Origin of the sequence: Burkholderia sp. Bp9090, assembly GCF_003857985.1 — a bacterium.
Taxonomy (GTDB): domain Bacteria; phylum Pseudomonadota; class Gammaproteobacteria; order Burkholderiales; family Burkholderiaceae; genus Burkholderia.
This window is the reverse complement of the sequence record NZ_QTPV01000047.1, coordinates 1-56838: the sequence shown is the minus strand read 5'-3', so window position 1 is coordinate 56838 and position 56838 is coordinate 1. Positions and strand designations below refer to the sequence as shown.

48 protein-coding genes and 2 pseudogenes (1 of these 50 only partly in view) are annotated in these 56838 nt (G+C 67.5%); 32 read left to right on the top strand and 18 right to left on the bottom strand.

Annotated features, from left to right (window positions below; translation table 11 throughout):
• From ceoA to DIE16_RS30445, 7 genes are all read left to right on the top strand, one after another.
• A protein-coding gene (gene ceoA / locus DIE16_RS30475) for a multidrug efflux RND transporter periplasmic adaptor subunit CeoA (RefSeq protein ID WP_044845762.1) crosses the window boundary here: on the top strand, positions 1 to 763 show its 3' portion. 455 nt of this gene lie to the left of the window's left edge; only the last 763 of its 1218 coding nucleotides appear in the window; the start codon falls outside the window, past its left edge; the stop codon is at positions 761 to 763.
• A 46-nt stretch (positions 764 to 809) separates the two neighbouring features.
• Positions 810 to 4010, top strand: a complete 3201-nt coding sequence (ceoB, locus tag DIE16_RS30470; protein WP_124530140.1) for a multidrug efflux RND transporter permease subunit CeoB — start codon at positions 810 to 812, stop codon at positions 4008 to 4010.
• A gap of 10 nt (positions 4011 to 4020) precedes the next feature.
• Positions 4021 to 5556 (top strand): multidrug efflux transporter outer membrane subunit OpcM, encoded by a 1536-nt coding sequence (opcM, locus tag DIE16_RS30465; RefSeq protein WP_124894016.1) that lies wholly within the window; start codon positions 4021 to 4023, stop codon positions 5554 to 5556.
• Between the two features lie 323 nt (positions 5557 to 5879).
• The gene (locus tag DIE16_RS30460) at positions 5880 to 6320 is read left to right on the top strand and encodes a hypothetical protein (protein ID WP_260434482.1); all 441 of its coding nucleotides are present in this window, start codon (positions 5880 to 5882) and stop codon (positions 6318 to 6320) included.
• A 46-nt stretch (positions 6321 to 6366) separates the two neighbouring features.
• Complete coding sequence (locus DIE16_RS30455; protein WP_124530222.1) at positions 6367 to 8001, top strand: LVIVD repeat-containing protein; 1635 nt, start codon at positions 6367 to 6369, stop codon at positions 7999 to 8001.
• 5 nt (positions 8002 to 8006) lie between these two features.
• A complete protein-coding gene (locus DIE16_RS30450; RefSeq protein ID WP_260434481.1) occupies positions 8007 to 9335 on the top strand; it encodes a DUF6765 family protein in 1329 nt (442 codons plus the stop codon).
• A gap of 130 nt (positions 9336 to 9465) precedes the next feature.
• Positions 9466 to 10872, top strand: coding sequence for a hypothetical protein (locus DIE16_RS30445; RefSeq protein ID WP_260434480.1), 1407 nt, complete (start codon positions 9466 to 9468; stop codon positions 10870 to 10872).
• On the opposite strand, the gene DIE16_RS30440 is transcribed toward DIE16_RS30445, so the two are convergent.
• Complete coding sequence (locus DIE16_RS30440; RefSeq protein WP_124530220.1) at positions 10835 to 11752, bottom strand: AraC family transcriptional regulator; 918 nt, start codon at positions 11750 to 11752, stop codon at positions 10835 to 10837. The genes DIE16_RS30445 and DIE16_RS30440 overlap by 38 nt on opposite strands.
• A 168-nt stretch (positions 11753 to 11920) precedes the next feature.
• A complete protein-coding gene (locus tag DIE16_RS30435) occupies positions 11921 to 12811 on the bottom strand; it encodes a LysR family transcriptional regulator (protein ID WP_124530219.1) in 891 nt (296 codons plus the stop codon).
• 98 nt (positions 12812 to 12909) lie between these two features.
• Here DIE16_RS30435 and DIE16_RS30430 point away from each other — a divergent pair, with 98 nt between their 5' ends.
• Positions 12910 to 13350: a PACE efflux transporter gene (locus DIE16_RS30430; protein WP_124530218.1), complete on the top strand. Its 441-nt coding sequence runs from the start codon at positions 12910 to 12912 to the stop codon at positions 13348 to 13350.
• A 105-nt stretch (positions 13351 to 13455) separates the two neighbouring features.
• On the opposite strand, the gene DIE16_RS30425 is transcribed toward DIE16_RS30430, so the two are convergent.
• The 6 genes from DIE16_RS30425 to DIE16_RS30395 all read right to left on the bottom strand — a co-directional run bounded on the left by DIE16_RS30425 (position 13456) and on the right by DIE16_RS30395 (position 19980).
• Positions 13456 to 14307, bottom strand: a complete 852-nt coding sequence (locus DIE16_RS30425; protein ID WP_124530217.1) for an alpha/beta fold hydrolase — start codon at positions 14305 to 14307, stop codon at positions 13456 to 13458.
• Positions 14304 to 14600: a hypothetical protein gene (locus DIE16_RS30420; RefSeq protein ID WP_124489338.1), complete on the bottom strand. Its 297-nt coding sequence runs from the start codon at positions 14598 to 14600 to the stop codon at positions 14304 to 14306. The genes DIE16_RS30425 and DIE16_RS30420 overlap by 4 nt, the downstream gene beginning before the upstream one ends.
• 272 nt (positions 14601 to 14872) lie before the next feature.
• Complete coding sequence (locus tag DIE16_RS30410; RefSeq protein ID WP_124894015.1) at positions 14873 to 15208, bottom strand: DUF3579 domain-containing protein; 336 nt, start codon at positions 15206 to 15208, stop codon at positions 14873 to 14875.
• Positions 15209 to 15233: 25 nt separating this feature from the next.
• A complete protein-coding gene (locus DIE16_RS30405) occupies positions 15234 to 16595 on the bottom strand; it encodes a sigma-54 dependent transcriptional regulator (RefSeq protein WP_124894014.1) in 1362 nt (453 codons plus the stop codon).
• On the bottom strand, positions 16585 to 18471 hold the full coding sequence (locus tag DIE16_RS30400) for an ATP-binding protein (protein WP_124894013.1): 1887 nt from the start codon (positions 18469 to 18471) through the stop codon (positions 16585 to 16587). The genes DIE16_RS30405 and DIE16_RS30400 overlap by 11 nt, the downstream gene beginning before the upstream one ends.
• A 144-nt stretch (positions 18472 to 18615) precedes the next feature.
• Positions 18616 to 19980: a 2-hydroxycarboxylate transporter family protein gene (locus DIE16_RS30395; RefSeq protein ID WP_124523783.1), complete on the bottom strand. Its 1365-nt coding sequence runs from the start codon at positions 19978 to 19980 to the stop codon at positions 18616 to 18618.
• A 434-nt stretch (positions 19981 to 20414) separates the two neighbouring features.
• On the opposite strand from DIE16_RS30395, the gene DIE16_RS30390 reads away from it, so the two are divergent.
• From DIE16_RS30390 to DIE16_RS30365, 6 genes are read left to right on the top strand one after another with little or no spacing between them, the layout of a single operon-like run.
• Positions 20415 to 21245, top strand: a complete 831-nt coding sequence (locus DIE16_RS30390; RefSeq protein WP_124489343.1) for a MetQ/NlpA family ABC transporter substrate-binding protein — start codon at positions 20415 to 20417, stop codon at positions 21243 to 21245.
• 10 nt (positions 21246 to 21255) lie between these two features.
• Positions 21256 to 22674 carry an LLM class flavin-dependent oxidoreductase gene (locus DIE16_RS30385; protein WP_124489344.1) on the top strand — a complete coding sequence of 473 codons (1419 nt, stop codon included), beginning with the start codon at positions 21256 to 21258 and terminating at the stop codon, positions 22672 to 22674.
• Between the two features lie 18 nt (positions 22675 to 22692).
• Positions 22693 to 23901, top strand: coding sequence for a methionine ABC transporter ATP-binding protein (locus DIE16_RS30380; protein WP_124489345.1), 1209 nt, complete (start codon positions 22693 to 22695; stop codon positions 23899 to 23901).
• Positions 23894 to 24550, top strand: coding sequence for a methionine ABC transporter permease (locus tag DIE16_RS30375; protein ID WP_044845749.1), 657 nt, complete (start codon positions 23894 to 23896; stop codon positions 24548 to 24550). The genes DIE16_RS30380 and DIE16_RS30375 overlap by 8 nt, the downstream gene beginning before the upstream one ends.
• Positions 24551 to 24603: 53 nt before the next feature.
• Positions 24604 to 25461 (top strand): hypothetical protein, encoded by an 858-nt coding sequence (locus DIE16_RS30370; RefSeq protein WP_124894012.1) that lies wholly within the window; start codon positions 24604 to 24606, stop codon positions 25459 to 25461.
• The gene (locus DIE16_RS30365; RefSeq protein ID WP_185735534.1) at positions 25458 to 26669 is read left to right on the top strand and encodes an acyl-CoA dehydrogenase family protein; all 1212 of its coding nucleotides are present in this window, start codon (positions 25458 to 25460) and stop codon (positions 26667 to 26669) included. The genes DIE16_RS30370 and DIE16_RS30365 overlap by 4 nt, the downstream gene beginning before the upstream one ends.
• 166 nt (positions 26670 to 26835) lie before the next feature.
• Here DIE16_RS30365 and DIE16_RS30360 read toward each other — a convergent pair whose 3' ends face one another.
• Positions 26836 to 27864, bottom strand: coding sequence for a hypothetical protein (locus tag DIE16_RS30360; protein WP_124894011.1), 1029 nt, complete (start codon positions 27862 to 27864; stop codon positions 26836 to 26838).
• Between the two features lie 206 nt (positions 27865 to 28070).
• Positions 28071 to 28535 (bottom strand): Lrp/AsnC family transcriptional regulator, encoded by a 465-nt coding sequence (locus DIE16_RS30355; protein ID WP_044845745.1) that lies wholly within the window; start codon positions 28533 to 28535, stop codon positions 28071 to 28073.
• A gap of 174 nt (positions 28536 to 28709) precedes the next feature.
• Between DIE16_RS30355 and DIE16_RS30350 the strand changes: the two genes are divergently transcribed.
• Positions 28710 to 29336, top strand: coding sequence for a LysE family translocator (locus DIE16_RS30350; RefSeq protein WP_044845744.1), 627 nt, complete (start codon positions 28710 to 28712; stop codon positions 29334 to 29336).
• Positions 29337 to 29342: 6 nt separating this feature from the next.
• Here DIE16_RS30350 and DIE16_RS30345 read toward each other — a convergent pair whose 3' ends face one another.
• Entirely contained in the window at positions 29343 to 30191 is an 849-nt protein-coding gene (locus tag DIE16_RS30345; RefSeq protein ID WP_124489348.1) for a helix-turn-helix domain-containing protein, read from the bottom strand.
• A 132-nt stretch (positions 30192 to 30323) separates the two neighbouring features.
• Positions 30324 to 30537, bottom strand: a pseudogene (locus DIE16_RS30340) (MFS transporter); the annotation flags it as partial.
• Positions 30538 to 30815: 278 nt separating this feature from the next.
• Between DIE16_RS30340 and DIE16_RS30335 the strand changes: the two are divergent.
• Positions 30816 to 32393, top strand: coding sequence for an aldehyde dehydrogenase (NADP(+)) (locus tag DIE16_RS30335; RefSeq protein ID WP_124894010.1), 1578 nt, complete (start codon positions 30816 to 30818; stop codon positions 32391 to 32393).
• Positions 32394 to 32682: 289 nt separating this feature from the next.
• Entirely contained in the window at positions 32683 to 33237 is a 555-nt protein-coding gene (locus DIE16_RS30330) for a hypothetical protein (protein WP_124489350.1), read from the top strand.
• A 118-nt stretch (positions 33238 to 33355) separates the two neighbouring features.
• Here DIE16_RS30330 and kdgD read toward each other — a convergent pair whose 3' ends face one another.
• Positions 33356 to 34270: a 5-dehydro-4-deoxyglucarate dehydratase gene (kdgD, locus tag DIE16_RS30325; RefSeq protein ID WP_124489351.1), complete on the bottom strand. Its 915-nt coding sequence runs from the start codon at positions 34268 to 34270 to the stop codon at positions 33356 to 33358.
• 233 nt (positions 34271 to 34503) lie between these two features.
• Between kdgD and garD the strand changes: the two genes are divergently transcribed.
• The 4 genes from garD to DIE16_RS30305 all read left to right on the top strand — a co-directional run bounded on the left by garD (position 34504) and on the right by DIE16_RS30305 (position 37872).
• On the top strand, positions 34504 to 36057 hold the full coding sequence (gene garD, locus DIE16_RS30320; RefSeq protein WP_124489352.1) for a galactarate dehydratase: 1554 nt from the start codon (positions 34504 to 34506) through the stop codon (positions 36055 to 36057).
• A gap of 224 nt (positions 36058 to 36281) precedes the next feature.
• Entirely contained in the window at positions 36282 to 36674 is a 393-nt protein-coding gene (locus tag DIE16_RS30315; protein ID WP_124489353.1) for a nuclear transport factor 2 family protein, read from the top strand.
• 79 nt (positions 36675 to 36753) lie between these two features.
• Positions 36754 to 37209 (top strand): RbsD/FucU family protein, encoded by a 456-nt coding sequence (locus DIE16_RS30310; protein ID WP_124524219.1) that lies wholly within the window; start codon positions 36754 to 36756, stop codon positions 37207 to 37209.
• Positions 37210 to 37434: 225 nt separating this feature from the next.
• Positions 37435 to 37872 (top strand): DoxX family protein, encoded by a 438-nt coding sequence (locus DIE16_RS30305; RefSeq protein ID WP_044845736.1) that lies wholly within the window; start codon positions 37435 to 37437, stop codon positions 37870 to 37872.
• Between the two features lie 126 nt (positions 37873 to 37998).
• Here DIE16_RS30305 and DIE16_RS30300 read toward each other — a convergent pair whose 3' ends face one another.
• Together DIE16_RS30300 and DIE16_RS30295 are read right to left on the bottom strand one after the other, a co-directional pair.
• A complete protein-coding gene (locus DIE16_RS30300) occupies positions 37999 to 39309 on the bottom strand; it encodes an MFS transporter (protein ID WP_044845735.1) in 1311 nt (436 codons plus the stop codon).
• A gap of 321 nt (positions 39310 to 39630) precedes the next feature.
• The gene (locus tag DIE16_RS30295) at positions 39631 to 40767 is read right to left on the bottom strand and encodes a branched-chain amino acid ABC transporter substrate-binding protein (RefSeq protein ID WP_044845855.1); all 1137 of its coding nucleotides are present in this window, start codon (positions 40765 to 40767) and stop codon (positions 39631 to 39633) included.
• A gap of 649 nt (positions 40768 to 41416) precedes the next feature.
• Between DIE16_RS30295 and DIE16_RS30285 the strand changes: the two genes are divergently transcribed.
• Positions 41417 to 42211 carry an AraC family transcriptional regulator gene (locus DIE16_RS30285; RefSeq protein ID WP_044845733.1) on the top strand — a complete coding sequence of 265 codons (795 nt, stop codon included), beginning with the start codon at positions 41417 to 41419 and terminating at the stop codon, positions 42209 to 42211.
• 62 nt (positions 42212 to 42273) lie between these two features.
• Here the strand turns inward: DIE16_RS30285 and DIE16_RS30280 are convergent, their stop codons facing one another.
• Together DIE16_RS30280 and DIE16_RS30275 are read right to left on the bottom strand one after the other, a co-directional pair.
• Positions 42274 to 42537, bottom strand: a complete 264-nt coding sequence (locus tag DIE16_RS30280) for a hypothetical protein (RefSeq protein ID WP_059528378.1) — start codon at positions 42535 to 42537, stop codon at positions 42274 to 42276.
• A gap of 284 nt (positions 42538 to 42821) precedes the next feature.
• A complete protein-coding gene (locus tag DIE16_RS30275) occupies positions 42822 to 44714 on the bottom strand; it encodes a bifunctional sugar phosphate isomerase/epimerase/4-hydroxyphenylpyruvate dioxygenase family protein (protein ID WP_044845731.1) in 1893 nt (630 codons plus the stop codon).
• Positions 44715 to 44971: 257 nt separating this feature from the next.
• Between DIE16_RS30275 and aroQ the strand changes: the two genes are divergently transcribed.
• From aroQ to DIE16_RS30260, 3 genes are read left to right on the top strand one after another with little or no spacing between them, the layout of a single operon-like run.
• Positions 44972 to 45427 (top strand): type II 3-dehydroquinate dehydratase, encoded by a 456-nt coding sequence (gene aroQ / locus DIE16_RS30270; RefSeq protein ID WP_044845730.1) that lies wholly within the window; start codon positions 44972 to 44974, stop codon positions 45425 to 45427.
• Positions 45424 to 46278 (top strand): shikimate dehydrogenase, encoded by an 855-nt coding sequence (locus DIE16_RS30265; protein ID WP_124894008.1) that lies wholly within the window; start codon positions 45424 to 45426, stop codon positions 46276 to 46278. Before aroQ ends, DIE16_RS30265 begins: the two co-directional genes overlap by 4 nt.
• 41 nt (positions 46279 to 46319) lie before the next feature.
• Positions 46320 to 47660 carry an MFS transporter gene (locus tag DIE16_RS30260; RefSeq protein ID WP_124894007.1) on the top strand — a complete coding sequence of 447 codons (1341 nt, stop codon included), beginning with the start codon at positions 46320 to 46322 and terminating at the stop codon, positions 47658 to 47660.
• 102 nt (positions 47661 to 47762) lie between these two features.
• Here DIE16_RS30260 and DIE16_RS30255 read toward each other — a convergent pair.
• Positions 47763 to 48822 (bottom strand): annotated as a pseudogene (locus DIE16_RS30255) (2-aminoethylphosphonate--pyruvate transaminase).
• A 255-nt stretch (positions 48823 to 49077) separates the two neighbouring features.
• On the opposite strand from DIE16_RS30255, the gene phnS reads away from it, so the two are divergent.
• Genes phnS through DIE16_RS30215 form a run of 7 tightly spaced genes read left to right on the top strand, consistent with a single transcriptional unit; the run spans position 49078 to position 56369 of the window.
• Positions 49078 to 50169: a 2-aminoethylphosphonate ABC transporter substrate-binding protein gene (gene phnS / locus DIE16_RS30245; RefSeq protein ID WP_044845726.1), complete on the top strand. Its 1092-nt coding sequence runs from the start codon at positions 49078 to 49080 to the stop codon at positions 50167 to 50169.
• 34 nt (positions 50170 to 50203) lie between these two features.
• Positions 50204 to 51307, top strand: a complete 1104-nt coding sequence (gene phnT, locus DIE16_RS30240; RefSeq protein ID WP_044845725.1) for a 2-aminoethylphosphonate ABC transport system ATP-binding subunit PhnT — start codon at positions 50204 to 50206, stop codon at positions 51305 to 51307.
• On the top strand, positions 51285 to 52205 hold the full coding sequence (locus DIE16_RS30235; RefSeq protein WP_124489363.1) for a 2-aminoethylphosphonate ABC transporter permease subunit: 921 nt from the start codon (positions 51285 to 51287) through the stop codon (positions 52203 to 52205). Before phnT ends, DIE16_RS30235 begins: the two co-directional genes overlap by 23 nt.
• A complete protein-coding gene (gene phnV / locus DIE16_RS30230; protein ID WP_044845723.1) occupies positions 52195 to 53055 on the top strand; it encodes a 2-aminoethylphosphonate ABC transport system, membrane component PhnV in 861 nt (286 codons plus the stop codon). The genes DIE16_RS30235 and phnV overlap by 11 nt, the downstream gene beginning before the upstream one ends.
• Positions 53052 to 54362, top strand: coding sequence for a phosphonoacetate hydrolase (gene phnA, locus DIE16_RS30225; RefSeq protein WP_124894006.1), 1311 nt, complete (start codon positions 53052 to 53054; stop codon positions 54360 to 54362). The genes phnV and phnA overlap by 4 nt, the downstream gene beginning before the upstream one ends.
• Complete coding sequence (gene phnY / locus DIE16_RS30220; protein WP_124894005.1) at positions 54359 to 55813, top strand: phosphonoacetaldehyde dehydrogenase; 1455 nt, start codon at positions 54359 to 54361, stop codon at positions 55811 to 55813. Before phnA ends, phnY begins: the two co-directional genes overlap by 4 nt.
• A 4-nt stretch (positions 55814 to 55817) precedes the next feature.
• Positions 55818 to 56369: a phosphonate degradation HD-domain oxygenase gene (locus DIE16_RS30215; protein ID WP_124894004.1), complete on the top strand. Its 552-nt coding sequence runs from the start codon at positions 55818 to 55820 to the stop codon at positions 56367 to 56369.
• Positions 56370 to 56838 lie beyond the last annotated feature (469 nt).

Sequence of the window (56838 nt, the reverse complement as noted above, 5' to 3'; positions counted from 1 at the left end):
GAAGCAGAACGCGGCGCGCGAAGCGACGGCGAACCTGAAGGCCGCCGAAGCCGCGCTGGAAACGGCGCGCATCAACCTCGGCTATACGCGCATCACCGCACCCGTGTCGGGCCGAGTGTCGCGCGCGGAAATCACGCTCGGCAACGTCGTGTCGGCCGGCGCGTCCGCCGCGCCGCTGACGACGCTGGTGTCGGTGTCGCCGATCTACGCGTCGTTCGACGCGGACGAGCAGACCTACCTGCAATACATCAACGGCGCGCGCAACGGCCGCAAGGTGCCGGTCGAGCTCGGCCTCGCGAATGAAACCGGCTACTCGCGCAGCGGCGAGATCGACTCGGTCGACAACCGGCTCGACACGTCGTCCGGCACGATCCGCGTGCGCGCGCGCTTCGACAACGCGGACGGCACGCTCGTCCCCGGGCTCTACGCGCGCGTGAAGGTGGGCGGCAGCGCACCGCACGAGGCGCTGCTCGTCGACGATGCGGCGATCAACACCGACCAGGACAAGAAGTTCGTGTTCGTCGTCGACCAGCAGGGCCGCGTGTCGTATCGCGAAGTGCAGCAGGGCATGCAGCACGGCAACCGGCGCGTGATCGTGAGTGGCCTCGCCGCCGGCGATCGCGTGATCGTGAACGGCACGCAGCGCGTGCGGCCGGGCGAGCAGGTGAAGCCGCACATGGTCCCGATGACGGGCGGCGATGCGCCGTCCGCGCCGCTCGCGGACAACGCGAAGCCGGCCGCACCGGCGAAGGCGGAATCGTAAGCGGCCCGCCGCTTCGATTTCCGCGTTCAACCAGACAGAGCAACCCATGAACATTTCCAAATTCTTTATCGACCGGCCGATCTTTGCAGGAGTCCTATCGGTGATCGTCCTGCTCGGCGGGGTGATCGCGATGTTCCTGCTGCCGATTTCGGAGTATCCGGAAGTCGTGCCGCCGTCCGTGATCGTGAAGGCGCAGTATCCGGGCGCGAACCCGAAAGTGATCGCCGAGACGGTCGCGTCGCCGCTGGAAGAGCAGATCAACGGCGTCGAGGACATGCTCTACATGCAGTCGCAGGCGAACAGCGACGGCAACATGACGATCACCGTCACGTTCAAGCTCGGCACCGATCCGGACAAGGCCACGCAGCTCGTGCAGAACCGCGTGAACCAGGCGTTGCCGCGCCTGCCGGAAGACGTGCAGCGGCTCGGCATCACCACGGTGAAGAGCTCGCCGACGCTGACGATGGTGGTCCACCTGATCTCGCCGGACAACCGCTACGACATGACCTACCTGCGCAACTACGCGCTGATCAACGTGAAGGATCGCCTGTCGCGGATCCAGGGCGTCGGCCAGGTGCAGCTGTGGGGTTCGGGCGACTACGCGATGCGCGTGTGGCTCGATCCGCAGAAGGTCGCGCAGCGCGGACTGTCGGCCGAGGACGTCGTGCAGGCGATCCGCGAGCAGAACGTGCAGGTCGCGGCCGGCGTGATCGGCGCGTCGCCGTCGCTGCCCGGCACGCCGCTGCAACTGTCGGTGAACGCGCGTGGCCGTCTGCAGACGGAAGACGAGTTCGGCGACATCGTCGTGAAGACGACGCCGGACGGCGGCGTCACGCATCTGCGCGACATCGCGCGCATCGAGCTGGACGCGTCCGAGTACGGGCTGCGCTCGCTGCTCGACAACAAGCCGGCCGTCGCGATGGCGATCAACCAGTCGCCGGGCGCGAACTCGCTGCAGATCTCCGACGAAGTGCGCAAGACGATGGCCGAGCTGAAGCAGGACATGCCGGCCGGCGTCGACTACAAGATCGTCTATGACCCGACGCAGTTCGTGCGCTCGTCGATCAAGGCCGTGGTGCACACGCTGCTCGAAGCGATCGCGCTGGTCGTGATCGTCGTGATCGTGTTCCTGCAGACCTGGCGCGCGTCGCTGATTCCGCTGATCGCGGTGCCGGTGTCGATCATCGGCACGTTCTCGCTGCTGCTGGCGTTCGGGTATTCGATCAACGCGCTGTCGCTGTTCGGGATGGTGCTCGCGATCGGGATCGTGGTCGACGATGCGATCGTGGTGGTCGAGAACGTCGAGCGCAACATCGAAAGCGGGATGAACGCGCGGGCGGCGACCTACAAGGCGATGCAGGAAGTGAGCGGGCCGATCATCGCGATCGCGCTGACGCTCGTCGCCGTGTTCGTGCCGCTCGCGTTCATGTCGGGCCTGACCGGCCAGTTCTACAAGCAGTTCGCGATGACGATCGCGATCTCGACGGTGATCTCGGCGTTCAACTCGCTGACGCTGTCGCCGGCGCTGTCCGCGATCCTGCTGAAGGGCCACGGCGACAAGGAAGACTGGCTCACGCGCGTGATGAACCGCGTGCTCGGCGGCTTCTTCCGCGGCTTCAACAAAGTGTTCCATCGCGGCGCGGAGAACTACGGCCGCGGCGTGCGCGGCGTGCTGTCGCGCAAGACCCTGATGCTCGGCGTGTACCTCGTGCTGGTGGGTGCGACCGTGCTCGTGTCGAAGGTCGTGCCGGGCGGCTTCGTGCCCGCGCAGGACAAGGAATACCTGATCGCGTTCGCGCAGCTGCCGAACGGCGCGTCGCTCGACCGCACCGAGAAGGTGATCCGCGACATGGGTTCGATCGCGCTGAAGCAGCCGGGCGTCGAGAGCGCGGTCGCGTTCCCGGGGCTGTCGGTGAACGGCTTCACCAACAGCTCGAGCGCGGGCATCGTGTTCGTTACGCTCAAGCCGTTCTCGGAACGGCACGGCAAGGCGCTGTCGGCCGGTGCGATCGCCGGTGCGCTGAACCAGCAGTACGGTGCGATCAAGGATTCGTTCGTCGCGGTGTTCCCGCCGCCGCCGGTGCTCGGCCTCGGCACGCTCGGCGGGTTCAAGATGCAGATCGAGGATCGCGGCGCGGTCGGCTACGCGAAGCTGTCGGATGCGACCAACGACTTCATCAAGCGCGCGCAGCAGGCGCCTGAGCTGGGCCCGTTGTTTACGAGCTACCAGATCAACGTGCCGCAGCTGAATGTCGATCTCGACCGCGTGAAGGCGAAGCAGCTCGGCGTGCCGGTCACCGACGTGTTCAACACGATGCAGGTGTATCTCGGCTCGCTGTACGTGAACGACTTCAACCGCTTCGGACGCGTGTACCAGGTGCGCGTGCAGGCCGACGCGCCGTTCCGTCAGCGCGCGGACGACATCCTGCAGCTGAAGACCCGCAACGACCGTGGCGAAATGGTGCCGCTGTCGTCGCTCGTCACGGTGACGCCGACGTTCGGCCCGGAAATGGTCGTGCGCTACAACGGCTACACCGCAGCCGACATCAACGGCGGCCCGGCGCCGGGCTTCTCGTCGGGTCAGGCACAGGCGGCGATCGAGCGTATCGCGCATGAAACGCTGCCGCGCGGCGTGCGGTTCGAATGGACCGACCTCACGTACCAGCAGATCCTGGCAGGCGATTCGGCGATGTACGTGTTCCCGATCAGCGTGCTGCTCGTATTCCTCGTGCTCGCCGCGCTGTATGAAAGCCTGACGCTGCCGCTCGCGGTGATCCTGATCGTGCCGATGAGCATTCTGTCGGCGCTGACGGGTGTGTGGCTCACGCAGGGCGACAACAACATCTTCACGCAGATCGGCTTGATGGTGCTGGTGGGGCTGTCCGCGAAGAACGCGATCCTGATCGTCGAATTCGCACGCGAACTGGAGCATGACGGCAGGACGCCGCTCGAGGCCGCGATCGAGGCGAGCCGGCTGCGGCTGCGCCCGATTTTGATGACATCGATCGCCTTCATCATGGGTGTCGTGCCGCTCGTCACGTCGACGGGGGCGGGTTCGGAAATGCGCCATGCGATGGGTGTCGCGGTGTTCTTCGGGATGCTCGGCGTGACGCTGTTCGGGCTGATGCTGACGCCGGTGTTCTACGTCGTGCTGCGCACGCTGGCGGGCGGCAAGATCCACGTCGCGGGCAAGGACTCGGCCGGTTATGGCGTGTCGCCTTCCGGTGCGCCGGCTACGGATGCTTGAGGACAACAAGATGGACAACATGCACAACACGAATGGCCTGATGCGCTTCGCGAAGGTGGCGGCCGCGAGCACCCTGCTCGCGACGCTGCTCGCCGCGTGCGCGGTGGGGCCCGACTACAAGCGCCCGGACGTGTCGACGCCCGCGGCGTTCAAGGAAGCGCCGACGCTCGCGGCCGGCGAACAGGCCGGCACGTGGAAGACCGCCGAACCGGCGGACGGCGAGCATCGCGGCGAATGGTGGAAGGTGTTCGGCGATCCGGTGCTCGACTCGCTCGAGTCGCAGGCGCTCGCCGCGAACCAGAACCTGAAGGCCGCGGCGGCGCGCGTCGAGGAAGCGCGTGCGGCGACCCGCACCGCGCGCTCGCAGTGGTTTCCGCAGGTCGGCGCCGGGTTCGGGCCGACGCGCGAAGGGCTGTCGTCGGCGTCGCAGTTCCAGCCGCAGGGCACGGGCCCGACCACCGCGACGCTGTGGCGCGCGCAGGGCACGGTGTCGTACGAGGCCGACCTGTTCGGCCGCGTGAGCCGCAACGTCGAGGCGTCGCGTGCCGACCAGGCGCAGAGCGAGGCGCTGTTCCGCTCGGTGCAGCTCGCGCTGCAGGCGGACGTCGCGCAGAACTACTTCGAACTGCGCCAGCTCGACTCGGACCAGGACCTGTACCGCCGCACGGTCGAACTGCGTGATCAGGCGCTGAAGCTCGTACAGCGCCGCTTCAACGAAGGCGACATCAGCGAGCTCGACGTGTCGCGCGCGAAGAACGAGCTGGCAACCGCGCAGGCCGATGCGGTCGGCGTCGCGCGCCGGCGCGCGGCGTCCGAGCATGCGCTCGCGATCCTGCTCGGCAAGGCGCCCGCGGACTTCGCGTTCAAGGAAACGCCGATCGTGCCGGTCGCGGTGAAGGTCCCGCCGGGTCTGCCGTCGGCATTGCTCGAACGCCGCCCGGACGTGTCGGCGGCCGAGCGCGCGATGGCGGCCGCGAACGCGCGGATCGGTCTCGCGAAGTCGGCGTACTTCCCGAAGCTGGATATCACGGGTGCATTCGGCTATGAGGCGTCGACGCTCGGCAACCTGTTCATGTGGTCGAGCCGCACGTTCCTGCTCGGGCCGTTCGCCGGCACCGCGCTGACGCTGCCGCTGTTCGACGGCGGGCGGCGGGCGGCCGGCGTGCAGCAGGCGCGCGCGCAGTACGACGAGCAGGTCGCGAACTACCGGCAGCAGGTGCTCGTCGCGTTCCGCGAGGTCGAGGACAATCTCGCCGACCTGCGTCTGCTCGACGACCAGATTCGCGCGCAGGATGCGGCCGTCAATGCGTCGCGCCGTGCGGCGACGCTGTCGCGGACGCAGTATCAGGAAGGCGAAGTGGCCTATCTCGACGTGATCGACAGCGAACGGTCGGTGCTGCAGTCGCAATTGCAGGCGAACCAGCTGACCGGGGCGCAGGCCGTGTCGACCGTGAACCTGATTCGCGCGCTGGGCGGCGGGTGGGGTACGGTGCCGACGGCAGTCGGTGGCACGTCGTCCGGCAAGGAGGACGTCGCCGCACGTTGATGCAGCGGCGGCATCGCCGCCGCAGGAAGCAGTCGATGAACAAACCCCGGTTCGTGACGACACGAATCGGGGTTTTTTATTGGCGGTCGGCCTCGGCGCTTGCTCCGGCGCGTGCGCAACGGCGGCAGTTGCAACTAACGGTCTATCCGGCCGAGCGTTGACGAATGCGGCGGTGCGGAGCGCCGCGCCGCCTACTCGGGTTACTCGCTACGCAATTTCCCGACAATCTGCAATAAGCCGATATCTCGCCGCGGGGGCCGTCACTACCATCCATCGATATCGATTCCGCGTCGTTCGCGGATGACCTGATGGAGCCATATCGGATGGCGCGAGCACTCATGGAGCCCGTGACGAGCATCGACGCGGGACGGCGGTTCAGGCGAAGCCGCGCGCTTGCCTGGATGGCGATCGGATTGACGCTGCTGCTTGCATACGGCATTGCGCGGTATGTGTCGCGCGCCGCGCCGGCGGTCGTGCTGCCGCAGCGCTTCAGCGTCGACGTCGATCGGGCCCGGCCGCCGTGGGCGCGGCCCGTGATCGCGATTCGCGACGGCGTGCCCGCGCATATCGACGTGCATTCGAAGGAAGCGGGCGTCCTGATGGCGCACGAAATCCCGGGCGCGCTCGCGGTGTGCGCGTCCGGCCGCGAGCAGTCGATAGACATCGTTCCGGTCGGCATCACCGGGCGTTTCTCGCTGCATTTCCACAGCCGGACAGGCGACCCGATCGAAGTCGCCGTGATCGAGATCTACCCGCGGCCGTGACCGCACCGTTATTCCATCACGACAAACAACACGGAAGGAGACAACGATGCAATTACCGATTCGCGCAGCGATCGCGCTGTCGCTCGGCATGTTCATGCTGGCCGGCTGCGGCGGAGAAGCCGACGACACGCCGGCGGCCGCACCCGGCGTATCCGTCGCCGACTATGTCGTGCCGCGCGTGCCGAGCTGCAGTCCGGGCGATGCGCTCGAGACCGCGCTGCAGGGGCAGGTGCCGGCCGCGCTTCGGCAGGCCGGCTTCGGCGGCTTCAACTGCAACCTGAAGCGCGTCGGCCAGGTGCAGGGCGAAGGCGCGTCGTGGTCCGCCGCGACGTATACCGACCGAAAAGGCCAGACCTGCTTCTACCACGCAACGATGGGCGCAAGCGCGCAGTTCAACAATCCCGACGCGCCGCCGCGCGTGAATCCCGGCGTGCCGGTGATCGACATCACCGATCCGGCGCAACCGATGCGGGTGAGTTCGCTGACGTCCACGTCGATGATCGATCCGTGGGAATCGCTGCGCGTGAACGTCGCGCGCGGAATTCTGGCCGCCGACAACGGACTGGGCGGCGCTGGCGGTCCGGAGATCGACCTGTACGACGTTGCTTCGGACTGCACACGGCCGCAGTTGCTGGCCAGCGTGCCGGTCGGCACCGGCACGGACGGCGGCGTCGTCGCGGCGACCGCGCCGCTGGGTCACGAAGGCGGATTCTCGCCGGACGGACTGACGTACTACGTCGGCGGGGCGTTCACGAAGTCCTATTACGCAATCGACCTGACCGTACCGACCCGGCCGAAGATGATCTCCGCCATCAGCCTCGCGGAGCTGGGCATGGGCTCGTTTTCGCACGGCCTGTCGGTGAGCGAGGACGGGACCCGCGCGTACTTCGTCGCGTCGGGGAACGGCGGCCCGGCGGTCGGCATGAGCGCACCGCCGCTGAACGACGCGAACGCGAGCGGCGACAACGGTTTCTTCGTCGTCGACACCAGCGAAGTACAGAGCCGGCGCCCGAATGCGCGGATGCACCGGATCGCGACGGTGCCGGTACGGGACGGCAGCATCGCACAACATACGATCTCGTTCTCGGTGGCGGGAAAACCGTATCTGATCGAAGTCGACGAGGGCGGGGCCGGCGGGATTCAGGATCCGGGTGCAACGGCCGTCAAGGCCGCATGCAATGCCGGCATGGCGCCGTTCCCGATGGGGCACATCTACGACATGTCCGACGAAGCGGCGCCGCGGCTGGTGTCGGAACTCCGGCTCGAAACGCACGCGATCGCGAACTGCAGCAAGGTCATTCCCGATGTCGTGGGCCTGAACACGTTCACGTACGGCGCGCACTACTGCAGTGTCGACAACCGGCAGAACGCGACCGCGCTCGCGTGCAGCTACTTCAATTCCGGCATTCGCGTCTTCGACATTCGCGACCCGTCGAAGCCGAAGGAGATCGCGTACTACAACCCGGCGTCCGCGAAGTCGCCGGGCGCGGGCTCCGCGCATCTCATGTTCGGCCAGTACCGCGCAGGCGGGCCGGACTGGTGCGCGGCGCGCCTCGATTTCGACTTCGACCGGCATCTGCTGACCACCGCGTGCCAGGACAACGGCATGCTGGTCCTGTCGTTCGAGAACGGCAGCTGGCCGTTCCCGCAAAGCACGAAAGCATCGGGGATCGGCAATTGACGCGCGTGAGCCGTTGCCTGCTGGCGTGCGCGATCGCACTCGCGATGCCGCTGACCTGTGCCGGCTTCGAGGCCGACGTGCATTTCGGCCTCACGCTGTGGCTGGCGCAGCAGGCCGGTTTCGCGCCGCGCGACGCGGAAGCGATCGCGCTCGCGGATCAGCGTATCGACGCGGGTTCGATCGAGTACATGACGTCGCCGCTGCAGTACGCGTGCCTGTCGCGGTTCGTCCCGGATGCCGTCGATGCGCAGGTCCGGCACTATCCGGGCGCGCGCAGCGCGCCGGCCGATGCGCAGGCCAGAACCGTCGTGCCCGGCGGGCAGGCCGCGCTGGCGCCGGTCGACGCGGCGCTCGGCAAGGCCGGCGGCGGCAAGGCCGCGTTCATGCTCGGCGAATTCGGCCGCGCACTCCATGCGTGGCAGGATTCGTGGGCCCATCGCGGCACGCCTTCCGTCCCGGCGTGGCATCGCGACGGGATCGAATGCGATGCCGGCCTGGCAATGGCGGCACCGCTCGATCAAGGCGCGCCGTCGAGTCATGCGGCGGAGCTCACCTGGCGTCGTTCCGCCGACGTGGAGGAAATGGCGAAAGCGACCTATCAGCAGATGATCAGGTATCCTAAGATCGATGGCGCAACCCGGCGTGCGACGCCGTGGGATCAGGTGCGGCCGCGGCTTGCCGGCTTCGTCGATGCGAGAACGAAGCGGGCCAAGTCGGACTGGTTCGTTGCGAACGGCGTCGCGGATACGTCGTTTCTCGACGGCATCAGCCTGCCGGACGGTCCCGTGTGGAAAGCCGTCAGATGGCACGGGCGGCGCGACCTGCCGCCGCCGCTGTCGCCGACGGTGCAGGCCGGCATCGATCGTGATCTCGTCGATTTCTACACGCGCTTTTTCAGCGACTGGGTCACGACGTCGCCGGTCGACACGCGCTGGCTGCCCGCTCTTTTCGCCGAACGCGGGCACCCGCCCGACGCTGCGCTGGTCAACGCGCTCGTCGGATGGCGACTGAGGGATCACGGTGCCTGTCTCGCGGCTGGCGGCGCGCAGCGTTCGGCAGCGCAGTCGTACGCTGCTGCGCGCAACCGGGCATCGTTCGAGGTGTTCAAGTCATTGAACGACGCCGTGCTGCCGCTGATCGTGGAAGGGGAAAAGCCGTCGCCGGTCCTGCCTTTCCTGGTGTTTCCGCTAGCGCGTTCGAGCGACGGAACCAAGCGTGCCGTGGCACTGATCAAGTTGCTCGACGCACCATACGACACCGTGGGTATCGTGTCGGAGAAGCGCGACGGTTCGGGCTGGAAGGTGACGGGATGGATTTCGTCTGCTGATTATTGAGCGGGAAGATCTTGAAATGCCGGAAGATATTGCATACGGCGCGGCGCGCGCGAGGAACCGCTTCGAAGGAGCTGCATCGGGCACGAAGAGGTGGCTGGCAGCGTCGCCTTTGTCGCTTGTCATGTTCATCATGCCGGCTGACGCGAGCGCGCATGCCTGGAACATTCCGTACTACTTACCGGTTCCGTTGTGGCTGTATGCGTATGCGGCCACCGGCACGCTGATGGTTTCGTTCATGATCCTGGCGTTTGCGTCCGGCACGCGTGTTCCCGATCCGGGATGGCATCCGGGAACACGCGTACACGCGCTGCGAATCCCGGCTGCGATCGTGAAAACAGGGCAAATCCTGAGTGCAGCATTCGTCGCGCTCCTGATCGTCGCTGGCATCGCGGGAACTGCGAACCCGTTCCTGAACCTCGCGATGTCGGGTTTCTGGCTCTGGTTCTATCTGGGTTCGGTCTATGCCAGCGCGATACTGGGCGACGTCTACGCATTGTCCAACCCGTTTGCGCTGCTGCTGCGAATCGCCGCGCGCCGTTTCCCTGCGATGGAACGCGGGCGCTATCGCTATCCGCCACGCCTCGCGTCATGGCCCGCGCTGGGCGGCTATATCGCGCTCATCGCGCTGGAACTGTTCGGGGCCGCACGGCCTCGGGATGCGAGCGTGTTTCTCATTGCGTATGCTGTGTACGCGCTGATCGGCGCATGGTGCTTCGGGCGCGAGCGGTGGCTCGTCCACTGCGATACGTTCGGCTTGCTGTGCAGGTTGTGCGCGAAACTGTCGCCGCTGAAATGGCGCACGACGGGCGGCCAGCGCGTGATCGTCGAACCGCGAAACCCGCTTGCCGACCTGTCGCGCGCACCGGCGGATACCAGCATCGTCGCGTTTCTGTCGTTCATGCTGTCGTCGACGGCCTACGACGGGTTGCGCGACACGGCTACGTGGAACGCGTTCTTCTGGCGCCGCATCTATCCGCACGTCGTCGATCTGCTTCCGTCGCTCGGGAAAAGCTATGCATGGTCCGCGGAGATCCTGCTGACGTGGCAATGGCTCGCGTTCGCGGCCGTCGGCGTCGCGTATTACCTGCTGTTCCGCGGGTGCTGCGCGCTGGGTGCGATCAGTTCGCGGTCGTCATCGGATGGGGCGGTCTTTTCGCAGCAGTTCTGTCTGATTTTGCTGCCGATCTCGTTCTTCTATAACGTCTGCCACTACTTCACGCTGTTCCGGGACCAGGGGCGGCAGATCGTCCGGCTTCTATCCGATCCGCTCGGGTTCGGCTGGACGCTGTTGCCGGTCGCGGCCGCGGATGATCAGGTGTCGGCTGCACAGGCGCTTATCAACGTCGGATACATCTGGCATGCGCAAGTCCTCCTGATTCTCGCCGGACATATCCTGAGTGTGATGCTTACGCACGCGATCGCGCTGCGCAGCGGCAATCCGGCCGGTCGCGCGATCGTCGGCCAGTTGCCGCTGCTGGCCTTGACGATCGCACTGACGATCAGCGGCCTGTGGATTCTGTCGCTTCCGTTGGCGTAACGGCCGCGGCACGCGGCTTGAGTTCGGACGGCGACACGCCCCAGCGCTTGCGGAACGTCGCCGAAAAGTGGCTCGCCGACGAGAAGCCGCAGTCGAGCGCGGCTTCCGTCACGTCGCAGCGGCCGTGCTCGATCAGGCGGCGGGCGGCTTGCAGGCGGCTTTCGATGATGTACTGATGCGGCGTCAGCCCGTTGGCCTTCCTGAAACTCCGGATGAACGAATAAAGATCGCCCGGGTAGCCGACCGCATCGGCCACTGTCGTCAGCGTCAGCGGGCTCTGGAAATTGTCCCGGATGTACTCGCCGGCCCGGCGCATCATCGCCTCGTGCGCATATTGCTTCGCGTGCGGCCGCGCTTCCAGATGCAGCATCCGGTGCAACGCGGCGGCCCCGAGTGCTTCCGCGTAGGTCGGGCCCTGCGGCATCCCCGCGACGGCGTCTTCGTGGAGGCTGCGGACGATCTGCGTGAGCAGGTCGTCGATCACGTCCATCCGCAGCGCCGCCGACGCGAACCACAGGTCGGACTGAAGCCCCGTTCGCGACAGCCAGGCCGAGTCGAAGTGAACACTGAGCCATTCGATTTCGCTGGACCATCGGCCGGAAAACGAGAATCCGGGCGGCGCATAGGCGAGCGGCCCGCGGATGCGCGTCGCTGCCCACCGGCCGCCGCTCGTGCGCAACTCGAGCGTCGTCGGTGCCTGCAGGTACATGCCGAGGATCGGGCCGGTCGTCTCCAGATCGACGACTTCGGTGGCGCCCGCGATGTAGTGCTCGATCGCGACGGCCGCGCGCGACGGGGCGACGGGCTGCCGTCTCCACTTCTGCGGCGGATGCCAGCTGACGCGGCTTCCGTTCGGCGCAATCGTGCAGACGTCCCTCATGGCTGGGCGGCTGACCACGCGTTCTCCTATCGTCTGATCTGGCGAGCGGTTCGCTCGAACGAACACACTGTAGGTCGCGATGCTTACTCGATTCTTACCTCGCGCCGCGCGTGCGTCGACGTCGCGATCGGCCGGCGGCACGCGATGTGCCGGCTGCTGCCGCGACGATCAGGTAGGGTCGGCTGCCGAGCGCAGCGCACGCACCAACTCGCTCGCCGCCTTGCCGAGCCCCGTGTGCTTCGGTCGCCGCAGATACACGGGCAGCGGCAGCCCGTTGCGGATGTTCGCGAACACGAGCGGCGCGAGTTCGCCGTCGGCGACATACCGGCCGATCAGCGATTCGGGCAGGTTCGCCCAACCGTGCCCGGCCTTCACGAGCGCGATCGCGGTCGCCATGTCGGTCACCTTCCACGTGCGGTTGCCGATTACTGGCCGCACATCGGTGAGCGGCCGTTCCGGGTCGGCGATCACGATCTGCCGGAACCCCGACAAGCGCTCGATCGCCTCGGGATGCGCGGCTTCGGCGATCGACGGATGACCGGGCGCGGCGACGGCGATCAGCGTCTCGGTCCACAGCGCGTGGATCTGTTCCTGCGGATGAAGATCGAGCCCGCCGTACGCGACGCAGAGATCGACGGCGCCGCGATGCAATGCGTCGACGATCGCGTCCTGTGGCGCGGTGACGATGCTGATCGCAAGCGCCGGATACTTCGCGGCGACGGCCGTCAGCGCACGCGCAACGGGCGCGCTGTCGAGCTCCGCGGCGAGGCCGAGCCGCAGCGTGTCCTCGACGCCTTCCGACAGATGCTGCGCATGCGCGCGCAGCGCCTGCAGCCGTTCGGCGATCGACCGTGCATCGGGCAGCAGCGCAGCCATCGCGGCGGTCGGCGTCGGCTCGCGCGTGCCGCGGTCGAACAGCACGAGGTCCAGCTCGGCCTCGAGATTCGCGATCGCCATGCTGACTGCCGAAGGCGTGCGGCCGAGCGCACGGGCGGCCGCCGAGAACGAGCCTTTGTCGATGACGGTCAGCAGCATGTCGATGTGGTCGCTGGTCAGCATGCGTGGCTTCCTGTCAGAAAAATTGAAAGGACCTGACTTTTGCCGGCGAAATGCCCGCTGTAGTCTCGCCACCTTGTTCGATATGAAGGTGGTGGGTCATGCAAGGTTGGAAGAGACGCATAGTCTACGTCGTGATGTTCGAGGTGCTCGGCATCCTCGTCGCGTCGTCGGTGCTCGGCATGCTGAGCGGCGCGAGCGCGACGTCGAGCGGCCTGCTCGGCATGATGATCTCGACGACGGGCGTCATCGTCAATTTTCTGTACAACCTGGGGTTCGAGGCGTGGGAGCGGCGGCGTGCGGAAACGACGCGCACCGTCGCGCGGCGCGTCGTGCATGCGATCGGTTTCCAGGTCGCGCTCGTGACGTTCCTGATTCCGCTGATCGCGTGGTGGCTCGGCGTGTCGCTGTGGCAGGCGTTCCTGTACGACGCCGTGCTGATCGTGTTCTTCCCGATCTTCACGTTCGCGTACAACTGGTCGTTCGACAGCGTGTTCGGGTTGCCGGATGCGGTGACGCGCAAGCCCGAACCGATCATCTGACGTGGAGGCGGGCGAAGCGATGCGGGGCAGCCCGTATCGCTTCGTTCAGGAAAGGGGCGGGAAGTGACGGGAAGTGACGGGCGGAGCGAATGCCGCCCGCGAGCGTTACGCGGCGACGAACTCGTGCACGTAGCGGTTGAACACGGCGGGGCTCGCCGTGTTCATCCCGTGCGATGCACCGGCGACGGTCTGCCGTTGTGCATCGCCGATCCACTGCGACAGCGTGTCGACGTTGTTGCGGAACATCTTCGGGCTGCGCTGGCCGTCGATCAGCAGCGTGCGGCACGCGATATCCGATGCCGTGTGCTGCGAATACGCGGGCAGCGGATCCTGCAGCTGCTTCGGCAGCGTGCTCGCGTTGTCGATCGCCATCGTGCGAAAGCGCGACGTGCTCTTCTTCCAGGCGCCGGGCAGGCTCACCGAGTCGACGAACATCTCGAGGCCGGCTTCCACTTCGCCTTGCCCGATCAGGTTCACGGCCTGCGTGCGCAGGGCGATCGCGGCGGCCGGCAGCGCGGCTTCGCGCACGCCCGGCTGTTGCAGCGGGCCGCCGGGATCGGCGAGCGTCAGCGTGTCGACGAGCTGCGGATGCTGGCGCGCGACGTTGAACGCGACGCTGCCGCCACGCGAGTGGCCGACGAGATGCACGGGGCCGAGATCGAGCGCGTCGATGAATTCGGCGAGCTCGTCGACGTGGTTCTGCCAGCTGAACTCGTCCTGGATGCCCGCCTCGACGGCCGGCCAGTAATGGCTCAGGCTCGGCGCGATGCAGCGGTAGTGGGCCGACAGCGACGCGAGTTGCGGATCCCAGTAACGGTAGTCGCACAACGATCCGTGCACGAACACCATCGGCGCGCCGCTGCCCCGCTCGACATACGGCAGGCTGATGCCTGACGAAAGCGTCGCAAATTGCAGGTCGGGGTTCGCGAGCACCGAAGGCTCGATTCGCATGTTCATGACTGAAAACTCAATGGGTGCGTCATCACGTCGCAACTATGCCTCACGGCAAGCTGCAAGGAAAACGCATAATTTTCATCGTGACGATCAATTTTATTGATGGCTCGGCTGAAAACCCTTGTCCGGCTGAGAGACAGCGAACGAGTCGAGTAACGGATCGGGTACGTTAATGTTCCGTCCCCGAATGTGCGAAGGTCTCGGCCGGTGCCATGAACAATGAGCCGGGCATCGACAATGACGAGTGAAAGCGGTGCCGAATCGAGCAACGCTTGCGGCGCGCCGGCGATGGTCATGACTTGGCCATGTTATTTAACATGGCCAAGTGATTTCACTTGGCCAAGCGAGTGCGATACGAAACCCCTGCCGAACCCGATGCTGGCGCGCGTGGCGCTTGATGCTTTCCGGGCGTTGTTCGAGAAAGCGAATGCGTGGCGCCTGATCCAGGAGACTGCGGCGCCCGATCGTAGCGGGGCCTCATTCTCGGCCATGAAAACGGCCAAACATATGTCGCGAGCCTCAAGACGTTCAATGAGGGGCGCGCCGATCGCGTGACCGCGCTTTTTGCTCAGGCGCTCCGCACCGCCAGCGCGGGCGCGGTCTGAAGCTCGACGGGAAGGTCGTTGTCGGCGGCGAACTGCATTGCGAAGTCGAACGCGTCGGCGCATACGTCGCGCAATTCGTCCGACACGAACAGGCATTTGGCGCCGCAGTCGACGACCGGCATCGCGAGCCGCGACAGTGCGCACGGATAGCCGGGCCGCCGCTCGCCTACGAACAGCGTGATGACACCCGCGAGGCGCTCAGGCCAGTCGCTCGGTCGGAAGGTTTTCCGCGCGCGGGTGACGCCGCGGATCAGGTGGCCGTCGATGCGGCCGCGTTCGGTGATGTCGATGCGATCCATGCTGTTCTGCGTATCCTCGTTCGCGTCATTCGCCGCCGTCGGCCGCCGCGTCGCCGCGCGCGGGAATCCGCAGGTTGCGCAGCTTGTGATAAAGCGTCTTCTTCGGCATGCCGAGCGCGACGCTCGCGTCCGCCACGTTGCCGTTGTGACGCCGCAGCATGTCTTCGATCAGCATCCGCTCGAAATACGCCATCTGCTCGGCAAGCGTGCCGCCGGCCGCCGGCGCGCCGCCGGACGACAGCAGGCTGTCGCCGGTCAACCCGAGCACGAAGCGATCGGCCACGTTCTGCAATTCGCGCACGTTGCCCGGCCATGCATGCGTCATCAGTTCGGACACCTGCGCAGCCGTGACGACCGGCGCTGGCTGCCCGAAGCGCCGTGCGGCCGCGAGCACGAAATGCTCGAACAGCAGCGGCACGTCCTCGCGCCGCTCGCGCAGCGGCGGCAGCTCGATCTGCGCGACGTTGAGCCGATACAGCAAGTCCGCGCGGAAGCGCCCGTCGGCCGCGAGTTCGGCGAGATCGGCCTTCGATGCGGCCACCACGCGGCAGTCGACCGGAATCAGCTCGTTCGCGCCGAGCCGCTCGACCACGCGCTCCTGCAGCACGCGCAACATCTTGATCTGCAGCGGAATCGGCATCGTCTCGATCTCGTCGAGGAACAGCGTGCCGCCGTGCGCCCATTCGATCTTGCCGATGCGCTTCTTGATCGCGCCGGTGAATGCGCCGGCCTCATGGCCGAACAGCTCGCTCTCGAACACCTGCTCGGGCAGGCCGCCGCAATTCAGCGCGACGAAATGGGCATCGCGCCGGCCGCCGAAGTCGTGCAGGCCGCGTGCGATCAGTTCCTTGCCGGTGCCCGTCTCGCCGGTGATCAGCACCGACACCGACGTATCGGCGAGCCGCAGGATCTTCTTGCGCACGTCGGCCATCGCGGGCGACTTGCCGAGCACGAACGCCTCGATGCCCTGCCAGTTGTTCAGCGCCGCGCGCAGCCCCTGCACCTCGAGCGTCAGGCGGCGCTTCTCGACCGCGCGCGCGACGCGGCCGGCGATCACGTCCGACGAGAACGGCTTCTCGATGAAATCGTACGCGCCGTCCTGCATCGCGCCGACGGCCGTCGAGATGTCCGCGTGGCCGCTGATCAGCACGACCGGGATCTGCGCATCGATGGCCATTACGCGGTCGAGCAGCTGCAGCCCGTCGATGCTGGGCATCCGCACGTCCGACACGATCACCAGCGGCGCGCCGGGCGCGACGTGCGCGAGCGCGTCGGCGGCCGAAGCGAATGCGTCGACCGGGAACCCGGCGAGCGCGACGGCCTGCTCGACGCCGATCCGGACGTTTTCATCGTCCTCGACGACCAGCACGCGAATCTCATCTTCCATGCTCTATCCTCTGTTGCGGCGTCGCCGCCGCGAATTCGATACTGAACTGCGCGCCGCCTTCGTCGCGGTTCGTCGCGGCGATCTTCGCGCCGAACGCCTCGACGATGCGCGACGTGATCGCGAGGCCGAGCCCGAGGCCCTGGCCGCGCGGCTTGGTCGTGACGAACGGCTCGAACAGGTGCGGCAGCACGTCGGGCGCGATGCCCGCGCCGCTGTCGGCCACCGAGAAGCGCACGCGGCCGTCGTCGTCCGGCCCGGCGGCTTCGATCACGATGCGCCGCACCGGCGCGTCGTGCACCGCGTCGAGCGCGTTGCCGAGCAGGTTCACGATCACCTGCTGCAACTGGCTCGATTCCGCGGACACCGTCGTGCCGGGCGCGATGTTCACGTCGAGCTGCACGCCTTCGTCGCGGATCCGCGCATCGTAGATGAGGCGCGCATGCGCGACGGCCTCGTTCAGCGACACCGCGACGCGCTCGACGTCGGGTTTGCGCGCGAAGGTCTTCAGCTCGCCGGTGAGCACGGCCATGCTGTCGACGAGCTTGCCGATCCGTTCGAGATTCGCATACGCCGGCGCCGGCTGGCCGCGCTCGAAGAACGTACGCGCGTTGTCGCACAGCGTGCGGATCGCGACGAGCGGCTGGTTCAGCTCGTGCGTGAGGCCCGCGGCCATCTGCCCGAGCACCGCGAGCTTGCCCGCGTGCACGACTTCCTGTTGTGAATCGCGCAGCCGCTGCTCGGTGCGCTCGCGCTCGACGATCTCGCGCTGCATCCGCTCGTTCGCCGCCGTCAGCGCGGCCGTGCGTTGCGCGACGGTCAGCTCGAGCCGGTCGTTCGCGCGGCGCAGCGCATCTTGCGCGTTCAGCCGCGCGACGATCGCCCGGCGCCGCTGGATCGCGTAGCCGGCCAGCAGCGCGGCGATCAGGAACGCGCCGGTGACGAACGCGAACGCGGTCTGCTGCTGGCGCCGCGCGCCGGCGATGTCGAGCAGCACCATCAGCGAATCACCGGCCTGCGGCGCGGGCCGCGACATCACGAGATAGCGCGTGCTGCGGCCGGCGTGACGCGGATCGGGGAACGTGCCGAACCATGCGGCGGCGCTGCGGTCGCCGAGGTGGCGGTAGGGCAGCATGTCGACCGTGCGGCCCGCGTATTGCCGCGACGCCTGGATGTCGCGCTGCTGCTGCGCGGTGATCGGGCGCAGCGCGGTGAACTTCCACGCCGGCTCGGTCGAGATCACGATCACGCCGTTGCCGTCGACCACCATCGCGGCGACGCCCGGCGCGCGCCACGCGGATTCGAGCGGGTCGACGCTGATCTTCACGGCCGCCGCGCCGATCGGCACGCCACCGTCGCGCACCGCGCTCGCGAAATAGACGCCCGGCACGCCGGTGTTGGTGCCGATCCCGAAGAAGCGGCCGCTGCCGTGCGCCAGGGCATCCTTGAAGTACGGCCGGTACGACACGTTGGTGCCGACGAAGCTGATCGTCTCGTTCCAGTTGCTGGCGGCGATCACTTCGCCCCGCAGGTCGATCACGTCGACGGCGCCGCTGCCGGCGTCGCGGTTCACGGCTTCGAGATACGTGTCCACCGTGTGCGCGAGCGCGGGCCGGTCTTGCGGAGCGGCCCGCAGCAGCGCGCGCACGCCGTCTTGCCGGGCGACCAGGCCGGGCAGGATCTCGAAGCGGCCGAGTTCGCTCTTGAGGCTCGACGCATACAGGTCGAGCCGGTGCGCGCCGGTTTCCTCGAGCGCGTCGATCGCGCGTTCCCACGCGAAATCGACCGCCGCGCCCGCCACGCCGACATACAGCACGGCGGCCGACGCCCAGCCCCACCACGGGATTCCCTTGAAGCCTTTCTGCACGTTCGCCCTCATCGATGCCCGCAACCGGTCGCTCGCAACCGGCCGTCCGCGACCGGCCGTCCCAAACGCCCCGCCACAACGACACGCGCCGCGCGCCGGCAAGGCCGGCGGCGGCGCGTGCGAAGCAGCCTGCGCGACGGTGCGCGCAGCGGCGCGTCATCCGAAATGCGCGACCAGGATCAGCGTCACGGTGACGACGATCGCGCCGCCGATGCGCGTGGCGATCTGCGCGAACGGCATCAGCTGCATCCGGTTCGCGGCGGTCAGGATCGCGACGTCGCCGGTGCCGCCTTGCCCGCTGTGGCAGGCGTTCACGATTGCGGTGTCGATAGGGTACATCTTCAGCAGGCGGCCGACCACGAAACCGGTGCCCATCAGCGTCGCGACGGTCGACACGATCGTGACGACGTTGACGATCGTGAAGGCGGCGGTCAGCTTGTCCCACGGCGTCATCGCGACGCCGATCGCGAACAGCAGCGGATACGTGACGGCGGTCGAGAAGAACTTGTAGACGACGAACGCGCCTTCCTGCAGCGGCGGCGACACCGCGCGCGCGAGCTTCACCAGCACCGCGAGGAACAGCATCGCGACCGGCGCGGGCAGGCCGAACAGCTTGTGCGCCATCAGGCCGACGAGGTACAGCGTGATCGCCGTGATGCCGGCGCCCGCGATGTGCGTGACGTCGACGTGGCCGCGGATCTCCTCGCTTTCCGGCGTCATGTCGCCGCTTTCGCCGACCTGCAGGCGACCGTTGCCGGTCAGGTGCGGCAGGCGCTTGCCGAGCATGTCGAGCGCGCCCGACAGGATGATCGCGGTCAGGCTGCCGAGCATCACCGGCGGCAGCACCATCGCGAACATCTCGCCCTGCGGCAGGTGCATCAGTTCCGAATAGCCGATCGACAGCGGAATCGCACCTTCGCCGACGCCGCCCGCCATGATCGGCACGACGATGTACAGCAGCGTGTGGCGCGCGCCGAGGCCGAGCGCGGTGCCGACCGCCGTGCCGACGATCGCGGCCGCGACCGAACCGGCGGCGAGCGGAATGAAGATCTTCACGAAGCCCTGGATCAGCACGCGCCGGTCCATGCTCAGGATGCTGCCGACGATGATCGACGCGATGAACAGGTACAGGAAGTTGGTCGACTTCGTGAACTCGACGGTGAGGTTCAGCACCGGCTTCGGCAGCACGTGGTAGTAGGTGAGCGCCGACGGCACGAAGGTCGCGAAGATCGCGGCCGCGCCGATGTTGCGCAAGAGCGGCAGGCGCTTGCCGAGTTCCGCGCAGGTGAAGCCGAAGAACGCGAGCACGGCGATCGCCATCGAGATCTCGCCGGGCACCTTGCCCGTCACCGCGAAGCCGACGATCAGCCCGAACAGGATCACGTAGACCGGCAGCGGGATGATGCCGATGCGGATTTCCATCAGCTTCCACCAGCCTTCCGGCCAGAAGCGTGTGCGCGTGGCGGGACCGGCTTCGGCAAGTGCCTCCGGACGGGATTGGGTGGGGATTGAGGTCTGCAAGACGTGTCTCCTGATGTTTGGAATGCCCGCATTGCTACGCGGCATCGTGTGGCGTCTCTTAATGCAACCCCCGTGCCAAGCATTCCGGCCTGCCGGAATATTTTTAGGGCATTGATTTATAAGGATTTTGTTTCGTCTGGGGAAAGAATGGCAACACCCGGGTGGCCGAGATTTCGGAATTCGCCCGGCGGGCAGGCCGAGATTTCGGCCCGATGGCCGGCGGGGCGGCCGCCCGCGCATCGGACGCGCGCCGTGGCGCCATATCGCCGCACGCGATTTTCTTCGCACAATCGCTTCGTAGACCGCCTTCCTGCCGCTCTCTATCATCGGCTGATCTTTTTCCGATGTGACGACGACTGTCCGGAGAACGCCCGCGCGTTCGCCGCGGCGCCGCTCATCCGTCGATACCGTCTTTGGACAGGAGAGTGGTTCCCATGCTGCATGCCGTTTTTTCCGCCCGCTTTTCCTCCGGCCGCGTGGCCCGCCTGCTGGCAGCCGCGCTGCTCGGCGTCCTGATGCTGAACGGCGCCCGTGCCGACACCGCGCCGCTGAAGGTCGGCATCTCGACGAGCCCGCAGATCGACGCGCTGAAGATTGCCGCGAAGGAGGCGAAGGAGCAGGGCCTCGACGTGAAGATCGTCGAGTTCACCGACTGGAACACGCCGAACGCGGCGCTCGCGAACAAGGACATCGACGTCAACTACTTCCAGCACATCCCGTTTCTCGAGAACGCGAAGAAGCAGGGCGGTTACAACTTCGTGTCGATCGCGCCGGGCACGATCATGAAGATCGGCCTCTACTCGAAGAAGGTGAAGCGCTTCGACGAGCTGAAGGACGGCGCGCGTGTCGCGATCGCGAACGACCCGGTGAACGGCGGGCGCGGGCTGCTGCTGCTGCAGCGCGCGGGCCTCATCACGCTGAAGCCGGGCGCCGACTACCGCGCGACGACGCACGACATCGTGTCCAACCCGAAACACCTGAAGATCATCCCGCTCGAAGCGTCGCAGCTCGCGCGCTCGCTCGATGACGTCGACCTCGCGCAGGGCTATCCGAGCTTCATCAAGCTCGCCGGCACGACCGACCCGAACAGCGCGCTGCTGTTCGACGGCACCGAGAACAAGAACTTCGCGATCCAGTGGGTCGTGCGGCCCGAGAGCGTGAACGACGCGCGCATCCGCAAGTTCATCGCGATCTACCAGCATTCGCCGGCGGTGCGCCGTGCGCTCGACAACGCGTTCGGCTCGCTGTACGCGATCGCGTGGTGACGGAGGCGACATGACGACGGCGAACCGCAAGAAGATCCTGCTCAACGCGTTCAACATGAACTGCGTCGGGCACATCAACCACGGGTTGTGGACGCATCCGCGCGACCGCTCCGCGCACTACACCGATCTGGACTACTGGGCCGATCTCGCGAGGACGCTCGAACGCGGCAAGTTCGACGGGATCTTTCTCGCGGACATCGTCGGCGTGTACGACGTGTTCGGCGGCGGCCCGGACGCCGCGCTGCGCGAATCGGTGCAGGTGCCCGTCAACGATCCGCTGCTGCTCGTGCCCGCGATGGCGCAGGTCACGCAACATCTCGGCTTCGGCGTGACCGCGAACCTGACCTACGAGCCGCCTTACCTGTTCGCGCGCCGCATGTCGACGCTCGATCACCTGACGAAGGGGCGCATCGGCTGGAACATCGTGACCGGCTATCTCGACAGCGCCGCGCGCGGGATGGGCCTCGCACAGCAGATCGGCCACGACGACCGCTACGAACGCGCGGACGACTACATGGACGTCGTCTACAAGCTGTGGGAACAGAGCTGGGACGACGACGCGGTGATCCGCGACACGCAGGCGCGCGTGTTCGCGCAGCCTGGCAAGGTGCGGCGCGTGAAGCACGACGGGCCGTTCTATTCGGTCGACGCGATCCACCTGAGCGAGCCGTCGCTGCAGCGCACGCCGGTGCTGTACCAGGCCGGCTCGTCCGCGCGCGGCGTCGAGTTCGCGGGGCGGCATGCGGAGTGCGTGTTCGTGAACGGGCAGAGCAAGGCCGCGGCGCGCGCGGCGGCGCTGGATATTCGCGCAGCCGCCGCGCGGCAGGGGCGCGATCCCGCATCGATCAAGATTTTCGCGGGCGTGAGCGTCGTGACCGCCGAAACCGAGCGGCTCGCGCGCGAGAAGTTCGACGAATACCGGCGCTATGCGAGCCCGGAAGCCGGCCTCGCGCATTTCGCGAGCTCGACCGGCATCGATTTCGCGAAGTACGGCCTCGACGAGCCGATTTCGTACGTGAAGACCGACTCGATCCAGTCGGCCGTCGACGCGATCTCGCGCAAGAGCACGACCGGCACGTGGACCGTGCGCCGGATGCTCGAACAGATGTCGCTCGGCGGCCGCTATGCGCCGATCGTCGGCTCGCCGTCGCAAGTCGCGGACGAACTGCAGTCGTGGATCGACGAAACGGGCATCGACGGTTTCAACCTGACGCGCACCGTGATGCCCGAGTCGTTCGAGGATTTCGTCGACTGGGTCGTGCCCGAGCTGCAGAACCGCGGCATCTACAAGGAAGACTACGATCCCGCGCCGACGCTGCGCGAGAAGCTGTTCGGCGCCGGCGCGCGGCTGCCCGCGTGGCACACGGGCGCGCAGCACCGGCCGGCCGCCGTGCCGGCGCCCGAACCCGGGCATCCCGCGCATGCATGAACGTGACGGAGCGAAGCGATGACGCAATTGTTCGACACGCTGGGTTTCATCGAGGCATCGGCCGTGCGCGCCGGTGCGGGTGCGGACGTGCATGAGGTGCATGACGCGCATGATTCGCGTAACGCAGCGGCCGCGCGGGCCGACGGCGCCGCCGCCGTGTCGTTCGCACACGTCGGCAAGGTGTTCGCGACGCCGCGCGGCCAGGCCGCCGCGCTGCGCGACGTGACGCTCGACGTGCGGCGCGGCGAGGTGTTCGGCATCATCGGCCGCAGCGGTGCCGGCAAGTCGACGCTGCTGCGGCTCGTGAACGGCCTCGAACGTCCGAGTTCGGGCAGCGTGCGCGTGCAGGGCGTCGACGTCGGCACGCTCGACGAGGACGGGCTCGTCGCGCTGCGGCGTCGCACCGGCATGGTGTTCCAGCATTTCAACCTGCTGTCGGCGAAGACGGTGTTCGAGAACGTCGCGCTGCCGCTGAAGATCGCCGGCGTGCCGAAGGCCGAGCGCACGCGCAAGGCCGAGGCGCTGCTCGATCTCGTCGGGCTGGCCGCGAAACGCGACGCGTATCCGGCGAGCCTGTCGGGCGGCCAGAAGCAGCGCGTCGGCATCGCGCGGGCGCTGGTGCACGACCCGGAGGTGCTGCTGTGCGACGAGGCGACGTCGGCGCTCGACCCCGAGACGACGCAATCGATCCTCGCGCTGCTCGCCGACATCAACCGCCGCCTCGGACTGACGATCGTGCTGATCACGCACGAGATGGAAGTGATCCGCGCGGTGTGCGACACGGTCGCGGTGATCGAACAGGGCGAGGTCGTCGAAACGGGCCCGGTGTGGCGCGTGTTCGGCGATCCGCGCCACGGCGCGACGCGTGCCCTGCTCAGCACGCTCGTGCACGACCTGCCGGCCGAACTCGCCGCGCGCGTGCAGCCGTTGCCCGAGCTGGCCGCGCTGCCCGACGGCGCGCAAGTCGTGCTGGACGTCCGTTATACGGGCGAAAGCAGCGGCGAGCCGGACGTCGGCGCGCTCGCGGCGGCGCTCGGCGGCTCGGTGCGCTTCCTGCACGGCGGGATCGAGCGCATTCAGGGGCATGCGCAGGGGCGCCTCGTGATCGCGGCGTCGCCGCGCGCGGACGACGCCGGCCACCCGCCGGCACGCGGCGGCGCGGTCGCCGCGTTGCTCGAGCGCGCGCGCCGCCACGCGAATCATGCGGAGGTGCTCGGCTATGTTTGAACTCTGGTGGCCCGAACTGCTCGACGCGATCCGCGACACGCTGTCGATGGTCGCCGCGTCGGCCGCGATCGCCGCGCTGATCGGCATCCCGCTCGCGGTGATCCTGGTGACGACCGCGCCCGGCGGCATTTACGCGCGGCGTGGCCTGAACGCGGTGCTCGGCGCGCTCGTCAACGTGTTCCGCTCGACACCGTTCATCATCCTGCTCGTCGCGCTCCTGCCGTTCACGCGCGTGCTGATCGGCACGACGATCGGCGTGTGGGCGGCCGTCGTGCCGCTGTCGATCGCGGCGATTCCATTCTTCGCGCGGATTGCGGAAGTGAGCCTGCGCGAAGTCGATCGCGGGCTGATCGAGGCCGCGCTCGCGATGGGCGCGAAACGCCGCCACATCGTGTGGCACGTGCTGTTGCCGGAGGCGTTGCCCGGCATGCTCGGCGGTTTCACGATCACCGTCGTCGCGCTGATCGGCTCGACCGCGATGGCGGGCGCAGTCGGCGCGGGCGGGCTCGGCGATCTCGCGATCCGTTATGGCTATCAGCGTTTCGACACCACCGTCATGGTGACCGTGATCGTGATCCTGATCGCACTCGTTTCGGCCGTGCAAATCACGGGCGACCGCCTGGTCCGACGCGTGACCCGGCGTACCTGAGCGGCGCCACGAGCGCCGGCTCTTTTCATTGAGACCCTGAGAGAACGATACCCATGACCTTGCCCATCGGCGCGCCGCGCGAATGGAACGGACAATTCGAGGAAGCCCTGTTTCTGGACGTCGCACGACGCCATCGCCCCGGCTTCCCTGACAAACTGGCGACGCCGCCGCGCGAGCCGCACGGCGCGGACGAGCTCGCCGCCGTCGCCGACTACTACACGAAGATGGCGTCGCACGACCTGTTCATCGTGCAGGTCGTCGCGAAGGCGATCGACACGCTGTTTCGCGATGACCCGCATTTCCAGCTGATCCTGTCGCGCCAGCTCGGCGACGACGGCGCGCACGCGGTGATCGGGCGCGAGCGCGTGACCGAACTGACGGGCCGCGATCCGCTGTCGGAGGTCGAGCGGCTCGTCGCCGCGCACTGGGAACGCATCGGCGACATCGCGGTACGCGACGTCGCGGGCTTTCTCGCGTTCGAATGGCATTACGAGTTGCACATCCTCGCGAAGCTGTGGATCCAGCGCAAGACCGGCCGCATCGCCGACGGCGCGATGCGCGAGCACGGCGAGAACCGGATCCGTCCGGACGAGGAGTGGCATCGCGTGCAGATCGTCCAGTGGTGGTTCGACACGTTGAACGCGCTGCCGCCCGCCGAGCGCGACGCGCTGATCGACCGCGTGATCGCGGCCGACGAGGAAACCCAGGCGCGGCTCGACGGCTATCTGCATGACGAATACGCGCACACCGCGCACGTGTTCGGTGCGGATATCGCCGAATACCGCGCGATCTACGACGACTGGCGGCGCGAGATCCTGTCGCGGCTGACCGGCCGCCGGCTCGGCGCGCTGGTGCCGTTGTCGGGCGAAATCGTTGCGCACGAAACCGTTGCACAGGAAGCCGTCGCATGAACGATCCCCGCGGCCCGGCGACGCTGGCGCCGGAAACCGACGCACGCGCGCTCGACGCCGATGCGCTGGCGCGTGCGATCGACGCGCTGCGTGCGACGGCTGCCGAGCGCGACCGCGCGGGCGGTCACGCGGCCGACGAAAAGCAGCGGCTCGCCGACGCGGGCCTGCTGACGCTCGCGGTGCCGCGCGAATTCGGCGGACAGGAAGCCGAGTGGCCGGCGATCTACGACACGATCCGGCGGATCGCGCGCGTCGACAGCGCGCTCGCGCATCTGGTCGGGTTCCAGATCCTGCAGGTGGTGAGCGTCGACGTGTGGGGCAGCGCGGCGCAGCGCGAACGCTATCTGCGCGGCACGGTCGAGCATCGCTGGTGGTGGGGCAATGCGGTCAATCCGCTCGACACGCGGCTCGCGGCGACCGCGACGCCGGACGGCGGCTACCGGCTCGACGGCGTGAAGGGCTTCTGTTCGGGCACGCGCGGCTCGCAGCGGATGACCGTGTCCGCGCACGATCCGGAAACGGGCCGCGCCGTGTTCGGCGTGGTGCCGACCGATCGTGACGGGATCACGGTCAACGAGGACTGGGATCCGATCGGCCAGCGCCAGACCGACAGCGGCAGCGTGCGCTTCGACGGTGTGACGCTCGCGCCGGACGAGGTGCTGCACCGCTCCGAGACACCGCCGACGCCACGCGCGACGCTGCGCACGCTGGTGTCGCAGCTCGTGCTGACGAATCTGTTCGTCGGGCTCGCGGAAGGCGCGCTGGCCGAGGCGCGCGACTACGTGCTGAAGCACGGCCGGCCGTGGATCAACGCGGGTGTCGCGCAGGCGAGCGACGATCCCTATACGCTGCAGCGCTTCGGCGACATGCGCGTGCAGGCGGTCGCGGCGGCGGCGCTCGCCGACCGCGCGGCCGTCGCGTTGCAGCGCGCATGGTCGCGGCATGACGCGCTGACGGCCGACGAACGGGCCGAGGTGGCACTCGCGGTGTCGGATGCGAAGATCGTCGCGCAGCGCGCGGCGCTCGAGAACGGCGAGGCGCTGTTCGACACGTGCGGCGCACGTGCGACGGCTGCATCGCTCGGCCTCGACCGCTTCTGGCGCAACGCGCGCACGCATACGCTGCACGATCCGCTCGACTATCGGCTGCGCGACGTCGGCCGGTTCGCGCTGACGGGGGAACTGCCGCTGGCGTCGCTTTATACGTAGCGTCGGCAAACCGTCCGGCGTCGCCATGCCGCTCGGTGTGGCTTGCCGGCGATAGCCGACGCCCGCGCCCGCGTCCTTGCGGGACTTCGGCATTTCTGCGCGAACCGTGCAATCACCATTCCGCTGCGCTCGCACCCGGCCGCCAGCCGGTGATGGCGCAGCGCATTCAGTCGGTACGACCCGGGAAGATCGCGTAAACCTTCCCCGAAGGCGCCTGTACGACCGACGCACCATCGGCGATCGGTCCCGTGTTTTTGTCGACCGCGTGCTGGCGCCCGGGTGTCCTGAAGCGCCACGCACCGGGGTAGTCTTCGCGCAGCCCGCGCACCCCGAACGTGACTTCGGTGCCGGCCGGGTAGGCGATGTTACCGACGCTCGCCGCACGCGCCAGCGTCGCGTAGTCGAACGCGAGAACGGTGCGTTCCCGATCGAGTCGCAGTTCGGGGTGACGCAGCGGTAGCGATGACAATTCGAACACGTCGCCTTCCGCGACCCTGATCTCCCAATAGTCGTTGTCGCGCATGCCGTCCCCATAGGTGGTGGTGCTTCTCATGACGCGCGACCCGGCGGGTACGACACCGCCGGCCACGCGATTGCCGTCGGCCAGGTGGCATGACCAGAGCGTCCTGGTCCGCGCATCGTTGCGCAGCACGATCTTCAGCGGCGCTTTCGAATCGCAGGTCCAACCATCGATCGTCCGGGGCCCGGTGGTGGTGAGCGTCAGTGCGGTGAGGGTGGCGAGGTCCCGGTCGTTGCGCGGCGCTTCATCGTCGAATTCCGTCCCGACCGTCAGCGCGACGGCCGCAATGCCGTAGACATCGACCGCGTGCGGAAACTCGACTGTCTCGATCGAGTTCATGTCGCCGGCAGTCGAGAGCGACAGCCGCGTGCCGGGCGGCATGTCGATGCCCAGCAGACGCTCGCTCTTCACGAGCGCGGGATGCTTCGCGGCCTCTTCCTTCCTGATGTTCGCCTCGGCCTGCAGCCCGATCGCCACCATCGCGACGACGAAGCTGCTCGTCACGCACAGGGCGGCGAAGATGGCGGTGGAGCGTCGCCGGTATACACGAAACGATCGTCGTGCAGGCGGAAACAGCACCAGCGCAACGATCCAGAGCACGACAGAGACGGCCGCCAGAAACGAAATGCCGAGAACGATGAAGAAGGTGCCGGAGAAAATCGGAGCGGGAATCATGAGACAGGCGAACGACCGAGCGGAATCATTGTTGGAATGGCCGCGGTAGACCGGGGCGTGCCGGCATCGTCAAGTGAAGGGTGCCGCCGCCGGCGTGGCCCGGGTGGCGAACGACATTTCAGGATCTTGTACGAACGGACGTCATTGTAGTGTTCTGACGCCTGATCCGAAGGCAGCGGTGCGCACACCGTTGCCTTTCCGCCTGCCTAGATCGGCAGACGCACCGTCTGCTTGATGCGCTTCAGCGGAATCTCGGTTTCGACGTTGCGTACGCCTTCGATCTGCGTGAGCGTCTCCATCTGAAAGCGCTGATAGTCGTCGAGATCCTTCGCGATGACGCGCAGCAGATAGTCGTAGCTGCCGGCCATCAGATGGCATTCGAGCACTTCCGGCGCCTGCTCCATCTCGCGCGCGAAGCGCTCGACGGTCGTCTTGTCCTGGCGTTCCAGCGTGACGCGCACGAAGGCCGTGAACCGCAGCTCGACGGCCGCCGGGTTCAGCAGGGCGACGTACGCGTCGATCACGCCCTGTTCCTCCAGCAGGTGAACGCGGCGCAGGCAGGGCGTGGGCGAGAGGCCGGCCTGCTGCGCGAGTTCGGCGTTCGTCTGGTTCGAGTTCCGTTGCAGCGCACGCAGAATGCGCCGATCGATGGCATCCAGCTTGATTGGCATTTTTGACTACCGATAAAGTCGATATTGGAGAATAACGCCAAATCGTGCCGCGAAAGTAGCCGACTTCGCAGCCATTCTCCACGGCAAGTTGCCGATAATCCGATGACTGCCCGGCTCATCGGACGCGCGCGATTCCCGCCCGTCCCGCCTGGCGCCGCTTTCAGGAGAGTTCCGATGCCGCACGTAGCCTGGTTGCCGTTCATGGCCACTTCCCTTCTGATCATTCTGACGCCGGGCCAGGACATGGTGCTCGTGATGTCGCGCACGCTATCCGGCGGCACGCGGGCGGGCCTCGTGACCGCGGCGGGCGTCAGCGTCGGGCTGCTCGTGCATACGATGCTCGCGACGCTCGGGCTGGGTGCGCTTCTTCAGGCATCCGAATGGCTGTTCACTGCATTGAAGATGATCGGCGCGCTGTATCTGCTGTACCTCGGCATCACGCTGCTGCGTTCGTCGGGCGAGCTGACGCTCGCGAGCGGTCGCGACGCGCCGGCGTCCGGGTTGCGCACGTTCGCGCAAGGCGCGCTGTCCAACGTGTCGAATCCGAAGGTCGCGCTGTTCTATCTCGCGTTCCTGCCGCAGTTCGTCCCCGCGGGCGCCGCGCATCCGATGCTGTCGCTGTTCGTGCTCGGCACGACGTTTGCCGGCCTGACGTTTCTCGTCAAGGGGCCGGTCGCGCTGTTCGCCGGCCTGCTGTCGACGTCGATCCGGCGCAATCCGCGCATCCTGACCCGCATGCACCGGGCGAGCGGCGCGGTCCTGCTCGGGTTGGGCGTGAAGCTGGCGTTCGAGCGTCGTTGACGATGCTCACTGCGCCGGCAACGCGTCCGCCAGCGCGCGCATCGCGTCCGCCGTCTCCGGATTCGCCGGGAAAAACGCCTCGATCGCGAGTTCCGACAGCGTGACGTCGACCGGCGTGCCGAACACCGTCGTCGTGCTGAAGAACGTCAGTTCGCCGGCTGCCGTGCGTAGCCGCAGCGGCACCGCGATGTCCGCGTAGTCGGCGCGTGCCTGCGTGTCGGCGGGCTGGCCGGCCGGTGCCGGATAGTTCGCGAGTTCGTCGCGCAGCGCATGCAGCGTGCGGTCGCCGCTCGCGTCGATCTGCCGTTGCAGCCGGTGCAGGATATGCGCGCGCCACTCGTGCCAGTTGACGATCCGCGGCGCGAGGCCGTCGGGATGCAGGCTCAGCCGCAACACGTTGACGGGCGGCCGCAGGAGCGCCGGATCGGCCTGCGCGACCAGCGCGCCGAGCATCCGGTTCGCGGCGAGCAGCGTCCAGTGGCGATCCACGGCGAGCGCCGGGTAGGGCTCGTGGCCGCGCAGCACAGCTTCGACCGCCTGGCGCGCCGCATCGAGCTGCGGATCGGAGAACGGCCGCTCGCGAAACAGCGGCGCATAGCCGGCCGCGACGAGCAGCGCATTGCGCTCGCGCAGCGGCACGTCGAGGCGCTCGGCGAGATGCAGCACCATCTCCCGGCTCGGCTGCGCGCGCCCCGATTCGACGAAGCTCAGGTGCCGCGCGGACACCTCGGCCTCCAGCGCGAGCGCCATCTGGCTCAGGCGGCGGCGTTGACGCCAGGTGCGCAGCAGCGAGCCGATGCCAGACGCGCGGCCGGCGGACGGGGGCAGCGATTGGAGGGTGGCGGTCGAGTTCATGACGAAGATGATAGGCAATCCCGCGCGCGCCGGGCATTACCTGCGAGGTAAGCATTCCGGATCGGTGTGCAGCGCCGATGCTGCCCGCTGCCTGCGCCCGATGGGCAACTCGATCGACGAATCGGGGAACCGGCCGCTCGGCAGTTGCGCGAGCACGTACGCCCGGCTGAGCGCCGGGAAGATCCGGCCCGTCGTCACCGGATCATGCCGAACGCCTTGCGGATCGGCATGCCGGTGACCGACGGCGTCGTGCGGTCCGCATCGTTGAGCGTCGTGACGACGGACAGCGGCGCCCGGATCCAGTAGCGCACGGCGGTGCGGCACGCGCGCTGCCGGCGAGTTTGATCGGAAGATCTCTAGAGGTGCGCCGACTGAATGCTTAATATATGTCGTCGTATGACATGAGCCAAAACTTACCTGCAACGAGGGCGTGCGCACACCTCGGGTTTTCCCTTCGGACGGCCGAAGGAGAGGCAAGAATTTCCTGCTTGTGCCGAATGGATAAGGGTTTGTGGCCTGCGGTCGAGTAACTGTGGCGCGACGGGAATATCGCCATGTCGTCAGCAGACATCATATCTGTTGGGCTACAATGAGCGAACCATTCCCGAACCACGGAGCACACCCATGCAACTGACTGGAGAGATGCTGATCGGCGCCGACGCGGTGGCCGGCTCGGCCGGTACCCTGCGCGCGTTCGACCCGACGAAGGGCGCGCCGATCGATGCGCCGGCCTTCGGCGTCGCGACGCAGGCCGATGTCGAGCGCGCGTGCGAACTCGCGCGCGACGCCTTCGACGCGTATCGCACGCAGCCGCTCGCGGCCCGCGCGGCGTTTCTCGAGGCGATCGCCGACGAAATCGTCGCACTCGGCGACGCGCTGGTCGAACGCGCGCACGCCGAAACGGGCCTGCCCGTCGCGCGGCTGCAGGGCGAGCGCGGCCGCACCGTCGGCCAGCTCCGGCTGTTCGCGCGCGTCGTGCGCGACGGGCGCTTCCTCGCCGCGTCGATCGATCCCGCGCAGCCCGCGCGCACGCCGCTGCCGCGCTCGGACCTGCGGTTGCAGAAGGTCGGGCTCGGGCCCGTCGCCGTGTTCGGCGCGAGCAACTTCCCGCTCGCGTTCTCGGTGGCCGGCGGCGATACCGCGTCGGCACTCGCGGCCGGCTGCCCGGTGATCGTGAAGGCCCATGAGGCGCACCTCGGCACGTCCGAGCTGGTCGGCCGCGCGATCCGCGCGGCGGTGGCGAAATGCGGGATGCCGGCCGGCGTGTTCTCGCTGCTGATCGGCCCCGGCCGCGTGATCGGCGCGGCGCTCGTCAGCCATCCGGCGATCCAGGCCGTCGGCTTCACCGGGTCGCGGCAGGGCGGCATGGCGCTCGTGCAGCTCGCGAACGCGCGCCCGCAACCGATTCCCGTCTATGCGGAAATGAGCAGCATCAACCCGGTCGTGCTGTTTCCGGCCGCGCTGGCCGCGCGCGGCGACGCGATCGCGACCGGCTTCGTCGATTCGCTGACGCTCGGCACCGGCCAGTTCTGCACGAACCCGGGTCTCGTGCTGGCGGTCGACGGCCCCGATCTCGATCGCTTCGAGTCCGTCGCCGCACAGGCGCTCGCGAAGAAGCCGGCCGGCGTGATGCTGACGCGCGGCATCGCCGACGCGTATCGCAGCGGCCGCGGCAAGCTGGCCGAACTGCCGGGCGTGCGCGAAATCGGCGCGGGCGAGGCGGCGCAGACCGAATGCCAGGCAGGCGGCGCGCTGTACGAAGTCGCCGCGCAGGCGTTCCTGGCCGAACCGGCGTTCGGCCACGAGGTGTTCGGGCCGGCGTCGCTGATCGTGCGCTGCCGCGATCTCGACGAAGTCGCGCGCGTGCTCGACGCGCTGGAGGGCCAGCTGACGGCCACGCTGCAACTGGACGCCGACGACAAGCCGCTCGCGCGCCGCCTGCTGCCGATCCTCGAACGCAAGGCCGGGCGCCTGCTCGTCAACGGCTACCCGACCGGCGTCGAGGTGTGCGATGCGATGGTGCACGGCGGGCCGTTCCCGGCGACGTCGAACCCGGCCGTCACGTCGGTCGGCGCGACCGCGATCGACCGTTTCCTGCGGCCCGTGTGCTACCAGGACTTCCCGGACGACCTGCTGCCCGAAGGGCTGCAGGAAAGCAATCCGCTCGACATTCCGCGGCTGCGGGACGGGAAGGCGGAGTGAAGGCGCAGGACGACTGAAGGCCGCGTCCCGGGAGGGGCGCGTTCCGGCAAGGTTGAAACAAGGCGGCGCACGGTGCCCACGGGTACCCCGCCGCCTTTTTGATGGAGGGCCGGTTTTGCTCGATTAGAGAGCGGGGGGCATCGAATGATGCTTCTCATGATGCGCCGCCTTGACGAGATGGATGGCGGCTTCCACGCCGCCGGAATTTCTCCTACATTAGCGAGGCCTCGGACCCGCCGGTCCGCAGGCGAGCCTGAGAGACCGACAAAAACCAACAAGGAGCCCTCCGATGAATATCAGCAAGCGTGGCGACCACCTGTTCGCGGCCGGATTGTGGAAAGCGATCGGCGACGTCGCGAAATCGGTGCGCACCCAGATCGGCGAGACCAGCGAAGGGCGCGTGCTGGCCAATGCGCTGTTCGAATTGCAGCGCGACCTGGGCGGCAGTGAATTCGACGTGACGATCAATCAGGGGCGGCCCGTCACCGGCGCCGATCCGCATTCGCTCAGGTTCGGCCAGGCCGTCAAGCGGTTCCGGCTGGACATGGAGGCGCTGGTGTTTGCGCTGAAGCATCGCCGCAGCATCGATGAACGCGATCCGGGCCTGCGCACCGAGGCGCTGATGCAGGCCAACAGCCAGCTCGCGACCGCGAAACAGTATGCGACGCTCACGCTCGGCCGGTTTTTCGATGTGGTCGTGGATCCCGACGTGCTGGATCAGATTCTCGCCGACGATCCGAACACGCGCTTCCGGCGGTCGGCGGCCGGCACCGATATCGCCGCGACCCGTCTCAGGCTCGGCAGCCTGCGCTACCGGATCGTCGGAACCATCGCACAGATGTAATGAAAACGGCCGGCCCGCGAAGCACGGGGCGGCCGTCGAAAGGGAGGCGCCGGGCGGAACCGCCGGTCCCGCGCGGGCCGGCACGCACCGGATCGCGTGCCGTTGGTCAGCCTGCCGCTTACTGCGCCCCCATCTTCTTGATCAGCACGTCGAGTTCGGCCATTTCGGCGTCGGTGAGGTCGACGAGCGGCGCGCGCACCGGGCCGGCGTCGTGGCCGACGAGCTTCGCGCCCGCCTTCACGATGCTGACCGCGTAGCCCGCGCGACGGTTGCGGATCTTCAGGTACGGCAGGAAGAACTCGTCGAGCAGGCGGCCGACCGTTGCGTGGTCGTCCTTCGCGATCGCTTCGTAGAATTCCATCGCCGTCTTCGGGATGAAGTTGAACACGGCCGACGAGTACACCGGCACGCCGAGCGCCTTGTACGCGGCCGCGTAGACTTCGGCCGTCGGCAGGCCGCCGAGGTACGCGAAGCGGTCGCCGAGGCGGCGGCGGATCGTGACCATGCTCTCGATTTCGCCGACGCCGTCCTTGAAGCCGATCAGGTTCGGGCAACGATCGGCGAGGCGCTCGAGCATGTCGGCATTCAGCTTCGAATTCGCGCGGTTGTACACCACGACGCCGATCTTCAGCGCGCGGCACACCTGCTCGACGTGCTCGGCGATGCCTTCCTGGCTGGCTTCGGTCAGGTAGTGCGGCATCAGCAGCACGCCGCTCGCGCCGAGGCGCTCGGCTTCCTGCGCGTATTCGATCGCGACGCGCGTCGCGCCGCCGGCGCCGGCCAGGATCGGTACCTTGCCCTTGCAGGTTTCCGTCGCGACACGGATCACGTCCGAATACTCGCGCTGCGTGAGCGAGAAGAATTCACCGGTGCCGCCGGCCGCGAACAGCGCGGTCGCGCCATACGGCGCCAGCCATTCCAGACGCTCGGCATAGGTGGCCGGGCGGAAGCTGCCGTCCGCGTCGAAATCCGTCAGCGGAAACGACAGCAGGCCGTGGGAGATGATCTGTTTGAGTTCTTGCGGTGAAGTCATGGTTGGGTCGTCCGTCCAGCGCGAGTGCTGATGGGTTCGTCGGGTACGGCATCCGGGCCATATTGGCGATGTCGTTGTATGTCATCGTACAACGCGGAAAAGCGCGGCGCAAGCGGTTTGCCGGCCGGCGAGAGATAGGGTCTTTCCGGATAAGGGTTTACGCAGCATCGCGGCTTGGTGTCGAATGTCATATGATGACTAACGATTTGACCGGTAGCCTCCCAGGAATTCCGATGACTGCTTCCCCGCTTTATATCCGCGTGCATCCGGACGACAACGTCGCGATCGTCGTCAACGACGGCGGCCTGCCCGAGGGCGCGACGTTCGCCGACGGCCTGACGCTGCGCGAAGGCGTGCCGCAAGGGCACAAGGTCGCGCTGGTCGACCTCGCGGCCGGCGATCCGATCGTCCGCTACAACGTCGTGATCGGCTACGCGCTCGTCGAGCTGCGCCGCGGCAGCTGGGTCAACGAGCGCACGATGCGCATGCCCGAGCCGCCGGGGCTCGACGACCTGCCGCTCGCCACGCGTGCCGCGCCGCCGCTGGCGCCGCTCGAAGGCTATACGTTCGAGGGCTTCCGCAATGCCGACGGCTCGGTCGGCACGCGCAACATCCTCGCGATCACGACGACCGTGCAATGCGTGTCGGGCGTCGTCGAGCATGCGGTGAAGCGGATCAAGGACGAACTGCTGCCGCGTTACCCGAACGTCGACGACGTGGTCGGGCTCGAGCACACATACGGCTGCGGCGTCGCGATCGATGCGCCCGATGCCGACATTCCGATCCGCACGCTGCGCAACATCAGCCTGAATCCGAACTTCGGCGGCGAGGTGATGACGGTGAGCCTCGGCTGCGAGAAGCTGCAGCCCGAGCGCCTGCTGCCGCCGGGCTCGATTCCAGTGGCGGCCGACGGCGCGCCGGAAAACGGCGGCGTCGTGTGCCTGCAGGACGCCGCGCACGTCGGCTTCAACTCGATGATCGACTCGATCATGAAGATGGCCGAATCGCATCTCGAGCGGCTGAACCGCCGCCGTCGCGAAACCTGCCCGGCGTCGGATCTCGTCGTCGGCGTGCAGTGCGGCGGCAGCGACGCGTTCTCGGGGCTCACCGCGAACCCGGCGGTCGGTTTCGCGGCCGACCTGCTCGTGCGGGCGGGCGCCACGATCATGTTCTCGGAGGTGACGGAAGTGCGCGACGGCGTCGCGCAGCTCACGTCGCGCGCGGCGAACGAGGACGTCGCCCGCGAGATCATCCGCGAGATGGACTGGTACGACCGCTACCTGCAGCGCGGCCGCGTCGACCGCAGCGCGAACACGACGCCCGGCAACAAGAAGGGCGGCCTGTCGAACATCGTCGAGAAGGCGATGGGCTCGATCGTGAAGTCGGGCAGCGCGCCGATCGCGGGCGTCGTGCGCCCCGGCGACCGGGCGCGGCAGAAGGGGCTGCTGTACGCGGCGACGCCCGCGAGCGACTTCATCTGCGGCACGCTGCAGCTCGCGGCGGGAATGAACCTGCACGTTTTCACGACGGGGCGCGGCACGCCGTACGGCCTTGCGCAGGTGCCGGTGATCAAGGTCGCGACGCGCAGCGATCTCGCGCGCCGCTGGCACGACCTGATGGATCTCGACGCGGGGCAGATCGCCACTGGCGCGGCGTCGATCGAGGACGTGGGCTGGGAACTGTTCCGGCTGATGCTCGACGTCGCGAGCGGCAAGCGCCGCACGTGGGCCGAGCAATGGAAGCTCGCGAATGCGCTGACGCTGTTCAATCCGGCGCCGGTGACCTGACGCGCGCCGCGACGGCGGCAGACGATGCGATGCGGGCGCCTTCGGGCGCCCGTTTTTGATGGTGGCGGCGGGTTCGCGGTTCGGCGCATGCGTATTTTCCGCGGCCGGCACGAATTCCTTACCTCGCACGTAATCGACCGCCCACGCGAGGCCGGCGACGATGGTGGCACGCGAACACGAAACGTTTGCGACATCGTCCCCCCATCGACACAAGGAGCCTCGCCATGAACACCGCCGAAACCGCCCAGTCGGCTCACGCCGACCTGATCGACCGCTATTTCGATGCCTGGAACGAACCCGACGCCGCACGCCGGCGCGCGCTGATCGATGCGACCTACGCGAGCGACGCGGCCTATCGCGATCCGCTGATGGCCGGCGACGGCCATGCGGGCATCGAGACGATGATCGCCGCGGTGCAGGAGCGTTTCCCCGCGTATCGCTTTCGCCGCACGACCGACGTCGACGGGTTCGGCCAGCACCTGCGCTTCTCGTGGGCGCTCGTGTCGCCCGACGGCGCGGCGGTCGTGAAAGGTTCGGACTTCGGCACCGTCGATGCGTCGGGCCGCCTGAAGTCGGTCACGGGTTTCATCGACGAAATGCCGGCCGCGGCGTCGTGATGCGAGCGACGCATGCCCGGCGGCGGCCGGGATCGGGTAACGTTATGCAATTCGTTCCCGATCCCGGAGCCTTTCCCACATGTTGAAGAATCTCGATCCGCTGTTGCACGCCGACATCCTGCACGCGCTGCGCGCGATGGGCCACGGCGATGAAGTGGTGATCTGCGATGCGAATTTTCCGGCGGAATCCGTCGCCGAGCACACGGTGGTCGGCCGCGCGCTGCGCATCGACGGCGCCGACTCGGCGCGCGTCGCGCGCGCGGTGCTATCGGTGCTGCCGCTCGACACGTTCGTCGACACACCCGCTTGGCGGATGGAAGTCGTCGGCGATCCGGCCGCGGTGCCGCCCGTGCAGCGCGAAGTGCAGGCCGAGATCGATCGTGCGGAAGGGCGCGCGGTGCCGCTCACGGGCGTCGACCGTTTCGCGTTCTACGAGCGCGCCCAGCAGGCGTATGCGGTGATCGTCACCGGCGAGTCGCGCGGCTACGGCTGTTTCATCTTCAAGAAAGGCGTGCTGTTGAGCGACGCCGGTTAGGGCCTGTTCCGTTATCTATCCGCCAGGGCCGAACACCGTGTTTCGCGGTGCCGCCGCGCTTGAATGACCGCCGCAGTGTAAAGATTTGCTACAACCTTTTTCTTGGACACCGCGGAAAGACCCTCTATGCTGGCCCATTTGCCGCCGGCCCGGCAGGGCCGCGCGACCCCGAACCGCACGGGCACGCCTCGTGCGGACGGCCGAATTGCATACGAGGAGAGAGGCATGACGCGTTCCGTCGATTCCGGCGTCATTTTTTTCGCGCGCCTGGCGCTGGCGGCGTTGTTCTTGTGGGGCGGCGTGATGAAGCTGCTCGGCTACAGCGATTTCATCGGCTATCTGCACGGGCTGAACGTGCCCTATCCGCAGGTGACGGGGCCGGTCGTCGTCACGATCGAAGCGCTCGGCGGGCTGCTGCTGATCGTCGGCTACAAGGTGAAGCCGCTCGCGTTGCTGATGGCGTTCTATACGATCGCGACCGCGATGGTCGGACACAATTTCTGGGACGCGACGGACGCCGCGGTCCAGCACGACATGGTGATCCACTTCTGGAAGAACGTCGCGATCGCCGGCGGTTTCCTGCTGCTGTTCGTGACCGGCGCCGGCGGCGCAAGCATCGACGCGCTGCGCCGGCCGAGTTCGTCGTACGGCGCGCTGCGCTGAATTGAACCCGGTTGAACGGCGCGACGCGCGCACGTCGCCGCGCTGAAGCCCAAACAAAAGGGCCGAATCCCGCACGCCGCGGGATTCGGCCCTTTGTTCATCCAGCGGGCGCGTGCGCGCCGACGTTCAGCGCGTGTCCTTCGGGTCCTTCGCATCCTTCGAGAACTGCACGGCGATCGCGCCGAGCACGCAGATCGCCGCGACGTACACGACCGGCGCGAGCGGATTCGACTTCATCATCAGCGACACGATCACCGGCGTGAGGCCGCCGAAGATCGCATACGCGACGTTGTACGAGAACGAGATGCCCGAGAAGCGCACGACGGGCGGGAAGCTCTTGACCATCACGAACGGCACCGCGCCGATCGTGCCGACCATGAAGCCGGCGATCCCGTAGTACAGCGGCAGCGTCGACGCGTCGGCCGCGACCTGCGCGAACAGCAGGTAGTAGCACGCGGCCAGCACGAGGCCGCCGATGCCGAGCACGCGCTTCGCGCCGATCCAGCCCGCGAGCGAGCCGGCGGTGATGCAGCCGGCGGTAAGGCACAGCGTCGCGACGCTGTTCGCGAACAGCGTGGTCGCGGGCGTCAGGTGAAACTGCTTCTGCAGCAGCGCGGGTGTCATCAGGATCACGACGACGATCGCCGCGGACAGCATCCACGTGAGCAGCATCGACACGATCACCGCGCGGCCGTGGTCGCGCAGCACGGCCTTCAGCGGAATCTCGGCCGCGAGCGCCTTCTTCGCCTTCATCTCGGCGAACACCGGCGTCTCGTGCAGCCAGCGGCGCAGGTACACGGAGAACAGGCCGAACACGCCGCCGAGCAGGAACGGAATGCGCCACGCGAATGCGGTGACTTCGGCGCCCGAGTAACGGCTGTTGATGCCCGCGGCGACCAGCGAGCCGAGCAGGATGCCGGCCGTGAGGCCCGCGGTCAGCGTGCCGCACGCATAGCCGATGTGGCGCGACGGCACGTGTTCCGACACGAACACCCATGCGCCCGGCACTTCGCCGCCGACCGCCGCGCCCTGCAGCACGCGGAACAGCAGCAGCAACACCGGCGCGAGGATGCCGATCGAGTCGTAGGTCGGCAGCAGGCCCATCAGCAGCGTCGGCACCGACATCATCAGCACGCTCAGCGTAAACATCCGCTTGCGGCCGAACAGGTCGCCGAAGTGCGCCATGATCACGCCGCCGAGCGGGCGCGCGAGATAGCCGGCCGCGAAGATGCCGAACGTCTGCAACTGGCGCAGCCAGTCGGGAATGTCGTGCGGGAAGAACAGCTGCCCGATCGCGGGTGCGAAGAACACGAAGATGATGAAGTCGTAGAACTCGAGGGCGCCGCCGAGTGCGGCAAGGCCAAGGGTCTTGTAGTCGCTGCGCGTGAGCGCGCGTTCGGCGGCGCGAGGCACGCCGCTCAATTCGGAAGCTTGCATGGTCAGGACGATCGGTTTTCGAATGTAGTTGTCGGTGCTGCGTCTCCAGAACCCGCTATCGGCATGGACTGGCAAGGCGCGGCCTGCGTCGTCGAGCGTGCGTCGAGTGCCGGATGGGGCATGTGACACGCACCGTCGCACCGGGATGGGGCACGACGCAGACGAAGCGTCAAAGCGGGTGGGGGGATTCTACAGGAGCGCGAAATGCGCGCGCGCGGGGCCGCGCCGAGGCATGCTTCGAACTTCGTCGAGCCCGAAACGCACGCGGCGCGGCAGGCGGGAGAACCGCTTGCCGCGCCGCGTGTGACAGGGTCTGCGCGATCAGTTGCCGGCGATCGTGTCGACCGGCTTGAACGCGCCGTGCTCGACCTTGTAGATCGTCACCGGCGCATCCTTCAGGTCGCCCTTCGCGTCGTACGCGATGCTCGGGGCCGACACGCCCTTGATCGACACCTTGCCGAGATACGGCGTATAGACCTTCGGGTCGGTCGAGTTCGCGTCCTTCATCGCGGTGAGCAGCGCGATCGTGCCGTCGTACGAGTAGGGCGAATAGGTGATCACGTCTTCGTTGAAGCGTGCCTTGTAGCGCGATGCGTAGCCGGCGAAGCCCGGCATCTTTTCTTTCGGCAGCCCGCCCATGTAGACGATCGCGCCTTCGGCCGCGTCGCCGCCGACCTTCAGGAACGTCGGCGAGCGCGACATCTCGCCGGTCACGAAGGCGGACTTCATCCCGAGCTGGCGCATCTTGCGGATCATCGGCGACGACTGCGCATCGCCGCCGCCGTAGAAGATCGCGTCCGGGTTGATGCCCTTCAGGTTGGTCAGGATCGCGGAGAAGTCGAGCGCCTTGTCGTTCGTGAAGTCGCGCTTGACGATCGTGCCGCCCGCGGCTTGCACGGCCTTCGCGAATTCGTCGGCGATGCCCTGGCCGTAGGCCGTGCGGTCGTCGATGATCGCGATGCGCTTGAAGTGCAGCGTCTTCACCGCATACGTGCCGACGATGCGGCCGGCCTGTGCATCGCTCGTCAGCAGCCGGTAGGTCGTCTTGTAGCCGCGCGCCGTGTATTGCGGCGACGTCGCCATCGAGATCTGCGGCAGCCCCGCGCGATCGTACAGGTCGGACGCCGGAATGCTCGTGCCCGAGTTGAAGTGGCCGATGACCCCGCGGACGTTGTCGTCGATCAGCCGCTGCGCGACCGTCGTGCCGGTGCGCGGGTCGGCCTGGTCGTCCTGCGAGTCGAGCTGGAACGTGACCGGCTTGCCGCCGATCGTCGGATTCGTCGCGTTGAAATCGGCGATCGCGAGTTGCACGCCCTTCTGCATGTCCGAGCCGTAGTTCGACTGCGGCCCCGTCAGCGGTGCGGCGAAACCGATCTTGACGACGTCGGCGGCGATGGCGTGTGCGCCCGACAGTGCGCAGGCAGCAGCCAGCGCGACGTGCGATACCTTCAGCTTCACTTTCACTTCCCCTTGATGGCATGGTTGGGCCGCCGCCGGCCAGCCGGCCGGCGCGGTAAACCGGGCGAGACGTATCGGGTTGCAGGCGTTTCGGAAAGCCGTGCGGGGTGTGCCATGCGCTGCGCGGGTTGTGCCGGAATCGGCGTGCGCGGCGGCGGCGGGATGTCGTCTCGTAACCGTTGATCGAAGTCTAGGTAGCGAAAATGCGCGCGTCTTGCGCGTTCGGAGCGCGGGCGGCGACGATTTCGGCATATCGTCGATAACCCTGATATATGCTGAAATCGTCATGACGAGTGCGCAAACGCGCCAAGACGCGACACGCCGGCATTTTTAGGATGGCGGGTTCGGGCGCGCGTAGTCTCGGCGCCGGCGGGGTGAGCCGATAGCGTCGGCAGCGCCGGCCGTGCGCGACGCCGGGCAACGTGCCGATGCGAAATCGTGCCCGCCGGACGTGCGTGCGGCGCAGTGGTTGCGCGCACAACCGCACGGCGCATGACGTGCTTGCCGGCCCATGCGAATCGCCCGATCGGTGCCGAGCGACGGCGGGTTGCGCTTGCCGCCATTCGCCGGGCCGCCCGATCGCCACGACGCGTTCGAGACGGCGCTCCTATAATCGACGCCATCAGCCACCCCCTTCGCAGATGCCGGGATGACGACCTTGCTTGCCGCACCGCCCATGAGCCTGTCCGATACGTTGCGCTACCAGCCCGACAACGCCGATCTCGGCGCGATGCTCGCGCACTTCCGCCTGCTCGAGCCGGTGTTCGATGCGCTGCCCGACGTCGCGTTCTTCGTGAAGGACGCGAACGGGCGCTATGCGCTCGTCAACCGCACGCTGGCGATGCGCTGCGGCTACAAGGACAAGCGCGACCTGCTCGGCAAGACGACCGACGAAGTGTTTCCGCGCCGCTTCGGCAAGACCTATTTCGAGCAGGACATGGCGACGATCACCGCGGGCCAGCAGCTGATGGACCAGCTCGAGCTGCATCTGTATCCGGGCCGCCAGCCGGGCTGGTGCCTGACCTGCAAGGAGCCGCTGCGCGACGCGGCCGGCAAGGTGGTCGGCCTCGCGGGCATCTCGCGCGACCTGAAGGCGCACGAGGGCTCGCATCCGGCCTACAGCAAGCTCGCCGACGTGGTGCAGCACATCCAGGATCACTACGTGCAGCCGCTGAACCTGAAGCAGCTCGCGCAGATGGCGGGGATGTCGGTCGCGCAGCTGGAGCGCTACTTCCACAAGGTGTTTCACCTGACGCCGCGCCAGGTGCTTCTGAAGACGCGGCTCGATGCGGCCACGGCGCTGCTGGTCACGCACGACAAGGTGACCGACGTCGCGGCGCTATGCGGGTATACGGATCACAGCGCGTTCACGCGCCAGTTCAAGGCGACGGTCGGCGTGACGCCGACGGAATACCGGCTGATGCTGCAGGACCGGGCAGGGTGAAGTGACGCGCCGGCCGGGCCGGCGGATCTGAAGGGGCGAGACGGGATTCGGCGTGCGGCGGCTCAGCGGTAGCCGAGCCCTTTCAGGACGGCCGTGCCGTCTTCGGTCAGCCGGAAGCTCGGCGCCGTGTCGGCATCGAGCTTGATCATCTCGACGAGGCCGGCTTCCTGCAGCGCGGGCAATTCGGGTTTGGCGTTCGCGCCGATCGGTGCGTGCAGCAGCACGAGCAGCGTCGCGATTTCATGATGGCTGAGCAAACGGCGCAGCATCGTCTTTTTCACTGGGGGGGCGGCCGGGCGGCCCGCGGGTGCATCTACGGCGCTCATCGCTGTCCTCCTTTTCGGGATATCCGTCGGGTACTGGTTGCGGATGGTGCCGTCGGAGACTTAAGCGATTCTTAAAACCGCCGGGGTCGCGCGGATGTTGCGGTGCGGTGTGCGTTACCGGATGTAACGCCCGCCGGGCGGCCGTTTCCGGCCGCCGGCGGCCGGCCGTGCCAGGCGGGCGCCGCGGCGGGATTCACCACGATGGTGCGGTCGCGCGGCGCGCGTCGCAGGGTCGTCGTGTTTTTCTCATTCGATTCGACCCCTGGACGAAGTTGCCTGCTCCCTTATTTCCTGCGCTGGGCCTGCGCGGCGAGCCGCACAGCCGCGTTGGCCGCGCCGTAGCCGTCGTAGCCGCCGCGCCGCTCGACGATTTCGAGCGAGAAGCGGTTATCGACCAGCTCGGTATACGCGTGCAGGAATTCACCGCCGTTTTCGTCGCGGTCGTACAGCAGGTGGTGGGCGCTCAGCGTGTCGATCAGCTCGTCCGGCAACGCATAGCGCGCGGCCAGATCGTCGTAGTAATTCGGCGGGATCCGCAGGAACGGCACGCCGTCGGCCGCGAACGCGGCGACCGTCTTCACGATGTCGTCGGTCCGGAACGCGACGTGGTTCAGCCCTGTGCCGTGATAGCGGTCGAGCGATTCGGCGACGGCCGTATGACGGTCGACCGACGCATTCAGCGCGATGCGCACCGAACCGTCCGTGCTGCGCACCGCGCGGCTGCGCATCAGGCCGTACGGATCGGGCACGAGCCAGCTGCGCTCGGCCTCGAAGCCGAAGGCGGTCTTGAAGAACAGGATCCACGTGTCGAGCGCGTCGGCCGGCAGCGCGAGGCAGACGTGGTCGATGCCCGTCAGCGGGCCGACCTCGCTCGGGCCGTCGATGTCGGTCAGCACGAAATCCGATTCATACAGCGTCGGTGCGTTCGGCGTCTCGTCGACGAAGTATTCGAGGCTGCCGTCCGGCGCCTGCACGCCCGGCAGCACGCGCTCGTTCGGGCCGACGCGCCCGGAAAACGGCGCGTAGCCGAAGCCGGCCGCGCGCTCGAATGCCACTTTCGCATCGTCGACGCGGAACGCCGACGCACACAGCGACAACCCGTGCTGCTGGAAGAACGCGTCGGCGAACGAGTCGCGCTCGGCGTTCAGCACGATCGACGCGGCACCGTGCTGGAACAGCGTCACGTCCTTCGACCGATGACGGCCTGCGAGCCGGAACCGCATCCGGCCGAGCCATTCGCCGACGGTAGCAGCCGCCTGCGCGTCGACCGCGAATTCGATGAACTGGAACCCGACGTGCGCGGGCGGTGCCGGCGGCGCGAACAGCGGCTGGTCGGCGGCCGGCGCGCGGCCGTCCTGCGCGAGTCGCGCGCGCGTCAGTTCTTCCAGATAGAGCAGCGAGCGGTGGCCGTCGGCGGCCGTGATCGCGGTCGGCGCGGCGCGGAAGCCGTCGTTGAAGATCTCGAGCGACAGCGGCCCCTTGTAACCGGACTCGATCACGCGGGCGGTGAAGCGCGCGAGGTCGAAGTCGCCCTGGCCGGGGAACGAGCGGTAGTGACGGCTCCATTCGAGCACGTCCATCGCGAGCTTCGGCGCATCGGCGATCTGCACGAACGCGATCCGGTCGCCCGGGATGTCGGCGATCGCGTCCGGCGAATCGTCGAGCGACAGCGTATGGAAGCTGTCGAGCGCGAGGCCGAGGTGCGGGCTGTTCACCGCGTTCACGAGCTGCCACGCATGGCCGTACCGGTTCACGACGCGGCCCCACGCGAGCGCCTCGTACGCGGCGACCACGCCCGCCTGCCGCGCGGCTTCGGCGAGCGCGCCGAGCTGGTCGACCAGCAGCGCGTCGTCCGCGATCGTGTCGGGCGACACGCTGCTGCACACCAGGATGCGGTCGGTGCCGAGCGCGTGCATCACGTCGAACTTGCGGCGGATGCGGTCGAGATTGCGGGCGAGCTGGGCCGGGCTCACGCCCTCGAAGTCGCGAAACGGCTGGAACAGCACGATGTCGAGGCCGAGATCGGCGGCCATGCGCCGCACGTCGGCGGGCGATCCGTCGAAGTAGACGAGGTCGTTCTCGAAGATTTCGACACCGTCGAAGCCGGCGGCCTGGATGGCGGCGAGCTTCTCGGCGAGCGTGCCGGACAGTGACACGGTGGCGATCGAGCGCTGCATGGGCGAATCCTGCGGATGAGCGGGGTGTGGCGTCGGCCGGATCGGGCCGGAATGAACCAGTCGTTGAATTACCGGTGAGCGCCATATCCCGAATTTACTAGGGGAGTGAGTGAAATTATACAAACTAACTAGATGGTACAAATAAGCGAAAACCCGAAAAGACATTGCGCTTGCGCAAGCGCACACTAGCGCCAAATCTTGACGTCAGAGGGCGAAGTCGACTAGCGATTCGCCCCTGTTTTAGGAGCAGAAACACCATGAGCAAGCACAAGGTGCTGGTGCTGAACGGCCCGAACCTGAATCTGCTGGGGACCCGCGAGCCCCACATCTACGGCGCGGAAACCCTCGCCGACCTCGAGCAGCGTTGCCGCACGGCGGCCGACGGGCTCGGGCTGGAGATCGATTTCCGCCAGTCGAACGCCGAGCACCAGCTGATCGACTGGCTGCATGCCGCGCGTCACGACACGCACGGCATCGTGATCAACCCGGCCGCCTACACGCACACGTCGGTCGCGCTGGCCGACGCACTGTCCGCGATCGCGAAACCCGTGATCGAGGTGCATATCTCGAACGTGCATCGCCGCGAGGCATTCCGTCACCACTCTTATGTGTCGGCGGTGGCCGAAGCCGTGATCTGCGGCTGCGGCACCGAAGGCTACGTATTCGCGCTGCAGCGCCTGTCGACCATTTTTGCCCAAGGAGCCGCACGATGAGCCGCCCGTCTTTTCTGATCGGCCTGATCGGCCAGGGCATCGGCGGTTCGCTGTCGCCCGCGATGCACGAGGAAGAAGGCTTCCGCCAGGGATTCGGCTACGTGTACCGGCGCATCGATCTGGACGTGCTCGGCGTGACCGCCGACGCGCTGCCGGAACTGCTCGATGCCGCGCAGCGGATGGGCTACAACGGGCTCAACATCACGCATCCTTGCAAGCAGCGCGTGATCGAGCACCTCGACGCACTGTCGGACGACGCGCGCGCACTCGGCGCGGTCAACACCGTGCTGTTCAAGGACGGCAAGCGGATCGGCCACAACACCGACTGGTCGGGTTTCGCGAAGTCGTTCCGCCGCGGGCTGCCCGACGCGTCGCTCGAACGTGTCGTGCAGCTCGGCGCGGGCGGCGCGGGTGCGGCCGTCGCGCATGCGGCGCTGCAGATGGGTGCCGCCGAACTGACGATCTTCGACGTCGACGGCACGCGCGCCATCGCGCTCGCGGGTGAACTGCAGCAGCGCTTCCCGGCCGCCCGGGTCACGCCGGGCAGCGATCTCGCGGCCGCGATGCAGGCCGCGACCGGCCTGATCCATTGCACGCCGACCGGCATGGCCAAGCATCCGGGCCTGCCGCTGCCGGCCGAGCTGCTCCGCGCGGGCATGTGGGTCGCCGACATCGTGTATTTCCCGCTCGAAACCGAGCTGATCCGCGCCGCGCGCGCGGCCGGCTGCGCGACGCTGCCGGGCGGCGGGATGGCCGTGTACCAGGCCGTCGATGCGTTCGAGATCTTCACCGGACGAACGCCGGACGACGAACGGATGTTCGAACACTTTCAGTCGCTCGTCGCACGCTGACCCTTCTAGCGACCAGCTGAAAAATAGACCAGGAGACAACCATGCAGCACACCACCCACACGAACGCCGCGCCCGCGGCGGCCGGTACGGTCCGGCGGACCTCGGCGCGCTACAAGATCCTCGCGCTGCTCGCGATCGGCACGATGATCAACTATCTCGACCGTACCGTGCTGGGGGTGGCTGCGCCGCAGCTCACCAAGGAGCTCGGCATCAACGCGGCCGTGATGGGCATCATGTTCTCCGCGTTCTCGTGGACGTACGTCGCGATGCAGGTGCCCGGCGGCCTGTTCCTCGACCGCTTCGGCAGCAAGATCACCTATTACTGGTCGATGACGTTGTGGTCGCTGTGCACGCTCCTGCAGGGCTTCGTGCCCGGCGTCGGGACGCTGCTCGCATGCCGGCTCGGCCTCGGCGTGACGGAAGCGCCGTGTTTCCCGACCAACAGCCGCGTCGTCGCGACGTGGTTCCCGCAGAATGAACGTGCGATGGCGACCGGCACCTACACCGTCGGCGAGTACATCGGTCTCGCGTTCTTCAGCCCCGTGCTGTTCGCGCTGATGGGTGCGTTCGGCTGGCGTTCGCTGTTCTGGGTCGTCGGTGGGGTCGGCATCGTGTTCGGCCTGGTCTGGTGGAAGTTCTATCACGAGCCGCGCAACCATCCGGCCGCGAATTCGGAAGAACTCGCGTACATCGAAGCGGGCGGCGGTCTCGTGCACGGCGCGCGCAAGGACGGCGGCAAGGGCGGCAAGCCCGCCCAGGCCAAGTTCAGCTGGGCGATGGCCGGCCAGCTGCTGAAGAAGCGCCAGCTCGCGGGGATCTGCCTCGGCCAGTTCGCCGGCAACTCGACGCTCGTGTTCTTCCTGACCTGGTTCCCGACCTATCTCGCGACCGAGCGCCACATGGGCTGGCTGAAGATCGGCTTCTTCGCGATCATGCCGTTCATCGCCGCGTCGGTCGGCGTGATGTTCGGCGGGATCTTCTCCGACTGGTTGCTGCGCCGCGGCAAGTCCGCGAACCTCGCACGCAAGCTGCCGATCATCGCCGGCCTGCTGCTCGCGTCGACGATCATTCTCGCGAACTACGTGCAAAGCAACGAAGCCGTGATCGCGATCATGTCGGTCGCGTTCTTCGCGCAGGGGATGGCCGCGCTCGGCTGGACGCTCGTGTCCGACATCGCGCCGGACGGCCTGCTCGGCGTGACCGGCGGCATCTTCAACTTCGCGGCGAACCTGGCCGGCATCATTACGCCGCTCGTCGTCGGCTTCATCGTCGCGTCGACCGGCTCGTTCGTCGGTGCGCTGGTGTTCATCGGCGTGATCGCGTTGATCGGTGCGCTGTCGTACATCTTCGTCGTCGGCGACATCAAGCGGATCGAACTGTAAGCACCGGCTCCACGCACTCTCGGTGCGTTCGCCCGGCGACCTGTGGGTCGCCGGGCTTTTTTGTATCCGCTCGCGACTGCGAAGCGGTTCAGGCCGCCGCGCTCACGCGTGCCGCATCGTGATCCCGAGCGATTCGACCGCCTGTGCGATCGCCGCGACCGCCCGCCGGATGTCGCCGGCATCGATCGCGCCGATGCAGCCGACGCGGAACGTCTCGAGTTGCGTCAGCTTGCCCGGATACAGGATGAAGCCCGCGCCGCGCACCGCATCGTAGAAGCGGCGGAAGTCGTAGGCCGGATGGTCGGGCGCATGGAACGTGACGATCACCGGCGCCTGCACGCTGGCGTCGAGGAACGGCGTGAAGCCGAGCGCGCGCATCGATTCGACCAGCGTCCGGCAGTTTTCCGCATAGCGCGCACCGCGCGCGGGCTGGCCGTCTTCGGCCAGGTATTGGTCGAGCGCGGCGCGTAGCGCGGCGATCACGTGGGTCGGCGGCGTGAAGCGCCACTGGCCCGTCTTGCACAGGTACGCGTACTGATCGTGGAGGTCGAGCGCGAGCGACCGCGAGTTGCCTTCGCACGCGTCGAGCGCAGCGCGCCGCACGATCGCGAACCCCATCCCCGGCACGCCTTCCAGGCATTTGCCGCTCGCCGAGATCAGCGCGTCGATCCCGCTGTCCGCCAGCGTGATCGGCAGCGCGCCGAACGAACTCATCGCATCGACGATCAGCCGCTTGCCGTGCCGCCGGCACACGGCCGCGATCGCGTCAAGCGGATTCAGGATGCCGGCACTTGTTTCCAGGTGCACCAGCGCGACGTGCGTGATGCGCGGCTCGCGCGCGAACGCGGCTTCGACCGCGCCGGGGTCGACCGCCGCGTTCTCGCCGAACGGCAGCGCGATCGACTCGATGCCGAGCCGGCCGAGGATCTTCAGGATGCGCGCGCAATACGCGCCGTTGTCCGGCACCAGCACGACGCCGTCGCGCGGCACCAGCGTGCCGAGCGCGGCTTCGACCGAAAACGTGCCGCTGCCTTGCATCGGCACGCACACGTATGCGTCGCCGCCGCGCGCGATCGCGACGAGATCCGCGCAGACGCTCGCCGTCAGTTGATTGAAAGCGGCGTCCCACGAGCCCCGGCGTGAGCAGAATCGGGTCCGACATGATTTTTCTCCAGCAAAGGTCGGATGAAACGCCAGGGCGGCATTTCTGAATGACTTGCATGATATTGGCAAAATGTGTCATTTTTTGGAAATTGTGGCACACGTCACGGCGTTGTCATCGAACGCTGTGATCCTTCGGTTGCCGCGCGAGACCACCTGCAGCGCGGCAGCGAGACGGGCCGGTTGTCGGTCTGTCCGACTGAAAGGAGCCGGATCGTGCCCCGGCCGTTTGGTGTTCCGCCTACGGAGAAGTGAGATGACACTGCAGAATTCCTCGCGCGCCGCTGCCGGCGCGTTCCGCAAGCTCGCGCTGGCCGCCTGCGCCGCCGGTCTGCTGCAAGGCGCCGCGATGCCCGCGCACGCGGCGAACGCGGTCGTGCTGTATACGGCGGACGGTCTCGAGAACCTCTATCGCGATGTGCTGCCGGCGTTCGAGAAGAAGGAAGGCGTCAAGGTCAACATCGTGACGGCGGGCAGCGGCGAGGTCGTCAACCGCGCGAACATCGAAAAGAATTCGCCGAAGGCGGACGTGATCGTCACGCTGCCGCCGTTCATCCAGCAAGCCGGCCAGATGGGCCTGTTGCAGCCGTACCAGAGCGTGAACTACAAGAACGTGCCGGCGATCGCGAAGGCGGAAGACGGCACCTGGGCGACGTTCGTGAACAACTACTTCTCGTTCGCGATCAACCCGGACGTCGTGAAGAACCAGCCGAAGACGTTCGCCGACCTGCTGTCGCCGGCCTACGCGGGCAAGGTCGCGTACTCGAACCCGGCCACCGCCGGCGACGGGATGGCCGTGCTGATCCTGACGACGTCGCTGATGGGCGAGGACAAGGCGTTCGACTATCTCGCGAAGCTGTCGCAGAGCGTGAAGTTCCACACGAAGGGCACCGGCTACCTGAATGTGCTGCTGTCGCGTAACGAGATCAGCGTCGCGAACGGCGACCTGCAGATGGACCTCGACGACGCCGAGCACGGCGCGCTGTCCGTCAAGCCGATCTTCCTGGCCGCGAAGGACGGCGACCAGCCGACCACGTTCCAGCTGCCGTACGGCATCGGCCTGATCAAGAGCGGCCCGAATCAGGACGCCGGCAAGAAGCTGATCGACTACCTGATGTCGACCGACGTGCAGTCGAAGGTGCCGGACATGTACGGCATCCCGGGCCGCACGGACGTGCCGCTGGCCGGCAAGAACGGCGAGGCGGTCAAGAAGGCGATCGCGGGCGTGAAGCTGATCCCGGTCGACTGGACCCAGGTGATGGCGAAGAAGCCGGTGTGGATCGAGCGCTGGAAGAAGGACGTGATCGGCAGCTCGGGCAAGCAGCTCGACGTCGTCAAGCCGAAGTGATCGGCGCAAGCTGCCTGTATTAGTGAGCAAGAGGATGAACCCGGTGGAAACCACCCTGACCCATCCCGGCGCTTTCGGCGCCGCCGAACCGCAAGCAACGCTGCGGTCCGGCGCGCCGGGCGGCGTGCAGATCGAGCACCTCAGCGTGCGCTACGGCGCACGCACGGTGCTGGAAGATCTGTCGCTGTCGATCGGCGCCGGTGAATTTTTGACCGTGCTCGGCAAGAGCGGCTGCGGCAAGACCACGCTGCTGCGCTTCATCGCCGGGTTCGTGAAGGCCGACGGCCTGACCGGCACGCTGACCGTGGCCGGACGCGACCTGACCCATGCGCCGCCGCACAAGCGCAACCTCGGTCTGCTGTTCCAGAATTACGCGCTGTTCCCGCACCTGTCGGTGTTCGAGAACGTCGCATTCGGGCTGCGCGCACGCGGCATGGCGTCGCCGGAAGTGACGCGCCGCGTCGCCGACGCGCTGAAGCTCGTGCAACTCGGCGACGCGGGCCACCATCTGCCCGCGCAACTGTCCGGCGGGATGCAGCAGCGCGTCGCGCTGGCGCGCGCGCTCGTGATCGAGCCGGACGTGCTGCTGCTCGACGAGCCGCTGTCGGCGCTCGACGCCAATCTGCGCGCATCGGTGCGCAGCGAACTGAAGGCGCTGCACGAGCGCCTGCCGAACCTGACCGTCGTCTGCGTGACGCACGACCGCGACGACGCGCTCGTGCTGTCCGACCGCGCGCTGCTGATGCGCGACGGCCGCATCGCGCAGCTCGGCACGCCGCAGCAGCTGTACGACGCGCCGCGGGACGGCTACGTCGCGCGCTATCTCGGCCCGGCCAACCTGCTGCCGCCGCACGTGATCTTCCCGCTCGGCGACCCGCGTCACGACGTGCGCGGCAAGGTCGCGTGCGTGCGCCCCGAGCGGCTGACCGTGATGCCGCTCGCGGCGGGCGGCCTGCACGGCACGGTGTCGTCGGTCGAATGGCAGGGCGCGGACCTGTCGATCGCGGTCATGATCGACGCGGCGCCCGACGAACCCGTGCGCGTGACGATGCAACGCGGCCGCGGCGCGGCTCCCGAGCGCGGTGCGCGCGTGTCCCTGCATTGCGAGGCAGACGATGTCGTCCTTATCGAGCCCTGAAGCCGGCCTGCCGCCGCACGTGCTCGCGTCGGCCGCCGCGCATGCCGCCGCCGCGCGGCGCCGCAAGCGCATGGGCGACCTGCACCTCGCCGCGCTCGCGATCGTCGTGCTCGGCCCGCTCGTCGTCTATCCGCTGGTGCGGCTCGTGCTGCTGAGCGTGTCCGGCGATCACGGGCTGAGCTTCGCCGCATACCGGACCTTCTTCGGCAACCCCGATACGCGCAACGTGCTGCTGACGACGGTCGGCGTGCTGTTCGCGAGCGCCGGCACCGCATCGGTGCTCGGCGTGCTGCTGGCCGCGCTGCTGTTCTTCAAGCCGTTCCCGGGCGCGTCGCTCGTCACGCGCTTCCTGGAACTGTACGTCGCGTTCCCGTCGTTCCTCGTCGCGTTCACCTTGATCTTCCTGTACGGCTCGCAAGGCTCGATCAGCATCGCGCTGCAGCACCTGTTCCATCTCGAGAACCCGCCGCTCGACTTCCTGTTCGGCATCGGCGGCGTGATCCTCGCGCAGACCGTGTTCTATACGCCGTTCGTCGTGCGGCCGACGCTCGCGTCGTTCGCGACGCTCGACCTGCGCCTGATCGAAGCGGCGCGCAGCCTTGGCGCGTCCGGCTGGATGCTCGCGCGCCGCGTCGTGCTGCCGATCGCGTGGCCGGGCATCGCCGCCGGCACGGTGCTGTGTTTCCTGCTGACGCTGAACGAGTTCGGGATCCTGCTCGTGCTCGGCAGCGCGCGGCTCGTGACCCTGCCGGTCGCGATCTACAGCAGCGCGACCGTCGATCTCGACCTGCCGACCGCGTCGGCCGGCGCGGTCGTGATGCTCGCGCTGTCGCTGGCGCTCTATACGGTTTATCGCCGGGTGAACCGGCGTGCGACGGGAGGGAACGATGTCCGCTGAATTCCATATCGGGCAAGCCGTGCCGCGTCATCGGATCGGCTGGAGCGACACGCTGCTCAAGCATGCGTCGCGCGCCGCGCTCGCGCTGGCCGCGTTCGCCTGCTTCTGGCTGTTCGTGCTGCCGGTCATCGTCGTCGCGCTGTCGAGCGTGTCGACGCAGTGGTCGGGCACGATCCTGCCGGCCGGCTACAGCCTGCGCTGGTTCGAGCGGCTCGGGTCGCCGGAATACGACGCGCTGCTGACGAGCCTCGAAATCGGCTTCGGCGTGTCGGCGATCGGCACGATCCTCGGGCTGTGGCTTGCGCTTGCACTCGAGGGGCGCGACCGGCGCGGTCTCGGCGCGGTCGTCGACGCGCTCGTGATGGTGCCGAACGGTGTGCCGAGCGTCGTGCTCGGGCTCGCGGTGCTGATCGCGTATCACCAGAAGCCGCTCGACCTGTCGAGCTCCGCGGCGATCGTCGTGCTCGTGCAGCTCGCGCTGATCCTGCCGTTCTGCTATCGCTGCGCGGCCGCCGCGCTGCGCCCGGAGCTGACCGTGCTGCGCGAAGCGGCGGCGAGCCTCGGTGCGCCGCCCGCGATGGTGCTGCGCCGCGTGCTGCTGCCGCAGCTGGTGCCGGCGCTGCGCGCGAGCCTCGCGCTCGGCTTCGCGCTGTCGCTCGGCGAACTCGGCGCGACGCTGACCGTCTACCCGCCGGGTTTCGCGACCGTGCCGATCGTCGTGATCGGCCAGGTTGAGCGCGGCTATTACCTGCCCGCCTCGGCGCTGTCGCTGCTGATGCTCGGCGCGTCGCTCGCGGCGCTGCTGCTGATCGCCGCGCGCGTGCCGCGCGGCAAGCGGGCGGCATCATGAACGCCGCGTTCGCATTGCGACAGCCCGGCGAGCAATCGGCCGCGGGCAAGGGTTCGGCGGATCTCGCGGGACGTTCCGTCGACGTCAACGGCCGACGCTACCGGCTACCGGTCGAACCGACCGTCGTCATCTGCGTCGACGGCTGCGAGTACGACTATCTCGAGCGTGCGGTGGAAGCGGGCGTCGCGCCGTTCATCGGCCGGATGATCGCGCAAGGCACCGCGTGGCGCGCCGACTGCGTCGTGCCGACCTTCACCAACCCGAACAACCTGTCGATCGTCTGCGGCGTGCCGCCGTCGGTCCACGGAATCTGCGGCAACTACTTCTGGGATCCGGCCGCCGACGGCGGTCGCGGCGCCGAAGTGATGATGAACGACCCGGCCTACCTGCGGGCCGGCACGCTGCTCGCGGCGGCGTCCGACGCCGGCGCGCGGGTGGCCGTCGTCACGGCGAAGGACAAGCTGCGCCGGCTGCTCGGCTGGCAGATGAACGGCATCTGTTTTTCCGCCGAGAAGGCCGCGCAGGCGAATCTCGCGGAAAACGGGATCGTCGACGTGCTTGACTGGGTCGGCCTGCCGTCGCCGGACGTGTACAGCGCGGCATTGTCCGAATTCGTGTTCGCGGCCGGCGTGCGGCTCGCGCAGACGCGCCAGGTCGACCTGATGTACCTGTCGACCACCGACTACGTGCAGCACAAGTGCGAGCCGGGCAGTGCCGGCGCGAACGCGTTCTACGCAATGATGGACGGCTATCTCGCGCAGCTCGACGCGCTCGGCTGGGCGATCGGGCTCACGGCCGACCACGGGATGAACGCGAAGCACGATCCGGCCACGGGCCGCCCGAACGTGATCTATCTTCAGGACGCGTTCGACGGCTGGTTCGGTGTGCGGGCCGCACGCGTGATCTTGCCGATCACCGATCCGTACGTCGTGCACCACGGCGCGCTCGGCTCGTTCGCAACCGTCTACCTGGCGCCCGGCGTCGACCGGGTCGAAGCGATGTGGCGCGTCGGCGGGCTCGACGGCGTCGAGCTCGTACTCGACAACGCGGAAGCGGCCGCGCGCTTCGAACTGCCGGCCGACCGGATCGGGGATCTCGTCGTGATCGGTCGGCGCGACATGACGCTCGGCACGCGCGAGCGCGAACACGACCTGTCCGGCCTGACCGTGCCGCTGCGTTCGCACGGCGGCGTGTCCGAGCAGGAGGTGCCGTTGCTGTTCAACCGTCGGATCGAGCGGGACGACCCTGCACGTCGTCCGCGCAACTTCGACGTCTTCGATTTCGTGCTGAATCGGGTCGCGACATGATGGCTCACCCCCGACAGGATCACCCCGCGTTCCGCGCCGAGGCGCTGCGCTGGTGCGGCACGCGCGCGACGCGCGACCGTGTGCTCGACGTCGCCGATCCGTACACCGGCACGCGCGTCGGTACGGCGCCGCTGGCGAGCGTCGACGATGTGCGCGCCGCGTTCGACTACGCGATGGCATACCGGCCCGCGCTCACGCGCTACGAGCGTTCGCAGATCCTCGAGCGCGCGGCCGCGCTGCTGCGCGAGCGTGCCGAGGAGGCGTCCGACCTGATCACGCTCGAGTCGGGATTGTCGAAACAGGATTCGCGCTACGAGATCGGTCGCGTTGCCGACGTGCTGAAGTTTGCGTCGGTCGAAGCGCTGCGCGACGACGCGCAGAGCTTCTCGTGCGACCTGACGCCCCACGGCAAGGCGCGCCGCGTGTTCTCGCAGCGCCAGCCGCTCGACGGCGTGATCGTCGCGATCACGCCGTTCAATCACCCGATGAACCAGGTCGCGCACAAGATCGCGCCGGCGATCGCGACCAACAACCGCGTGATCGTGAAGCCGTCGGAGAAGGTACCGCTGTCGGCGTTTTATCTGGCGGACCTGCTGTATGAAGCCGGTTTGCCGGAGCCGATGCTGCAGGTGCTGACCGGCGACCCGCGCGAAATCGCGGACGAACTCGTCACGCATCCGCATGCATCGCTGATTACCTTTACGGGCGGCGTGTCGATCGGCAAGGCGATCGCCGCGCGGGCCGGCTACCGGCGCATCGTGCTGGAACTGGGCGGCAACGATCCGCTGATCGTCCTCGACGATGCCGATCTGGAACGTGCGGCATCCCTGGCCGTGCTCGGTTCGTACCGGAATTCGGGGCAGCGCTGCACGGCCGTCAAGCGGATCCTGGTACAGCGCTCGGTCGCGCCGGCGTTTACCGAGCTGCTCGTCGAGAAGACGCGCGCCTGGAAGTACGGCGATCCGTTCGATCCCGCAAACGAAATGGGCACGGTGATCGACGACGTCGCGGCGCGGCTGTTCGAGGCCCGGGTCGGCGAGGCGGTCGCGCAGGGGGCGCGCCTGCTGACCGGCAACGTGCGGCGCGGTGCGCTCTATTCGCCGACCGTGCTCGACAACGTCGATCCGTCGATGACGCTCGTGCGCGAGGAGACCTTCGGCCCCGTTTCACCCGTCATCGCGTTCGACACGATCGACGACGCGATCCGGATCAGCAACGGCACGGCGTTCGGGCTGTCGTCGGGTATCTGTACGGACAGTACGGCCGCGGTCGTGCGGTTCGTGAACGAGCTGAACGTCGGGACGGTGAATGTCTGGGAGGTGCCCGGATACCGGATCGAGCTGTCGCCGTTCGGCGGGATCAAGGATTCGGGGCTCGGCTATAAGGAAGGTGTTCAGGAAGCGATGAAGAGCTTCACGAACCTGAAGACGTTTTCGCTGCCTTGGGAGTGAGCGGATGGCATTGACGGTGGAAGAGATCGACGGACTGTATCGCGAGCACGGCCGTGTCGCGTACAGCGGCGAACCGGTCACGCAGCTGGAGCATGCGTTGCAGAGCGGCTTGCTGGCGGAGGAGGCGGGCGCCGACGAGGCGCTGGTCGCGGCGGCGTTCCTGCATGACCTCGGGCATTTGCTGAATCGGCAGGGCGAGACGCCGAGCGCGCGCGGGATCGACGACCTGCATCAGTATTACGTGCTGCCGTTCCTGCGGCCGCTGTTTTCGGACGCGGTTCTGGAGCCGATCCGGCTGCACGTCGACGCGAAGCGTTGCCTGTGCCGCACGGACGCCGGCTACTTCGAGAGCCTGTCGCCGGATTCGGTGCGCAGCCTCGCGCTGCAGGGCGGGATCTTCAGTGAAGCGGAGACGGCGGCATTCCTGCAGCGCCCGTTCGCGGAAGACGCGCTGCGCCTGCGCCGCTGGGACGATACGGCCAAGGAAGAGGGCAAGGCGACGCCGGATCTCGATCACTATATGGAGATCGTGGCGCGCCAGGTACGCGTGAGCTGACGATTCGGCTGCATCCATATAAGGCCCCGCACGCGGCAGCGTGCGGGGCCTTATATTTTTCACGAAACCCCTTGCGCGATTGCCGGCAGGTGCTTAGAATCACGCCTCTTTCGCGCTAACGGAAACGCAGCGCGGGAGAAGAAGGGAAGCGGTGCTGTCGGGCGGGTCGTAGCGGCCTCGACGGTGCAGGAAGTTGAACCCCAGCCGTCGCAACGAAGTAGTTAAAAAGTTGTTGACGAACTGAAAAAGACGGTTCATAATCTCGTTTCTCTGCTGCTGAAAACGCAGCGCTGCTGAGAAAACCTCCGGGTCCTCGCAGAAATGCTCTTTAAAAATTAACAGCCGATAAGTGTGGGCGCTTGATGGCAGCGAGCTGATCTTCGGATCAGAAAAGCGAAAGTATCAAGAGTCTCACACTAAAGTAAGTCAGGTTTATGAAGTGATTCATATTCCTGTCAGCTTTGAGTGA

Excerpts from the sequence above, each read along its gene's own strand:
- ceoB (WP_124530140.1), top strand. The coding sequence starts at position 810 with ATGAACATTTCCAAATTCTTTATCGACCGGCCGATCTTTGCAGGAGTC.
- opcM (WP_124894016.1), top strand. The coding sequence starts at position 4,021 with ATGGACAACATGCACAACACGAATGGCCTGATGCGCTTCGCGAAGGTG.
- DIE16_RS30460 (WP_260434482.1), top strand. The coding sequence starts at position 5,880 with ATGGCGCGAGCACTCATGGAGCCCGTGACGAGCATCGACGCGGGACGG.
- DIE16_RS30455 (WP_124530222.1), top strand. The coding sequence starts at position 6,367 with ATGCAATTACCGATTCGCGCAGCGATCGCGCTGTCGCTCGGCATGTTC.
- DIE16_RS30445 (WP_260434480.1), top strand. The coding sequence starts at position 9,466 with ATGCCGGCTGACGCGAGCGCGCATGCCTGGAACATTCCGTACTACTTA.
- DIE16_RS30440 (WP_124530220.1), bottom strand. The coding sequence starts at position 11,752 with ATGAGGGACGTCTGCACGATTGCGCCGAACGGAAGCCGCGTCAGCTGG.
- DIE16_RS30435 (WP_124530219.1), bottom strand. The coding sequence starts at position 12,811 with ATGCTGACCAGCGACCACATCGACATGCTGCTGACCGTCATCGACAAA.
- DIE16_RS30430 (WP_124530218.1), top strand. The coding sequence starts at position 12,910 with ATGCAAGGTTGGAAGAGACGCATAGTCTACGTCGTGATGTTCGAGGTG.
- DIE16_RS30425 (WP_124530217.1), bottom strand. The coding sequence starts at position 14,307 with ATGAACATGCGAATCGAGCCTTCGGTGCTCGCGAACCCCGACCTGCAA.
- DIE16_RS30420 (WP_124489338.1), bottom strand. The coding sequence starts at position 14,600 with ATGACCATCGCCGGCGCGCCGCAAGCGTTGCTCGATTCGGCACCGCTT.
- DIE16_RS30410 (WP_124894015.1), bottom strand. The coding sequence starts at position 15,208 with ATGGATCGCATCGACATCACCGAACGCGGCCGCATCGACGGCCACCTG.
- DIE16_RS30405 (WP_124894014.1), bottom strand. The coding sequence starts at position 16,595 with ATGGAAGATGAGATTCGCGTGCTGGTCGTCGAGGACGATGAAAACGTC.
- DIE16_RS30400 (WP_124894013.1), bottom strand. The coding sequence starts at position 18,471 with ATGAGGGCGAACGTGCAGAAAGGCTTCAAGGGAATCCCGTGGTGGGGC.
- DIE16_RS30390 (WP_124489343.1), top strand. The coding sequence starts at position 20,415 with ATGCTGCATGCCGTTTTTTCCGCCCGCTTTTCCTCCGGCCGCGTGGCC.
- DIE16_RS30385 (WP_124489344.1), top strand. The coding sequence starts at position 21,256 with ATGACGACGGCGAACCGCAAGAAGATCCTGCTCAACGCGTTCAACATG.
- DIE16_RS30380 (WP_124489345.1), top strand. The coding sequence starts at position 22,693 with ATGACGCAATTGTTCGACACGCTGGGTTTCATCGAGGCATCGGCCGTG.
- DIE16_RS30375 (WP_044845749.1), top strand. The coding sequence starts at position 23,894 with ATGTTTGAACTCTGGTGGCCCGAACTGCTCGACGCGATCCGCGACACG.
- DIE16_RS30370 (WP_124894012.1), top strand. The coding sequence starts at position 24,604 with ATGACCTTGCCCATCGGCGCGCCGCGCGAATGGAACGGACAATTCGAG.
- DIE16_RS30365 (WP_185735534.1), top strand. The coding sequence starts at position 25,458 with ATGAACGATCCCCGCGGCCCGGCGACGCTGGCGCCGGAAACCGACGCA.
- DIE16_RS30360 (WP_124894011.1), bottom strand. The coding sequence starts at position 27,864 with ATGATTCCCGCTCCGATTTTCTCCGGCACCTTCTTCATCGTTCTCGGC.
- DIE16_RS30355 (WP_044845745.1), bottom strand. The coding sequence starts at position 28,535 with ATGCCAATCAAGCTGGATGCCATCGATCGGCGCATTCTGCGTGCGCTG.
- DIE16_RS30350 (WP_044845744.1), top strand. The coding sequence starts at position 28,710 with ATGCCGCACGTAGCCTGGTTGCCGTTCATGGCCACTTCCCTTCTGATC.
- DIE16_RS30345 (WP_124489348.1), bottom strand. The coding sequence starts at position 30,191 with ATGAACTCGACCGCCACCCTCCAATCGCTGCCCCCGTCCGCCGGCCGC.
- DIE16_RS30335 (WP_124894010.1), top strand. The coding sequence starts at position 30,816 with ATGCAACTGACTGGAGAGATGCTGATCGGCGCCGACGCGGTGGCCGGC.
- DIE16_RS30330 (WP_124489350.1), top strand. The coding sequence starts at position 32,683 with ATGAATATCAGCAAGCGTGGCGACCACCTGTTCGCGGCCGGATTGTGG.
- kdgD (WP_124489351.1), bottom strand. The coding sequence starts at position 34,270 with ATGACTTCACCGCAAGAACTCAAACAGATCATCTCCCACGGCCTGCTG.
- garD (WP_124489352.1), top strand. The coding sequence starts at position 34,504 with ATGACTGCTTCCCCGCTTTATATCCGCGTGCATCCGGACGACAACGTC.
- DIE16_RS30315 (WP_124489353.1), top strand. The coding sequence starts at position 36,282 with ATGAACACCGCCGAAACCGCCCAGTCGGCTCACGCCGACCTGATCGAC.
- DIE16_RS30310 (WP_124524219.1), top strand. The coding sequence starts at position 36,754 with ATGTTGAAGAATCTCGATCCGCTGTTGCACGCCGACATCCTGCACGCG.
- DIE16_RS30305 (WP_044845736.1), top strand. The coding sequence starts at position 37,435 with ATGACGCGTTCCGTCGATTCCGGCGTCATTTTTTTCGCGCGCCTGGCG.
- DIE16_RS30300 (WP_044845735.1), bottom strand. The coding sequence starts at position 39,309 with ATGCAAGCTTCCGAATTGAGCGGCGTGCCTCGCGCCGCCGAACGCGCG.
- DIE16_RS30285 (WP_044845733.1), top strand. The coding sequence starts at position 41,417 with ATGACGACCTTGCTTGCCGCACCGCCCATGAGCCTGTCCGATACGTTG.
- DIE16_RS30280 (WP_059528378.1), bottom strand. The coding sequence starts at position 42,537 with ATGAGCGCCGTAGATGCACCCGCGGGCCGCCCGGCCGCCCCCCCAGTG.
- DIE16_RS30275 (WP_044845731.1), bottom strand. The coding sequence starts at position 44,714 with ATGCAGCGCTCGATCGCCACCGTGTCACTGTCCGGCACGCTCGCCGAG.
- aroQ (WP_044845730.1), top strand. The coding sequence starts at position 44,972 with ATGAGCAAGCACAAGGTGCTGGTGCTGAACGGCCCGAACCTGAATCTG.
- DIE16_RS30265 (WP_124894008.1), top strand. The coding sequence starts at position 45,424 with ATGAGCCGCCCGTCTTTTCTGATCGGCCTGATCGGCCAGGGCATCGGC.
- DIE16_RS30260 (WP_124894007.1), top strand. The coding sequence starts at position 46,320 with ATGCAGCACACCACCCACACGAACGCCGCGCCCGCGGCGGCCGGTACG.
- phnS (WP_044845726.1), top strand. The coding sequence starts at position 49,078 with ATGACACTGCAGAATTCCTCGCGCGCCGCTGCCGGCGCGTTCCGCAAG.
- phnT (WP_044845725.1), top strand. The coding sequence starts at position 50,204 with ATGAACCCGGTGGAAACCACCCTGACCCATCCCGGCGCTTTCGGCGCC.
- DIE16_RS30235 (WP_124489363.1), top strand. The coding sequence starts at position 51,285 with ATGTCGTCCTTATCGAGCCCTGAAGCCGGCCTGCCGCCGCACGTGCTC.
- phnV (WP_044845723.1), top strand. The coding sequence starts at position 52,195 with ATGTCCGCTGAATTCCATATCGGGCAAGCCGTGCCGCGTCATCGGATC.
- phnA (WP_124894006.1), top strand. The coding sequence starts at position 53,052 with ATGAACGCCGCGTTCGCATTGCGACAGCCCGGCGAGCAATCGGCCGCG.
- phnY (WP_124894005.1), top strand. The coding sequence starts at position 54,359 with ATGATGGCTCACCCCCGACAGGATCACCCCGCGTTCCGCGCCGAGGCG.
- DIE16_RS30215 (WP_124894004.1), top strand. The coding sequence starts at position 55,818 with ATGGCATTGACGGTGGAAGAGATCGACGGACTGTATCGCGAGCACGGC.